The following is a 56,181-nucleotide window of genomic DNA, read 5'->3' on the forward strand; positions in this document are numbered from 1 at the left end:
GGTCACCGAGAGCCGGGACACCGACGATCTCCTCGAGGAGACCGAGAGCCTGCTCTCGGGGTCGGACGTCGAAGCCGATTCCGGTGCCGGAACGGCGTCGACGCCGGAGGACCGGCCGGGGACGGGCGGAGGCGTCGGGACGATCGACGACCCGCTCGAGTCCGGCACGCTGCGGTCGTCCGACGAGCCCGCGCCGTCGACGGCCCAGCCCGCGGAGTCGTCTCGCTCGCGGCTCGGCCGGTTGCGCGCCCGGCTCACGCCGGGGCGCTCGCCCGGCGACTATTTCTCGCCGCGGGCGTTTCTCACGCTGGTGCTCCTCGTCGGCGCCGGACTGGTCGGCGGCGGAATGGCGATCCCGATCGCCGGTCGCATGCTCGGCATGTTCGGCGTCGCCTTCGCTATCGGTCTGCTCACCTCGAAACGGCGCTACCTCGAGATGGGCGCCGCCGGGACCGCCGTCGGCGGCGTGTCGGCCGTCCTCAGCAACGCCGTCCTCGCGATCGCCGGCTCCACGCAGGCCGTCCTCGCCGTCGGCGTCACGGTCGGACTGGTCGGCTGTCTGCTCGGTTACTACTTCGGACGCGATCTGCGAAACGGGCTCACACAGGATATCAAATAGCTGCGTTCCGGTCGTGGCTACCACGTCAATTTCTCGGCCGGCGTCTAACTCGTCGTCAGCTCCCAGCCGCGTTCGGTGCGGCGGACGACCCCCTCGTCGGCCATCGACTCGAGGAGGTCGGCGACGACCTCGCGGGGCGCGTCGACGTCCTCGCTGAGTTCGCCGACCGATTTCGGCTCCGTTCGGATGCTCGCCAGCAGATCGGCGTAGATCCGGCTCTCGGGACCGGTGCCGACGGTCTCGGAGATTCCATCGAGGACGTCACAGAGCCGCCCCTGCACCCACCGTTGGGCGAGCGAGAGCTCGTTCTCGAGCTGTTCTAGGTCCTCGAGGGCCCGCAGGAGGTCGTCGAGTTCGTCGGCGTCCTCCCAGGCGACGTCCAGCGAGAGGTGCCGACAGGTCGTGATGTCGAAGCTACTGCTGGCGGGATAGGCGCTCTTGCTCGCGAAGCCGTACGGCGAGACGTTCACCTCGAGACGGACGTTACGAGCGATATGAAAGTACTTCCGGCGCTGGTCGTCGACTCGGCTCTCGATCAGTCCCGCCTCCTCGAGTTTCCGCAGGTGTTCGATGACCGCCTTCGGACTCACGCCGAGGTAATCCGAGATTTCCGTGACGTAACAGGGTTTGCGGGCGAGCAACCGGAGAATACGTCTCCGGTTTTCGTTCCCCAGCAAATCCAGCAATGCGGCGGAGTCCATCGAGCGTTGATTGGGGGTCGGCGCTGAAAAGCGTGTCTGCTCGGTACGGCGCCGCCGGTCGGATTCCTCCCCGCGCGGAACTGTGTCCCGCGTTCCCGGTCGCTACGCTGACTCCGGCCCCGTGTCGGCGTCGCTTCCCGTTCCGTCTCCCGGCTGATCGGCGTCCGTCCCCGAGCCGTCCCCGGCGTTGCCGGACCGGTCGTCGTTCGGCGCGCCGCTCTCGCCCGGCGGTCCGGAATCGGAATCCGCATCGTTAGACGGGCCGCGCTCGGCCCGATCCGGCGCCTGCTCGTCACCCTGGCCCTGTCCGTTACCCGGCTTCTCGGCGTCGCCCTCGGCGGGTTGCCCGCTGTTGGGTCGGTCATCCGGTTGTCCGTTCCCCGGGCGGTCGTCGGACTGGCCCCGTCCCGGAACGGTGTCGGGGCCGCCGAGTTGGCGGACGGTTTCCGCTACTTCGGGACCGTTGAGAGTCTCGGCGTTGGTACGGAGTTCGTCGAGGCGGTCGGCGTCGACGCCGGTCTCGTTCGCCCGCCGTTCGGTCCGGTCGATCTCGTTCTCGAGCGAGCGGATTTCGACGGCGAACTTCGCCATCCGCGCCTGATACGCCCCGCGATCGAGTTCGTCCTGGCGCTCGCGCAGGTCCTCGCGTTCGGCCTTGAGCGTCTCGAGGCGTTCGACGAGCTCGTCGGTCCGATCGCGAACGAGCGCTTCGCGGCTCTCGTTGTCGGCCGTCTCGTACCGCTTGGTGAACAGTTCGGCGTCGACCGTGTTCTCGGTGTCGGCCGCACTGGATTGCATGTGCGTCGAGACTGAGGCGGTGCTGTTCGACTCGGCCCCGTTCTCGTCGGCGGCGAACGGCGTGACGACGGCGCCGCTTGCGATCGGGCCGATCGTGAGTCCGAGAAGGGCGACCAGTGCGAGGAGCGCAACCGACCGGGAAGTCATCACTCCTCCGTTCTAACGAATGTACTAAAAAGACGGACCTTCGTTCGAACCGTTCACTTCGTCCGTTACCGGCGGAGCAACGGTTCAAACGTTTACGGAGGCCGGAGACGCTGTCAGCGCGGTTCAATTGGCTCTTGAACCGCGTGAACTGTTGATACCGTGGGGCGGAACCGAATCGCCGCCCGTCGCCGGGGAGGGAGACGACCGCCGTGCTATCTCGTCGCGTGGGGATCGTTTTGCGTTCCGCAACGGAGACCGTTCCCGACACTCACAACGATTGATTGCTGTGCATTCAATGGAAAACGACTCTTACCACGCGCCGTCTGTCCACCTGAATGCGGAATATCGTTTGTCTTCTTCACTGAAAGTCCGACGACTTAAATCTATCCGAAAATAGTTATATCCCGCCAGCCCTTGTGTACTAGTACCATGTTCGAGGTGTTTTCGCGGAGCTACTATCTCGGACGACTCTACGTGACCCCGACCGACGGGGACCGCGCACTCATGCACAGCGAGCAACACGAGCGGATCAACGAGGAGGTGTACGCGACCGGCGACGGTCTCGAGCGCCTCGACGCGCCGCTCGTGATGAAACTCGAGTCCAGTCACTTCCCGGTCCACGGCGACGACGCCGTGCCGACGAACACGCTCGCCGTGCCCGAACCGATGCTCGAGGACACCGACGTGCGCAACCCGCCCTCCCTGCGGGAGGTCCTGCTCGCCCGCCGCGAGCGCGCCGAGCAGTTGCTCTCGTGGACCGGCGGCTGGCCCGGCTCCGACGCCGGTTCAGGCGACGACTACCCCGCTGCCGGAACCTAAAAGTAGCCGCGCTGCCCCCTTCCGTTCGGACCAGATGCTGGACGCGTTACTCGGCCGCGCCTCGCTCAAGGAGCGCATCGACGAACTCGAGGAGGAAAACGAGCGGCTGCGAAACCGGTACGAGGCCGAATCCGAGCGCCGATCGGAGGCGGCCACCGCCAGACAGGACGCCGAGGAGCGGGTCAACCGCCTCGAGGACCGCATCGCCCAGCTCGAGGGCGAACTCGAGCAACTAGAGGGCGACGAGGCCGGCCTCTCCGTCCGCCGTCGCGACCGACTCCGCGGGAGCCGACTCGAGGCGGTCGTCGACCGACTGACCTCGTTTCGCACCGATCCGGAGGGCGCGCTGACGGCGATCCTCCGCGAGGACGAGGGCAGCGAGACGCTCGCCGAGGCGTTCGACGTCGACCTCGAGACGCCGCTCGGCGACCGCGCCGCGCTCGTCGACGAGGCCGCCCCGTGCGTGCTCTGTCTCGACGACGCCGGGCTGATCGCCGCCGCGCTCGAGCCGCCCGCGATGCCCGACCGCGCCTTAGCGGACGACTCGCGGATCGCCTGGGACGACCGCTTTCGCCTCGAGCGCGAGTGGTTCCTGCCGACCGGCCGGTACGCGCTCGCGCTCGTCCGGACCGACCTCTTCGCCCTCGGCACCTATGCGGACGGCGACCGCGTCGACTATCGGGGCTTCGAGAGCGACGTCAAGGGGAACCACTCGAAAGGGGGCTTCTCGCAGGCCCGCTTCGAGCGCATCCGCGACGACCAGATCGACGACCACCTCGAGCGCTGCCGGGAGGCACTCGCTGAGCGCGTCGGCGACGACATCGACCGGCTGTATCTGGTCGGCCAGCGCGGCGTCGTCGAGACGCTCGCCGAGGACGCGAGCCTCGAGCCGGCCGGGACCGCTGCCGTCGACGCGACCGGCGATCCGAAATCGGCCCTCGAGGACGCCCACCGGTCGTTCTGGACGGCCGAGTTCCGGGCGTTTTGAGGCGCCGATCATCGTCGCGTCGGTCGTCGTTCGAGCCGAATCGAGGATATTTTTGGTCGATGCGGACGACTCTTCGAGTGAGCTATGTCCGCCTTCGAAACCGTCAGCTGCAGCGGCTGTGGTGACGATTTCAAGGCATACCCGGACTCGAACGCGGCCCAGCGCGGGTTCTGTTCGCCCGCGTGCGCGCTCGAGGAGCACTGAAAACGGATCGCTACCGAAACTGCTGCGCTCGAGTGCAGTTTTTTCGCTCGAGCGGACGAGTTAGTGACTAACGGGACTCCCGCGGTAGCTCCGTCTCGCCGCGTTCCGTGGAAGCAGGTCGAATCGTCCTGCTCGTGCTGGCAACAGGGGATCGCCACTCCCTCCCCAGCCGATTCGCTCCCTCGCAGGCTCGTTCGCTCATCCCTCGCACAATGTCGTCGATCGATCCTCGCGTTCACTCGGATCGATCGACAGCGCGCGCCACCGCACGTTATCCGATTGACTCTTAGCGACCGCGATATCGACCGTTTAAGTGCCCCCTCGGCGATGATCCGGTATGCGCGTCGCGATTCTCGCTCACGAGAAGTTTCCTGCTGGTGCCAAGACAGCCCTCGGCGTCCTTCGGTACGCTGACTACGAAGCCGCAGCCGTCCTCGACCGCGAGTCGGCCGGCCGCCGCGTGAACGACTTCGTCCCGGACGTCCAGGACGCACCGATCGTCAAGGGGATGGCCGACCTCGAGGCCGACGCCGTCGACACCCTGCTGATCGGCATCTCTCCGATCGGCGGCGAGTTCGACGAGAGCTGGCGCGACGACGTCCGGACGGCCCTCGAGTCCGGCTGCGACGTCGTCTCGGGGCTGCACTACTTCCTCGCGGAGGACGAGGAGTTCGCCCGGCTCGCGGCCGAGAACGACTGCGAACTGCGGGACGTCCGTAAGCCGCCTGAGGACCTCTCGGTCGCCGAGGGCGTCGCCGGCGAGGTCGACGCCGAGGTCGTCCTCACCGTCGGCACCGACTGTTCAGTCGGCAAGATGACGACGACGATGGAACTCGCGCGGGCGGCCGAAGAAGCCGGCCACGACGCCGCCGTGATCCCCACCGGCCAGACGGGGATCATGATCGAGGGCTGGGGGAATCCGATCGACCGCGTCGTCAGCGACTTCACCGCGGGCGCGGTCGAGGAGATGATCGTCGAGAAGGGCGACGACCACGACTACCTCTTCGTCGAAGGCCAGGGCTGCATCGTCCACCCGGCGTACTCGGCGGTCACCTGCGGGATCCTCCACGGGTCGATGCCCGACAAACTCGTCCTCTGCCACAACGCCGGCCAGGAGGCGATCCACGGCTACGAATCGTTCGCGCTCCCCGACCGGCGGACGTACGTGGATCTCTACGAGTCGCTGTCGGCCCCAGTTTCGGGCGGCGAAATCGTCGCGGGCGCGCTGAACACCAGCGACCTCGAGACCGACGCCGACGCGCGCGCAGCCGTCGAGGAGTATGCGACCGAAATCGATGCGCCCGCGACGGACGTGATCCGGTTCGGGGCCGAGGACGTCCTCGAGGCCATTGTCGAGTGATCGTCGATGGCACTCGAGACTGACTTCGAACGCCACGCGATGCCCCTCGAGTACCCGTTCGGGATCGCCCGCGGGACGACGACCGAGCGGGACGTCGTGACGGTCCGAATCGAAGACGACGACGCCGTCGGCGTCGGTGGCGCCGCGCCCGCATCCCACTACGGAGAGACCGTCGAGACGGTGACGGCCGTCCTGCCGGACCTGCTCGCGGTCGTCGAGGAAACGGGCGATCCCCACCGACTCGAGCGCATCGAACGCGAGATGCGTGAGACCGTCCGGCGGAATCCGGCCGCCCGCTGTGCGGTTAGCATCGCACTCCACGACCTCGCCGCCAAGCGGCTCGACGTTCCGCTCTACCGCTACTGGGGGCTCGATCCCGGCGAGACGCTCGAGACCTCCTACACTATCGGGCTCGACGATACGGAGACCATGCGCGAGAAGACCGAGACCGCCCTCGAGCGCGACTACGGTACGCTGAAGGTCAAACTCGGGACGGATCGGGACCTCGAGATCGTCGAGGCGATTCGGTCGGTCGCGCCCGACGTGCGGCTGTTCGTCGACGCCAACGAGGCCTGGGCGCCGAAGGAGGCCGTCCGCAAGATCGAGCGGCTGGCGGAGTACGACCTCGCGTTCGTCGAACAGCCGGTTCCCGCCGAGAATCCCGAGGGACTGCGATACGTCTCCGAGCGCTCGCCGCTGCCAATCGCCGCCGACGAGTCCTGCGTAACGCTCGAGGACATCCCACGGATCGCGGACCGCTGTGACATCGCGAACCTGAAACTGATGAAGTGTGGCGGCCTGCTCGAGGCGAAACGCATGATTCACGCCGCCCGCGCCCACGGTCTCGAGGTCATGCTGGGCTGTATGACCGAGTCCAACGCCTCGATCGCGGCGGCCTGTCACCTCGCGCCGCTGCTTGATTACGCCGATCTGGACGGCTCGCTGCTGCTCGCCGACGATCCCTACGACGGCGTTCCGATGCCCGGCGGCCGAATCGATTTGGCGGGCCTCGAGCGGCCGGGGACAGGCGCGGTTCGCGAGTAGTCGCCGCTTCGAAACGGATCACGCGCGCGGACTGTCACTTCGACCGCCAACGGGGGTTTACAACGGTCGTCGGTGGAGAACTGCTGGTATGTACGACGGTGACGATGACGTGACCGTCTCTCGGCGAACGCTCTTGCGAGCGTCGGCGGGGACGGCCGCGTTTTCCACGATCGGTGCCGGGTCGGCGGAAGCGAGCGGGAGCGATGCGGGGACGCCGTGGTTAGACGACCGCTGTCCCGACGCGACCCTCGAGCCGAACATGGGCCACTGCGTCGAGGACGGGATGGAGGGCTGTGCGGACGACCACCCGGCGACGGTCGAACTCCGATCGGGGGTGCAAGCGGCCCTCGAGGAGCGCTACCCCGACGTGGGCGCGCTGATCGACGCGGGCTACCAGCCGTACTTCGACACGCTCGAGCGGGAGGACGACAGTTACTCCCACTGGATCAACCCGGAGTACGTCGGCGACGACGCGGTGCTCGACCCCGAGCGGCCGGCGTCGGTACTGGTCGACGACGAGTCCTGGCGGTCGATCGGTGTGATGTTCGTCGCGACGCGAAACGGCGAGGAGATCGATCCGCCGGCGGTCTACGGCGGCGAAGCGAGCGACACCGAGCCGGCGGACGACGCCCCCATCGGCGCCACCGCGGATCCGGAGACGCCCTGTTCCCCCTGGCACTACCACTCCGGTCTCCCCGGACGGTTCGCGTGGTGGTACTACAAGCAGGCCTACGAACACGACTTCGCCGACGGAGATATCGATCTCCCCTGCCGGACGCCCTGTATGCTCCACGTCTGGGCGATCGACCATCCTGAGAGCGTCTACGCCCACCACGCGCCGCCGGCGGAGTCCCGGGAGCAGGAGCCAGCCGCGGAGGCCGGTTTCGAGACCGACGCCGAACCCGGGACCGACGAACTCGGCTGGGACGTGCTGCCCGACGACCTGCAACCGGAACAGCGGCCCGAGGATCTCGCGGCGCTGGTCCCGGGGTTATAGTATCGCGTTGGCGCGTCTACGTCGTCACTGACGGGACGGATCTCACGACGCGCTCGCGGCCAGCCGCCGAAACGGGCGCCCGACTCGCCGCGGGAGCCACCCCAGAAACCGGACGACGGGGGTCAGTCGGCCCCATCGGTGCGGAATCGCGCGATATCGGTCCCCGACCCGTTCGACGTGGCCCTTGTGGGCCAAGTACTCGAGCGTGCTCTCGACGCGCGATTCGGTGAGATCGACCTCAGTAGCGAGCGCCGCGACCGTTCGAGGACCGGAAGCGTCTCGGAGCGCCTGAGACACCACGTTCGCCGTCTGAATGCGGAGCATCGTCTCGCCGGCGTCGTCCTCGAGGTCGGACACGTACTCGTGGCGCGTTCGAGCCGGCCCGTATCGAACGGTCACCGCGCCGTCGAGGACGAACCAGAGGCCGGCGAGCACCACGACCGCTCCGAGCGACGCGCTCGAGAGAAAGGCCAGACAGCCGCCTGCGGCGGCGAGTCCGGTTCCGTAGATGAGCCGGTTCGTCCCGGCTGGGAGGTCGTAGATGTCGTCCGCGACTTCGTGGACCGTCGAGGACGCGAAGATGACGAATACCGGGGCGATCTCTCCGAGCGTCATTCCGCTGAGTCCGAGTACGGCGATCAAGGCGGCGGTACCGACGATCGATCGGAGGGGCTTGCTCTCGCGGAGCGACGCGAGCCGGCGGAACATGGACGCTCGAACTGACGGTTTGTTTCCATATATCTGTTACGAGTACGAAATTTCAACAGTCGCGTCGCTCCTCGGAAAGGCGAGTGCCCGGATTGGACTCATTCGGCGCGGTCGGTCAGCCAGCCCCACGTCTCGAGCGCGCCGACGATTCGATCGACCGCGTCACCGACGCTCGTCTCGTCGGTATCGATCTCGAGTGCGTCCTCTGGCGCGTCGAACTCCCGGAAGATCACGTGGACGCCCTGCTCTGCGATCGGGTCCGCGCGCGTTCGATTCCGCTCGAGGCAGGTCTCGAGGCTCGCGGTCACGCGGACGAAGCGGATCGCCTCGCGAAAGCCGAGGGTCCGAAACTGCGTCTGCCACTCGCGCTCGTAGAAGGTACCGTCGACGATCGTAATCGCCTCGCGGGGATCGTCACGGACTCGCTCGAAGAGTTGTTCGTAGGTTCGACTCGAGAAGTCGTCGGAGTGGTGGAGTCGAACGGCGATGGGTTCGTCGCGGACCTCGAGGCGCTGTCGAAGGGCCTCGGCGATAGTGGTCTTGCCCGCTCCCGGTGGCCCGCAGACGACGAGGATCACCTCTCGATCACGGTCGGCGGTACGGGCCGCTCACCTAACAGTCGTCGGATTCGCATCCGCAACCGTCGGTAACGGACCGGGGATGTCCGGTGTTAGAGCGTTTCGGCGGTCCGAGCCTGCTCGGTCCGTCGCTCGGCCTGCTCGAGTCTGTTTCGCGCCGCCTTCGAGAGCGGTTCCGGCAGCTCGCCGCTCGCTTCTGAGAGCCGCGTCTCGACCCGCTGGAGGCGCTCGGTGACGGTTTCGAGCCGCCTGTCGGCAGTCTCTCGCTCGCCGGCCCGGGCCTCGTCGGCGGCTCTTCGCGCGGCGTCGACGACGGCCTCGAGGGCGCGCTCGAGGCCGGCAACGGCGTTCTCCGAACCGCGATCGTCGTCATCGGTAGTGGTGTCGTCATCGTCGTTCGCGTCCGAATCGCCGTCGCGATGCGTCGAGACCGCCTCTCGCGTTTCCTCGGCGAGATCCGCCACGAACGTCGAGAGGGACGCCGTGCCGGTCTCGGGGCGTTCGATGCGGATCGCTGACGCCGTGTCGGGGGACGGGTTGATTCGGTAGGCGCCGATAGCGTCGTCGCTGTCCCGAACCTCGGTCGTGTAGGCGCCGCCGGTGTGAACGTAGACCGCATCGCCTCCGTCCACCGCCGACTCGTACAGCCGTCCGGCGAAGTCGTCCTCGACGGCCACTGCGGAGAGGTCCGCCTCTCCCGTCCCGTCCCCGATCTCGAGTTTCGTCGCCCGATTGCGGGCGACGAGCGGAATCTCACCGTCGACGCCGGCCGCCGTCGTTCCGTCGTCCGAAACGGTGACGCGTTCGCTGTGCGGTGCGCGGCCGGCGCCGTTGACTGTCAGTCGATGGTCGCCGGCCGGGACGTCCCGGAGAACGGCGACGCCGCCGAACGTCGGAACCGCTTCCGGATCGCTCTCGAGGAGCGCGACCGACTCGACGGCCGTCTCCGTCGTCATCAGTCCCTCGTCCTCCGGTGCGTCGTCGGCCGTGACCGCCTCCGTGATGCGGCTCACGACGGTGTTGATCGGCGCCGGTTCGCCGATGGCCTCGTAGCGGTCGGCCAGCGCAGCCCGATGATTCGGAGCGGTGATGTCCGCCGCCGGGTTCTCGTAACGGGACTGGTCCCACGGCGTCTCTGTCGCCGTGATGTGGCCGGCGACGGCGTCCTCGACCGCGTCGGGAACGTCGAACTCGAAGCTCAACTGGGGCCCGGTGAACGCCGCGATGTGTTCGATCTCGCCGGTCGGAACGAGCTCGTACTCGATGTCGGCGTCGCCCTCCCGCTCGCGGTGTCGGAAGACGAGTCCCGTCTCGCGGGTCGGCAGATCCGTCGGCGGCGACGTCAGCGCGTCGTACGACCGGATCGTCAGCTCGTCGTCGATCAGCGACTCGCGAGTGACCGACGGCAAGCGCTCGTGATCGTAGAGCGGGCCGCCCTCGTACTCCGGAACGACGTAGGGGAGCCGCGAGCCCTCGTCCCGCGGCAGTCCGTACGCGATCGGGAGTTCGACGTCCGCGAGGTCCGCGACGCCGTCGATCGTCGCGTTCGTGACGTCCGCCAGCAGGTCCTCGAGGGCGACCCGCTGGAACCGATCGGGGACGTCGTTGACCGAGAGCGCGCTCGAGTGCGAGCCGAGTTCCGAGAGGATGCGCGGAACCGCCTCCGGCTCGGGGTCGAGGAACTCGTTGTTCGGCGCCTTCCGGGAGTGCGAACTGGCGACGTACAGTTGCGGCTCGTCGGTTTCGGTATCGACGAAGACGTGCAGCACTTCCCAGTCGTGCCAATGGAAGTTCGTCGTGAACTGGTCGAACGCCGAGTAGAACCAGAACTGGACCGCGGCCAGCGGCGACTCCTCGTACTCGACCGCGCGATAGAACACCGTCGGATCCGGCGGATCGCCCGCGCCGTACCGCTCGTGATAGCCGTCGAGGGCGTCGAACCCGTCGACGACGGGTTCCCCGTCGCGCTCGCTGGTGTACGGTCGCGGATCCGTCGGAAACCACGGCTCGTGGACGTCGAAGTACAGCGTCGGGGCGAATTCCCTCGCCAACTCCTCGGCCGCTTCGTCGTCCAACCGGCTGGTCTGCCCGTCGCGCTCTCTCGTGAGCGCCGAACAGCCGGCCACAGCGACCCCGCTCGCACCGGCGAGCGCGCCGAGGACGGTCCGGCGATCGACGCCCGTAGCATCGTCGGTCACGGCCCATCACGTCTCGTTCGAGAGAACGACGCGGGTACAGATGCGACTGCTGTCGAGGTCATCATAGCGCTGGATGTCTGCAGTCGATGCATAAGCCTTCTGCACTCTACGCCGACCGGGACGATCGATACCGGGATTCCGATGACCGAGTCGAGCGTGAACCCGCCGAACGAGTCGTCCGTGTGGTTTCCGCTGCCCGTTATCGATCACGCATACTCGATCTGGTCTGGGCGACGATACCGCCACCGAAACCGGTCCGGTGTCGATCATCGACGACGAGGGGACTTCCTCGACGGGTCGTCGCGGACCTCGAGACGCCAGCCGGGCACTTCGGCGATGGTGGTCGTACCGGCGCCCGGCGGCCCGTAGGCGACGAGGATCACACCCGCCAGTAGAGTTTCGGTCCCTAACAGCCGTCGGATTCGGTCTCGAGAAATCTCGCTATCGGACCCGGGACGTATCGACCGGATTCGGACGGCCGGTCTGGGAGGTGGCGTTTTCGACCGCATTTCGTTCACCTCCGAACCGATCACGCGTTCCGGGCGGTCGCACTCGAGACTAACACTTCGCGGACGACGTGAAGGGCTCGGCGACTGCCTGCGCTGTGACCCGCCGCGAAAATCGGCGCAACCGGCGATTCCCGAGAGCAGTCCAGCGCTGCAGAGCGCGAACCGATGTCGTGAAATAGACATATAACCAACATATATAAATAAAATAAAATCTTCTGATCATCTCAGGACGGATGTACTCCTCGAACGGCCGTCTCCGAGACGGCTCGTCGGCGTCGCGTCCGTTCCCTTCTCGAACGGGCAGGCCGGCCTCGAGCGACGGTGGCGGGCGGCGGTTTCCGCTTCCCCCATCGATTTACCGCTCACGGGCGATCGATCACGCATGGGCTACGACACTGCCAGTAAGACCGACCCGGAGTCGATTATCGACGACGAGTCGGGCGACATGTGGTTCCTCAAGGGCGAACTCGACAGCGACCACGTCGGCATCTCGGTCCTCGAACTCGAGCCCGACGGCGAGGGGATGGAACACGACGAGGCCGACCGCGGTCAGGAGGAGATCTACTACGTGGTCAGCGGCACCGCGGAGGTCGAACTGACCGATCGCGACGAGACGGTCACGCTCGAGGAAGATGACGCGATCCGTCTCGATCCCGAGGAGACCCGCCAGATCTTCAACCGCAGCGACGAGCGCGTGAAGCTGGTGCTGGTCGGCGCGCCGCTGTAGGCCGGTTCGCCGCCTCGCGGGCAGCTGCCGTCAATCTGCGTCGACCCGTCGTTAGATGACGTCGTCTGGGTCGTGAACCTCGGCCATCCGCTCGGCTTCGGCGGCGTACTGTTCTCGCATGTCGGGGTCGTCGACGGTGCCGAGATTGCCGTCATCGACGTCGACGGCCGCCGTCGTGTCTCGAACGTCCGTGAACGAGGTGAGCGCACGCTCCTTGCGGAAGTAGCGCTCGCCGTCGGGCGTCGCGTAGGTGAGGATGATCAGGTTCTGTTCGTCGTCGGAGTAGGTCCGTTCGACCAACCAGACGCGGACGGCGTCGTCGCCACCGGCGCCGGCGTCGGTGTCCGTCTGTGCCATATCGACGGCTAGGGCCTCGAGCGAAAAGTAGTTCGGGGCGGTTGGTCGCTCCCGGCTGGTCCCTCGTCGCGGCTCACTCCCAGTCGATATCTTCGCCGCGACTCGAGTCTCGGAGGATGAATGGGCCGATCGCCAGCGTTCGCTTGGCCATCGTCGCGATCCGCAGGATGAACGCGATCAGCAGGAGGAACGGGGTGACGGCGACGGTCGAGGCCGCTGCGACGATCCAGACGAGGGCGTCGACCCCGAGATAGGTCCCGACCACGGCGTCGGCGTCGAAGAAGAGCAGCATCGCCATCGTGACCACCAGCGCGGGGACGGCGACGTACATCATCGCCCGCGAGAGGTTGATCAGTTCCCACTGGAAGTACAGCGTCTTGAAGTGCTCACGGGCGAGGCCGAACAGCTTCAGCGACTCGAGGAGGTCGTCGTAGGCCTCGTTGGCCTCGTCGGTGAAGGAGTCGGCGTGGGAGTTCTTGATCCGACGGGCCCGGAATATCTTCCAGGAGTAGTTGTAGTCCAGCGCGGCCTTGACGACCTCGTAGGTGCCGAAATCGGCGTCCTCGAGGTCGTCGCGGATCGAGTCGGCGTGGGTCGTGACGTTGTCGACGAAGTTGTCGACGCGCTCTTTGAGCTCCTCGTCTTGGCTCTCCGAGACGGCCTCGCGGAAGTCGGTCGCCCGGTCCTCGGAGGCCGCGATTATCGCCTGGGCGAACGACGCCGGCTCCGGCGGGCTGATCGGCGCGTCGATCGAGCTCTCGACGTCCGTCCGAAACTCGAGGGCGCCGTCGAGGCGCTCGCGCTGGTCTTCGACGGCGCCGAGCTCCTGTGAGAGCACCAGCGAGTTGATCGTGACCACGAGCGTGACGCCGGTGATCAGTGCGGTCGTCAGCGCCTGAAAGAGCGTTTCGACCGGATCGGCGCTCCCCATGAGCGCCCGCAGCGAGACGGGGCTGGCCCGGGCGACGACGAGCAGGCCGACGAAGACGAACAGCATGAGTCCCGCGGTGATCAGCCATCGGTTCGCGTTCAACAGGAGGGTATGCTTCAGCGTCGGTGACTCGCTGCGCTCGGCCATCGTGTCGCTGGGTTGAGAGCCGTCGCCACTCATCGCTCGAGTCGGCCGATACCAGCCCCGCCGGGAAATAGCTACGGCAGGCGTCGGGGAACCGAACGCGGCGGGTCGACCGAGTCAGCCCAGATCCTCGTCCCGCTCGGACTCCCGCAGGATGAACGGTCCCATCGCGAGCGTCCGCTTCGCGACGGTGGCGATCCGCAGGATGTAGACGATGAAGACGACGAACGGAGCGATCCCGATCACGAACCCCGCGCTGGTCAGCCAGACGAGGTTGTCGATGCCGAGGAACGTCCCCAGGAGCGCGGTCCCGTCGATGTACATCATCAACAGCGCCATCGCCGTAAGCGCGGGCACCGAGACGTACAGCAGCGCCCGCGAGAGGTTGATCAGCTCCCACTGGAAGTACAGCGTCTTGAAGTGCTCGCGGGCCGGACCGAAGAACTTCAGGAGTTGGATCATCTCGTCGAGTTCGTCGTCTGCCTCCTCGGATAAGTCGTCACCGTGATCGGCGCGGAGCTTGCGCGCGTCGTAGATCTTCCGCGAGTAGTTGAAGTTGAGCGCGTTCCAGATCACGTCGAACGTGCCGAACTGGGCGTCCTCGAGGTCTTCCTTGACGACCTGTGCGTTCTCGACCGCGTCGTCGACGTAGTCGGCGACCTTCTCCTGAATCTCGTCGCCGTGGTCCTCGGACACCGTTCGCTCGAGGTCGTTCGCCTCTTCTTCGACGCCGTCGACGAGTTCGTAGAGGAACGCCGCGGGTTCCGGCGGGCTCACGTCCTCGTGCTCGAGCGAGTCCTCGATGTCGTGCCGGAAGTCCATCGCCTCCTGCATGCGCTCTCGCTGGTCGCCGACCGCGCCGAGTTCCTGGGAGAGCACTAGCTGGTTGATCGTGACGACGATCGACGTCCCCGTGATGATCGCCCCGATGAACCCCGAGAAGATCCAGAAGGTCGCGTTGTGTTGTTCGACGAGTACACGGTGGGGCGCGAGCCCGAACAGACTGGCCCCGACCAGTATGGCGAACACGGTCACTAGCACGGCCGCCGTGAAGAGCCAGCGGTTCAGCCGGAGCAACACCCACAGCCGTGGGCCGCCGACGCCGGCCCGTTGACCCAACACGCCGCTCGAGTCCGAATCACTCATTGCCTGCCCGAAGGGACCACGGCGGCGGGTAAAAGAATCATCCGGGCGAAAGCAACCCCGACGTCGACGACGGCACTTCGCTCACCCGGAAGAGACGACCGCTGACGGCCAAAGGCTTGTAGGCGGGGCCATGGTACGACCGCTCCCATGAGCGAGTCCGGCGAGAGCGCGAGCGAGGAGACGTCGAACACGATGGTCGACCGCGTTCACGGCGGCCGACCGATGCTGTGGTTCCTGGTCGAAGGAAACCGCGTTCTCGTCGCCGCCCTGATGCTCGCCGTTTCCTACACAATCCTCGTCGTTCTCGGCACGTTCGGCCCCGGCTCCATTTCGAAGCTGTTCGATCCCGCGCCGATCGCCTCGACGTTCACCCCGACGATCATCGGGATCATCATGGGCGTCACGCTCGTGTTGACGTTCAACCAGTTCGTCCTCGCCGAGGAACTCGGCCCCGTCGGCGATCAGCGCGAGCGCATGGTCGGTGCGATGGAGTTCCGTCGGGACACCGAAGACGCCGTCGATCGGACGACTAGCCCCCCCGAACCCTCCGCATTCCTCCGCGGCCTCGTCGAAGCGACCGGGAACCGGGCCGCGGAACTCATCGACGCGCTCGAGTCCGATCCCGACCTCGACGAGGCGGTTCGCGAGGACGTCCGCGAGTACGCCGAGGGGATCGCCGCCGACGCCGAGCGGGTCGCCGCCGACCTCGAGGGCAAACAGTTCGGTCGGTTCGAGGTCGTCAAGGCCGCGCTGGAGTACAACTACTCCTGGAAGATCTACATCGGCAACCGGGTTCGGAACCGCCACGAGGAGGCGCTTCCCGACACCATCGACGAGCGACTCGAGGAGTTACTCGAGGTGCTCGGCTTCTTCGGACCCGCCCGCGAACACTTCAAGACGCTGTACTTTCGGTGGGAGATCATCACCCTCTCGCGGTCGCTGGCTTACCTCGCCCTACCAGCGCTGGCGGTTTCGGCGTACATGATCCTCGTATTCGAGGTGGGTGACGTGGCCGGGGTGATTGCGGGGTTCGATCAGGGACTGTTGTTCGTCGGCCTCGCCTTCGCCGTCGGCGTGATGCCCTTCGCGATCTTTCTGTCGTACATCCTCCGGGTCGTCACCGTCGCGAAGTGGACGCTCGCGATCGGCCCGTTCATCCTCCGGGAGACCGATCGGGGAGAGGACATCGGCTGGGAGTAGTCAGGAGTCTTCGCCGTATTCTACGTGGAAGGGGCCCTCGTCGGGATCCTTCTGGGGGACCATCGGACCGACCGAGGCAGTTCGGCGCGTGACGGTCGCGGTCCGGAGGATGTAGGAGACGAGGAGGGACAGCGGTGAGAGGCCGACAATGATCAGTCCGGTGGTGATGAACGGGAGCACGGCGACGCTGACGCTCGGTCCCGCGAAGTCGCCGTACAGGAGGCCGATCAGGATCGCGGACAGGATCGACGGCACGCCCCAGTAGATCGTGAGCTGGGAGAATCGGGTGAGTTCCCGCTGCAGGTAGGTCGTCTTGAGCTGTTCGCGGGCCACGCCGAACAGCTTCAGGGAGTCGATCAGCTCGTCGAGACGCTCCGACGCCGTCGGCGACAGTTCGTCGCCGTACTCGCCGCGCAGGTGTGTGCCCACGTGTAGGTGCCACGCCTCGTCGTAGTTGATCGCCGCGGAGATGGCCGTGAACGAGCCGAACTCGCCCTCTTCGAGAACCTCGTCGACGCGTCCGGTCCGCTTCTGGACCGCGTTTGTGTACCGCGTAATCGGCTCGCGGACCTCGTCGTCGCTATTTTCGACCGCGTCGGCGAGGTCGGCGGCGTCGTGACGGATCGATTCGACGAGCAACTCGAGGATCCGCGTCGGCGTGGCCGGGCTCGCCGGAACCATCGCGGTCGTCGCGACCTTCCGCCGGAAGTCGATGACGCCCTCGAGGCGGTCTCGCGCTCTACCGGCCGCGCTGAACTCTTGAGAGAGGATGAGCTGGTTGACCGAAACGACTAGCGTTACCAGCGAGAACGTGCCCGCGATCATGCCGCTTGCGACGCGCGTGACGGAGTTGGGATTCGTAAACGAGATGATGCCGAGCCAGCGGAGAACGACCAGTAGCGCGAGGATGACGCCCGACAGGAGCACCGCGACCGCCACGCGGTCCCCCTCGACGACGAACCACTCTCTGAATCCAGCCAGTACGCTCGACTGCTCCCCGACGTTTGCCCCGAAGGACTCGAGCGTCTCGTCGGTCTCAGAGGGACTCATGGCGACACGTTCCACGGACCCGACAATAAGGGCCTGCATTGCACACTGCTCGCAGCCCCACCGGACCACAGCGGAGTCGACGGGAGCGCCGGTCGTCCCGACGAACAGTCAGGACGCTCGATACTCGGCCGTTCGCGAGCGCTCGGAAACTGCCGCTTCAGGGCCTACACTGAAATGCGTCGACAGTGTCGGTCCGATACATGCTCGGTGACGGAACTTACGCCCTGCTGGCGAGGGTGGTGCGACGGCGATGACCCGACCGGAGTCGACGAGCCGACGCCGACTTCTCGCGGCGGTCGGCGCGGGCGTCTCGGCCGCGGTCGCCGGTTGTACCGGCAGCGGGGGCCTCGGCGGCGAACCCTCCTACGAGGACGGCAACGGCGTCGAGATAAACGCCAGCAACGTCTCCAACCGGACGACGTCGGAGATGTCCACGGCGGCCGCGCTCGCCAACCAGCAGCCGTCCCAGTCCGTGACGCCGCTGGATCCCCTCTCCGTAACCGACCACCAGTTCGTCGTCGAGGGAGGCTATCTCGGCTCGACCGTGCAGGGAACCGTCGAGAACACGGGCAGCGATCGGATCCAGATCGTCGAAGTGCGAACCCGGATCTACGACGACGCCGGCAACCTGCTCGGCCGCTATCTCGCGACCACCGGCGATCTCGACGGGGGCGAGACCTGGGAGTTCCAGGTGATCGTCCTCGAGGCGCCGTCGGACGTCGCCGCCTACGACATCGCCGTGCTGGGAACACCGTCCTAACGGCCCCACCTCGTCGATCGGACGGACTGACCGCCGTCAGCCGGACTCCTCGAGGAGTTCGTCGGCGACGCCCTCGGTGACGAGTTCGAAGGCGATATCGAGCGCGTACGCGGGACGTCCTTTTCCGGTCGGCGACGTCTCTTCGGTTTCGACTTCCTCGACGAACCCCTCGTCCTCGAGTCGGTAGAGCGACCGCATCACGTCCGCCTCGGTGAGCGTCCCGATGACGCCCACGTCGACGCCCTCGAGTTGAGTCCTACAGACGCGTCGCAGTTCGTGGGTCTGGACGGGCGTCTCGCCGCGCCGGTGCAGTTCGGCGACGCCGAGTAAGACGACCTGATTGGTCAGCGAAATTTCGTCGAACGCGTCCATATTCGTCTCCGTATCCGTGCCCATACTCAGGGTTCAACGTCGACTGTGGTAGTCGTTGCCCCACTATCCACTGCGAGAAAACGATCGCGCGGTCTCCGACACGAACCGGTCGCCGCCTGCTTCGCTATCTTCGCCGGCGAACTCAGGCGTTCTCCTCGTCTTGGAGCTCCGCGAGTTCGGCCTCGACTTCGCTGTCGTCGACCTCCGCTTCCATGTCCTCGATGTCCTCCTCGACGGCCTCGCTCTCGACGTCGCCGGCCGGTTCGGCGTCGGTCTCGCCGCCGCCCTCTCCCATCTCGGATTTCAGCGTCTCGAGTTCGGCTTCGACGCCGCTGTCGGTCTCCAGCTGCTCGAGTTCGCGGTCGATGTCGTCCTTGTCCGAGAGGACGTCCTCGAACGCGCCGGACTCCTGGAGCTCGTCCATGGCGGCGGCGCGAGCTTCCATGTCCTCGGTCTTCTCCTCGGCGCGCTCGATGGCGCGACCGACGTCCTCGAACTCCTCGCCCGTGGCCGTCACCGCCTCCGAGACCTGCGAACTCGCCTTCGCGGCCTCGTGGCGGGCCTTCATCGTCTCCTTCTTGGTCCGGAACTCCTCGATGCGGCTCTGAAGCGTGTTCTTCTGCTCGATCAGCTTGTCCTGTTGCTGCTGGAGATCGGAGATCTGGCGCTCCAGATCCTCGATCTGGTTCATCTTCGTCTTCTTCTTCTCGAGTGCGCGCCGCGCCAGATCCTCCCGGCCCTGCTGGACCGCGGTCCGGGCCTGATCGTTGTGTTTGTCGACGTTCTCCTCGAGGCGCCGTTTCTGCATCTCGAGGCGCTTTTTCTGCGTGGTCAGATCCGCGATGCCCCGTTTGACCTGCTGGAGCTGGTCGCGCATCTGCTCGTAGGAGTAGTCGAGCGTCTCCGTCGGATCCTCGGCGCGGTTGAGCACCGAGTTGAGCTTCGACCGGATGATGTAGGAGGTCCGAGAGAGGATGCCCATAGTCGTACGTATCGCTCGCCGCCCTTAAAAACATCACATCGTCAACAGTCTGCGATGAACGCGGTTGGCCCGACGGCGCTCGCGGAGAGCAGTTGCCGCGCGTCGCGATCGTGCTCGCCGATCGATCCACGAGACCGCAGCCGTCGGTCTCGATATCGCTACCGGTCGATCTCGACCGACCGAACCGCGAACGCCCCGTCGATGACGACCGTCGCCGTTCCCTCGTCCCCGTCGACCTCGAGCGCGATTCGATCGGGATTCCAGGATTCGACGCGCGGCGTCGGCGTCGGCAACTCCCAGCCGTAGCGCTCGATTCCGTTCCTCGGAAACGGATCGGTGAAGCCGATCCACTCGTCGCAGACCGCGCAGTCGACGTTCGCGAACCCCCGTTCGTACCGCAGGACTGGTGCCGCTCCGCAGCGGGGACACGCCGACTCGATCTCGGCGGGCTCGTACTCGAGCCGATCGGTCGGCCGGTGTGCGAGCGCGGCCCGGGAGTTTCTGGCGGCGCGTTGACGGCGACTCCGAACGGGGTGGGAGCGCTCGCCGTGGCCGTCGACCGCGGACGCGGACCTTGATTACCGAACGCGGCGAATGGCCGCCCATGAGCGACGTGCTGATTCCCGGGGGCCGCGACGTCCGCGGGACGCTCGCGGAGCCGATCGACGACCCGGACGCGATCGTCGTCGCCGCGCCGCCCCACCCCCAACACAGCGGTTCGCGCAGCGATCCACGGCTTACGGCGGTCGCGGAGTCGCTTCGCGAATCGGACATCGCCTGTCTGCGGTTCGACTACGGCGCGTGGGACGAGGGTTACGGCGAGCGCGAGGACGTGCGAAACGCCGTCCGCTGGGCGCGCGAGGAGTACGGCCGCGGCGACGGAACCGCGGACGGAGACGACCGCCCCGTCGGCGTCTTCGGCTACAGTTTCGGCGCGTCGCTGGCGCTGCTCGCGGCGGCGGACGTCGACCCCGACGCCGTCGCCGCTCTCGCACCGACGGCGCGGCTGGCCGACGATCTCGACGCGGTCGACGCGCTCGAGTCTCTCGAGCTACCGGTCTGCGTCCTGTACGGCGAGCGGGACGAGACCGTCGACTGGGAGCCGGTGGTCGACCGCGCTCGCGAGCGCGGCGACGCGGTCACCGCGCTGGCGGGCGACCACTTCTTCCTCGGGACACACGGCGATATCGGCGACGAGGTGGCGGGGTTCTTCGAGAAGGCGTTGCTCGAGTCGGCCTGATAGTAGCGATAGCGTCGGTAGAACGGAGCGTCCTGCTCTCGTGGATACTGGGGATCGCCACGCCCTCCCCAGCCGATTCACTCGTTCCCGCCGTCTGCTCACGGGCGCGAAGCGCCCTCTGCTCACGGCCGCCGGCCGTTCGCATGGTATGCGAGACCGGAGGTCTCGCACTATTCGCACGGTACGCGGGACCAGAGGTCCCGCGTCAGTCACTCGTTCATCCACTGTCAGTGCAAGCTCTGACAAGCCTTCGTTCACTTTGTTCACGAAGACCTCGCACGAGTTCGGCGGCCGCCCTCACCGTCGTTCGGACGGCCTCGCTCACGGCTCGCTTCGCTCTCCGTTCGCTCTCGAGGCGCTCCCCGCGGTCGCGCCTCGCCGACAGCGCGCGCCATCGGCCGCCGGACGTTCGATATTCTTGCAGCGCCGTTATTGGCCTGCTGGCAGTAGGAGGAACGATGAGGAATCGGCACCGAGACGAACTCGATCAGCGCGTTCGCTGTGACCGATGACCGACGAGACGGTCTCCCAGTCCACCGTCCGGGCCGAATCGTGGGCGGAGCTGCAGGAACTGGTCACCGCGGAGATGTGGATGCCCGACATCGCTCGACACCGCTCTCCGTTCGTGTTCCGGGGGGTCCCCTTCCGGGACCACACCCTCGAGACCTCGATCAAGCGGTTCGTCGGCGACTCGGGCGAGTGGAAACTCGAGTCGCTGCTGTTGCGGAACTTCCACCAGTACGCGGTCAACGAGATCGAGGAGTTCGAGTCGGTCTGGCACCTGCTCTCGATCGCCGAACACTACGGCCTGCCGACCCGGCTGCTGGACTGGTCGTTCTCGCCACTGGTCGCGACCTACTTCGCGGTCCGGGACGGCGACACCGCCCACGACGGCGCGGTCTGGTCGGTCGACTACCGACAGCTCCACGATACGCTGCCCGAGCACTACAACCGCGTCTTAGAGCGGACCGAGACGGACATGCTCGACGTGCATCTGCTCTCGAACGCGACCCTCGAGTCCGACGCGGAGACGGCCGACGCCGCTGACGGGGCGATGCGCGACCTGAACGACGTCTCCCGGCTGGACGACCTCTGGAGCGAGCGCTGGGGCGTCGACGCCGACGAGGCGGTCGACGACCAGTACGTCGTCTTCTTCCGGCCGCCGGCGATCGACGACCGCATCGCCAACCAGTCGGCCGTCTTCTCGTTCCAGTCGGACCCCCGACTCGCCCTCGATCGCTGGCTCGAGGAGCGCCCGGACTGCTACCGGAAGATCGTGATCCCGGGCGAGCGCAAACTCGAGTTCCGAGACAAACTCGACCAGATGAACGTCAACCACCGGACGCTGTTTCCCGACCTCGAGGGACTGACGACCTGGCTCAAGCAGTACTATCAGCCACAGGAGTGAGTGGTGCGGCGGATCGGTTCGGCGACGCGGTCTCGAGCCGCCGTCGATCGCCGTATCTGACACTTTCGAGCCGTACGCGTACCGAAATCTGGAGAAACTGTCGCGTACAGTGTTCTTCGACACGATATCTGTCGACACTAACTCTCGAGACGGACTCTTGCGATATCTGGAACCATCTTCTGAGTCGTATCTGCAATATTACTATTTTATATCCTGTAGCGAAATATATCGCGGATGAAACTGCAATCGATAACGGCCGTAGTAGTCGTAGCGCTGCTCTCTCTGAGCATGGTCGGTGCGGGGGCCGCCGCACCCGCCGCGAGTCCGGTCGAGGACACGTCGACCGAGACCGATACGGACACCATCTCGCAGTCGGACGTCGTCACCCAGTCCGACGTGACCACCATCTCGTCGGTGACCTCGGGGAGCGACGGCACCGTCGAGGTGAACACCGATGGCGTCGACGGCGTCGAGTCGCTGGTCGGCGACCTCGACAGCGGACAGGCCGGCGACGCTACTTCGGTGCTCGAGTCGCTGTTCAGTGGCGGCATCACTGACAATATCGACGACGAGGACACCCCCGGCGATGCGGACGATGGAACGGACGAGACGAACGACGATACCGGCGACGGAGCGGATGAGACGGATGGTGACGAGAGTAGCAGTGACAACGAAACGGACGAGACTGACGACAACGAGACCGACGAAACCGATAGCGACGACGAAACGGACGAGACGGATAGCGACGAAACTGACGGAAACGAGACCAACGAAACTGCCGGTGACGAAACCGACGACACCGCGGACGACGAAACCGACGACGGCTCGAGCGACGAGATCGATCGGGCGGCGCTCGAGCGATACGTCCACGAGGCGGTCAACGAGGAACGCACCGCTCGAGGCCTCGAGCCGCTCGAATTCGACACCGAGCTGCGGGACATCGCTCGGGCCCACAGCGAGGACATGGCCGAACGCGGCTACTTCGCGCACGTCGATCCGGAGGGCAACGACGTCACCGACCGGTACGAGCAGGCGGGATACGAGTGCAACGCGAACGGCTACACCGGCGGCGAGAACCTCGCACAGACGTGGTACGACACGCCGGTCGTCAACGACGACGGCGAGACCGTCCGCTACGAGACCGAGCAGGAACTCGCTGACGGAATCGTCACGCAGTGGATGAACTCACCGGACCACCGCGAGAACCTCCTCGCGACCCAGTGGGAAAACGAGGGCATCGGCGTCTACGTCACCGACGATAACCGCGTGTTCGTCACGCAGAACTTCTGCTGAGCCCGACGGACGCCGATCCGCGACGATCTTTTTTCAATCTCGACCGTGTCGGGTGAGACACTTCGGAAGCCCGATCAGTTCGACGGGCTCGGAGTTGTCCGGCGAGTAGACGACCATCTGCCCTTTCTCCATGTAGGGCACCTTCGACTCGAGGTTGCTCGGAATATTCACGCTCTTGATGGCGTCCTCATCGCCGAGATTCAGGACGACGGTGGTGTTGATCTGCTTGAAGACGGCGTCGTGGATGTCCTGGGGGTCCTGGGTGATCAGGAAGAGGCCGAGCCGCTCCTTGCGACCCTGTTTGGCGGCCTCGGTGAACTTTGTGATGACCTTCCCGGCCTGCACGCTGTCGGCGTCGGTCAGGAAGTTGTGGGCCTCGTCCATCCCGAGGACGAGCGGCGTCTCCTTGATCCGATCGTAGTAGGGATCGTTCGAGAGCTTCTGGTCGATGAGCAGCGAGGAGACCGCGAGCACGATGGTCTCGGTCGCCCGGCTGTCGTTGATGTGGTAGGTCGGGACGACGGTCAACCCGCCCGGGCGGACGAACTCGTGGACGAGGTCGGTGATCGGTCGGGCGTCCTGATCGAAGACGTGGCCGAAGCCGAGCACACGCCGGCGGACGGCGTCGAAGGTGGCCTCGTGGACCCGGCCGGACTCGTCGAGTTCCTCGCGCAAGGCGGGGTCGTCGAGGAACGTCGTGAACTCCTCGTAGGTGCCGTCGTCGCCGTACTGCTTGCGAAAGCGCGGGAGGAGGACGCTGACCAGCGCGCCGTACTGGTTGTCGTTCAGCCCGCTGCCCGCGACCAGCCACGGGTTGTCGTAGACCATCGAGAACGGGATGGTGAACTCCACCTGTCGGGCGCGGTGGTGGCCCGCCGCGTACGACGCCGACCCCACCTTGGGGACGAACGCCGTCGTGTCCTCGTGGCCGCCGTAGGCGATCCCCTCGCGCTCGAGGCGACGACCGAACTCGTCGTCTAAGTCGGGGTTGTCGTCGTGCATCTGGGCGTACTCGTCCTGCGGGTCGAACTGGACCACGGCGGGATGGACCTCGCGGCCGTCGTCCATGGGGTACGCGCGATCCTCGGCGAGATACTGGCGGAGGATGTTCTTCGCGCCGTGGGTCTTCCCCGAGCCCGTCCCGCCGGCGATCAGCGTGTGCCGGAAGACGAGCGGATCGCCGGCGTCGTAGTCGTCCTTGAGCCGGTAGTCGATCGTCGGCGGGGTGGCCGCGGTCCGCACCTTCTCGCCGCCGACCGAGAGGTGGCCGAGGAAGACGCCGTCCTCGGGCATCTTCAGCCCGGTCTTGATCTCCTCGGTGTCGTCCGCCTGCCGGATCACCGTCTGCGGTTTGGGGACGCGGTCGGTCATCCGTCGTTTCAGTTCCCCATCGTCGTCGTAAAGGACGGCTACCGGCTCGAGTTCCGCGACGAACTTGTAGTCGGCCTCGTCGACCCCGTCGGTCCGCATCGCGCGGCGGGCGTGGATCTCCGTCGCGTCGTCGGCGTGGTACTGCTGGGCGTACTCCAGTCCCGTAATGCGACAGAACAGGGTCTCGCCGTCGGGGTAGGGCGCCAGCAGGTAGCTCCCGATGCGGATCGAGGAACGGTTGCCGCGGGTGACGTACGCGCGCAGCGTCGTTTCGTCGCCGTCCTCGGCGACGCGCAGTCCCTGGGAGACGCAGATCGCGCCGATACCGACGTCTTCGCCCCGGGGCTCGACGGGCGTCGGTTCGAAATCGTCGGTCGTTCCGCCGTCCGTACCTGTCGACCCACCGGCACTCGACGGCTCGGTCCTCGTCCCGTCGGAACCGGCCGCAGCGTCGTCTCTCCCGCCGGAATCGGCGTCGGACTCGGCGTTGAAATCGCCGAAGTCACCCAGATCGGTCATATCAGGTCCATCAGGCCGGCCCCACAACTACTTTTCGAGGCGACACACTCGAGCGTCGGCGCGGGGGCGCGAGACTGCGGGCAGAATAGAACGGCCGCGAACTGCGAAACCGATTCGGTTCGGATGGAGGGCCGAGCGCGCCAGCGGTAGACGGCGGCGAGTTCGGCGGTGACGGTGAGCGATCAGTGGAGGACCGACGTCGTCCGTTCGCCTTGCGTGACCAGATTGGCGTCGGTGTCGAACTTCAGGGCATCTACGTCGGCCAGCACGGGAAGGTGAGCGTGATAGAGGGAAATCTTCGCTCGCTCGCGGTCGTCCGCGCCGACGTCGCTGGCGGCGAGCTCCGACGCGAGTCGCTCGACGGAGACAGTGCGTTCGGCGCCCGAGAGCATCGCGAGGACTCGCATCCGGACGGGGTGGACGATCGCCTCGAGCAGCTGCTCTCCCTCCGGACCCTCACAGAGTTCGAGCAGTCTCGCGAGATCGGCGGGGTGGACCGGCGGTTCGTCGACCAGTTCGGCGCCGGTCTCGGCGTCGAATTCGACGAGCCCGTACTCGGCCAGTCGGGGGAGGTGGTTGTGGACGAGACTGATGCGGACGTCGTGACGAGCCTTGCCGGTCGGGACGTCCAGGTCTTCGTTCTCGACGATCGCCGTCGTCAGCTCCATCAGCGACAGCCGCGTACGGTGGGCGCCGAGCGTCGCCAGGATGCGGATCCGGCGCGGATGTCGGAGGACGTCGTAACACTCCTCCGGGACGTCTGTCAATGGGCCCCGTTCGCTGTCACCGCCGATGGACGCTTTCGAACTCATTACTAACAGGCACTGGTGGAACGGGGTTAAGCCCATTTCCAAAACGATTTGGCTCGGGAACGAATGCTTACTCGCGTAATACTTGACTTACCGGTGAATCCTCCGTAGACTCCCTCGAGAAGCGATAACACTCGATATCGGACCGTCGGATAATCGTGATATCCGGCGGTACTAACCGGTGTGTTCCGCGCCGACCGCGGAGTAGATCCGTTCGGGTGCCCGTGCGGCGAATATACGCCGATCTCGAGGGCGACTCTCGAGGAGATTCCGTGATTCGCGCCACTGTCTTTTTGCGCGTACGCGCCGAAGGAACGGTATGATACTGATACGCGGTCGTGCCGGCGGCACCGAACTCACTGGCACGCTGTACGAGCGGGGCGAACGAGCGCCCTCGTTTCGCGGCGCGCCGGACGAAGACGCCGCCTACGTCTGGGTCTGCGACGAGTTCTACGAGGTCGACAGCGGCGGCTCGACCCAGCTGGTCGACGGCCGCGAAGTGAACCTCGCCTTCGAATCGCCCATGCCACGCGGCTTCGACACCCGCGAACAGGCCCTCGAGGGCGCCAAAGAACACGTCCGGACGCAGTTCGCCCGAATCGGAGTCGATCCGAGCGACGTCGATCTCGAGGTCGAGAAAAACGGCGAAACTGACGAGTAACTGACGACTACTACCGGTCCGCGCCGGCTCGAACGCCGGTAGCATCGTGCAATCGGTGACCGACGAGGACCGTTCCGACGATGATCCCCGCTGCGACGGGCGTCGGGAGTCCCGGAACGGCGTCCTCGCGGTCCGCTTCGGTTTCGTTCCCACCGTTCTCGTCGTCGGTCTCCGCTACAGCGTCGTCATCTCTCGTCGATTCGGGTTCCGCTCCCGGTTCGGCGTCGGTGGCTTCGGCGTCGACGGGCGTCGTCTCGAGCCCGTCTGGGTCCGGGTGGTCGAACGCCGGTGCCTCGTCGCCGCCGCCGTCGATCGCGACGGTGGCGTCCGTATCGAAGACCGGGATCGGCGTCTCGCGGAGGAGTTCGGCGCGGCTCTCCTCGAAGGTGATCGTCGCCTCCGACGGCGGAGCGTCTTCGGCGACCGCGACCGTGAGCGTCGCGATTCTCGCGTTCCCCGTCGCGCCGTCGGCGGGCGGATCGCGCCGCTGCTCGAGAACGGCGGTGCCGCTGTCGTGTGCGAGCCCCCGTTCGGCGTAGACGTCCGTTTCCGCGCCCTGCTCGAGCCAGGGCCCGCGTTCGACGTCGGTAATCTCGAGATACTCGGGATTGTACTGGGCGACGAGGGAGACCGATTCGATGCCTTCGCCGCCGTAGCCGCCGTCGCTCTGCATGACGACGTCGACGGTGACCTCCTCGCCGGGGTCGGCGGCGACCGTCTGCGTCGACGGAAGGATGGCCGCGGTCCGGTCGCTGGCGGCAGCCGTCTCGGCGGCGAACCCGAGCAGGGGGACCAGTAGCAGCGCGAGGAGGACCGCTCCCAGCAACAGGCCGCGTCCGGCGGCGACCGTCCGTCGTTCTGTCGTGGCTCTCATCGCGTGGTAGCACTCGTAGCGCTCACCGATCCTCGAGGCCGTACTCGATCGACGCGCGCGTGGGAAGCGAGAGTCACGGGTCGCGTCGTCCGATCAGTCGTCACCGTCGTCCCCGGTCGCTGACGCGGTAGTCTCGGCCGATTCGTCGTCGGCGACTCGACGGCGCGAGTAGAGATAGCCGCCGGCGCTCCCGCCGGCGAGCGCGCCGAGCGGACCGAAGCCGGGCATCCCGTCGTCCGCGCCGTCGTTCGCCCCATCATCGTCCGACTCGTTGCCGTCGGAATCGCCGTCGTCCGGGTCCTCGAGGGCGGCCGCGCTCACGTCCGCGCGGAGCTTGAAGTGCTCGTAGCCGCTCGAGGTCGGCACCTCGAAGCCGTAGTCCCAGTACGCCTGATCGGGATCGTAGCCGCCGAACAGCCGCAGCGCCGGCTCGTCGACGTCCGCGACGAGAGCGCGCAACTCGTCGGTGTCGAACGTCACGTCGACGCTGTCGCCGTCGACGGTCGCCGCGTTCGCCTCGAGGTCAGCGCCGGTCCGGATCACGGCCCGGAAGGTGTCGGACCGAATTGCCGCGGCGCCGTCCGGGACGTCGACGGTGAGCGTGGTCTCGCCGTCGCCGACCGCGACCGACGCCTCGCCGACCGTCTCGTCGACTCGGAGCATCCGGTTCTCGCGCTCGGGCGCGACGGTGTCTCGCTCCTCGAGGCGGTCGAGGACGTAGGGGCCCTGGAACTGGCCGGAAGCGAGGACGACCGCTACCTCGGAGAGGACGTCGGAGTTCTCGATCGAGTAGTCGTTGTGCGCGAGGTAGTACGTCTCATCGGGGTCGATGGGCTCGCCGCCGACGAAGACGTTCTCGACCTGACTCTCGCCGCCGTGGCCCCACCACTCGTAGGAGAGCCTCGAGACCTGGATCGCCGGCTGCGCGCCGTAGTTCTCGGACGGATGGGGGCGGATCGCCTCCTCGAGGTACGCGACGACGTCCTCGCCAGTCAGTTCGACGACCTCGATCTCGTTGGGGAACGGCAGGATGTTCATCACGTCGGCGCCCGTGACCGGACCGGGGCCGTACGTCGACCCGCTGCGGATGCCGCCGGCGTTCTGGGCCGCGATATCGACCTCGATGTCGCCGATCTCGCCGACGGTTCGCATCGCGTCGGTCATGAGGTTCCCCCAGTTGGTCTCGATGGCGTAGTTGTCGAACGTCGCGTTCAGTTCGACCTCGGTCTCGAAGGCTGTCTGCTCGAGTTCCGCCTCGAGTTCGTCGGTCCACTCCTCGGCGAGGGTGGCGAGGGTCTCGTCTTCCGGGATCTCGTCGGCGTAGCGGACCTCGATCTCCTCGTACTCGTCGACGGCCGACGCGGGATCGGCGTCAGGGGCCAGGAGGTCGGTCCGTCGCCAGTCGACGAGGGTTCCGTCGGCGTCGAGCGTGAGCGAGCCGACATGGTCGAACTCGTCGCCGAACTCGCTGATAATCGTCCCGTCGACGACCTCGGGTTCCTCGAAGACGATGTTGGAGTGGGAGCCGACGATCGCGTCGAGGCCGTCGACGTCCTCGGCGAGCGTGTAATGAACGCCGGTCGAGACGTGGGAAGCGCAGACGACGACGTCGGCCCCCTCCTCGCGGAGCGCGTCGACCGCTTCCTGCGCGCCCTCGACGTAGCCGAGCACCTGCCACTCCGCGGGGTAGTCGGTCAGCGAGTGGAAGTTCGTCGAGACGAGGCCGAAGACGCCGACCGTCAACTCCCCCTTCTCGAACGCTGTCCACCGTTCGGTTCCGGGAACTGGGTCGCCCGCGTCGTCGAGCAGGTTCGCGACGACCCACGGGAACTCGCTCTCTTCGAAGCGCGCCGTCGCCACGTCGGCGCCGAAATCGTACTCGTGGTTGCCGACGCCGTCCACGTCGATGGCCGTCTCGTTTAACGCCTCGATCACGTGTTCGCCCTCGTACTCGAGGCCGAGCATCGACGGGGCGAGGTCGTCGCCGTTCCCGACGAACAGCGAGTTCGCGGCCGACTCGAGGTGCTCCTCGACGACCGCGTAGTAGCTGGCGAGGCTCAGTTCGGCCGCTTCGGCATCCGCGAACCGACCGTGGAAGTGCGTGTCGTGGACGATTGTGACCGTCTCGTCGCGGGAGTTCGCTCCGACGCTCCCGGTCGTCGGGAGCACGGCAGCGGCCGACGCTCCCGCGGCCATACCGAGCAACCAACGGCGGCGCGAGTCGATCCCCGGGTCGGTCCCGTCACTGTCGTCTCGTTCGGACGTTCGTGTCACAGTGACAGTCAGCGAAAGGAACGGTCACTATCGTTGCTATTTGCTGCCCGGTCCAGTACGTTTGTCACAGTAGCTGAGCGAATCGCCGGCGCTAATGCTCCTCTTCCCACCGATGGTCGTCATACGTCCGGTCCTGACTCGTATCGAACTGGGTCTCGAGTGTCTCGCGGAGCGACGCCTTCTCCGAGCGACTGATCCGGGCGAGTTCGTCGGCCTTCTCGACGATCGTCGGTGGGCCGTGGGCGACGGCGATATCCTGCAGGACCTGCATCGTCACCGCCCGCCGCCGCTCGGGCGCTCGAGTGAACGCGTAGGGGGCCTCGATCCGGTAGATCAGATCGTCGCGCGGGTCGTAGACGACGAAGAACGTCACCTCGTAGGCCTCGAGCGACAGGTCACGCTCGACGCCGAGGGCGTCGCCCTCGACCGAGAGCGGGCGATCGACGCCGCCGCGGGAGCGAAACCAGTTCGTGTAGGTCAGCGCCTCGGTGTCGCGCTCCCAGCGCTGGCCGTCGATATCGTCGACGTATTCGCCGCGCTCTAAGAGCCGCGTGAACAGCGCCGAATCGTCGTTCCACGGGGTGGCCACGTCGACGTTTCGCTTCTGCTTCAGCGTCCGCGTGATGACCCGCGTCGCCGGATTCTTGACGAAGCCCACGAGCGGGACGTCCCGCTCGACGAACCGCTCGACCAGTCGCACGTAGTTCTCGAGCACCGTCGTCGGCCGGGGGTCCTCGAGCAGGAAGTCCGCGAGATCGGGGTGCTGATCGGCCCAGCGGAGCAGCCCGCGGGGGTAGATCGGCCCGTCGAGGACGAGCAAGTCGTCGACCGCGTCGGCGTTCTCGAGGGCGTGTTTGCTCTCGGCGAGGTAGAGCGCCAACGCGTGGACGACCCCTTCGGCGAAGCGGGGCAGCGGCGGGATCTTGACGGCGCGGCTCCGGCTGTAGCCCTCGTCGAACTTCCCCCACGTCTCGTCGACGGTCATCGTCTCGTCGTTGGAGTGGACCGTCATCACGGTGGTCCGCGACCGGTGGAGGTCGAGGTCGCTCGGCGTGGCGGCCATCGCCGCCTGCGCGATGTCGATGACGAGCCCGTTTTTGAACGTCGTCGGGTTGATGGTTCCCGCGTCGAGCCCGTGCTCGCTCGCGAACGGTCGATCACAGAGCGCGACGTCCTCGCAGTCGACGTGGCGGCGGTGCCGCTCGTCGATCGGCTCGAGGATCGTCCGACCGTCGTCAACGAGCGGATCGAGGAACTCCGCCCAGACCGTCTCGGCGAAGGCGCGGCGATCGCGCTCGTCGGCCCCGTGATCGATCCGCCTCGCGAGTTGCGCGATACCGTCGAAGTGGACCGGATCGAGAGTCACACTCGGTGGCTCCCGTCCCACTCGCAAAAAGACGACGGTCGGATCGATCGCACCGCTAGCAATGCATTAACTCGAGGCCGGGTAAAATATTATCAGAAAAATTATATGTGGCTGGGGATTGAATCCGGATACCCCGATGTCCAAGCGAGGTCTGGAAGCGGTCGACACCGACGAGGACCCGATCAACTGGCGCCAGGACGGCGCTGACGTGACGCTGTACGACGAGACGAACCGTGACGCCTGGATCCAGGTCACGTTCGAGGCCGGCGTCCCGCCGGAACGCCGTCTCTTTATGATCTGTGACGACTGCGGCGCCGTTTTCGCACAGCGAACCAAGCCCGGCCGTAGCACGGTCTGTGGCGACTGCGGTGCGACCTTCGACCACCGCCGCGACTAGTCTCGTTCCGGCGGCTCGAGGAGTCCGACTCGAGTTTAGCTCGGCGACGCGGGCCGCCGATCCGATATCGAATACCGGCCGCCGTTCGATTGTCAAAATTTAATCATAACGGCGACGCGGTTATAGTTACCGCTGCCCTCGGGACCCTGTGGAGGGAGCAGCGTCGTGTCGGCGCCCACCACTCGCCGCACGTGTCAGCCCTCCCGCCGAAATACCATGGCAACTGATAGCGGACCCTCCGACCCCGACGTGACTGCGGCCTTCGAACGCGATCTCGAGGCGCTCGTGACGACCGCTTTCGGCCGCGGAGCCGTCATCGACGGCGTCTGGGACGTTTCGTCGCCCGTTTCCGCCGCCCCCGCGTGGACGGTCACGATCGAGCGGCGGGAGCCCGACCCCGACTCCGATCCCGCCTTCGAACCGGAGTTCCTCGAAGACTGACCAGTAAATGATCCGAACCATTTCATTTCTAATATAATTGCTGTACAACAATGGTTATGTGGATCCCCTTCGCACTGGCACGTGTACTCTGCTGAAGTCGGAACGCGAGACCCGGTCGGGGAGAGAGCGTAGGTACAGTACGCCCCCATTATGACGCCGAAAACACGAAATTCCCAGGGAGCCGAGATCGACGACGCGGACGTTTCCTCGACGCGACTGTTCAGGGCCTTCGCGGAGACCCGACGACAGTACGCGCTCGGCTATCTCGCCCAGAAGCCGGCGGCGATTCACCTCGGCGATCTCGCCGAGTACATCGCGCTCAAAGAAGCGACGCCGACGTACGACCGGTACCAGCGGATCCTCGTCGATCTGCACCACCAGCATCTCCCGCACCTCTGTGACGCGGGTCTCGTCCAATACGACGAGGCGACCGAACGTCTCGAGCTGGCGGTCGATCGCGACATGATCGCGCCGTATCTGGACCTCGCCGAAGCCGGGCAGTAAGGTCGACGACCCGATCGACACCTCGACGGGGAGCCGCGTCCTCTACTCGAGAAACCGGTCCCGGACGTTTCCGGTCGGCAGCATACACTGTTCTTTCTGCCCGAACAGCCGGTAGCGATGGCGCGCGACGAGATCGTACGCCCAGTCCCGCAGTCGGCGGGGAAGGAACCGACACGGCCCGAGCAGTCGGTAGCCACCGCCCAGGAGCCGGCCGATCCGGATCACCGCATCGGACTTGACGTACGCCTCGTCGCCCTCGAGCAACACGACCGAGTCGAGGTCGTGGTCGGCGAGGCCGTACTCGGCCAGCAACTGCTGGCCGATGTCGGACTGCAGCGACGCGAAGTGAAACCGGCCCTCGGTGTCCCGCGGGACGAGAAACTGCACGAACCCGTGACAGAGGTTGCAGACGCCGTCGAAGAGCACGATTGGATCCTCTCGCGGTACGTCCGTGGCCATCGTGATAGCGTGAATTCGAACCAGCGAGTGGTCAACGTTCCGGTTCCCGTCCCGGCTCAGGTCGCCGCACACGTCGTTTCGACTCGAGTGGCGGTCCCCGTCGTCGGATCGTCTCCGTCAGGTTCGATCGACCGATAGTGGTAGGTGACTTCGATCCGCTCGACGGGCGAATCGAACTGGTCGGCGGCGCGGTCGCACATGTACGTCCCGAACCGGTCGGCGCGGGCCTCGTCGTCGTCCAGCGAGTTCATGAACTTCCGCCAGCGGAAACTCGGGAGCGTCTCGGACGCGTCCGGCGGCGGCCCCTCCCGGAGCGCCTCGTTTCGCAGGACGTCCATCTCCTCGCCGGACTCGAGCTCCGCTTCGACCACGTACCAGCCGTAGCTCGTCGACGGGTTCGGGGCGTACATCGTCCACTGGTTGTCGTCGGGATCGACGGCGTCGACCGACTCGAACGCGTCCGCGTAGCCCAGCAACCCGACGGTCCAGAGGACGACGACGAGCAGCACGCCGCCGAGGAGGACCGACCGGAGCCGGTGCCGACGGTTCCTGATCTGCGACGGGAGCACCGAACCGAGGCTGCGCGGCGGACCGATTCGCGACGTGAGCGCACCGGTTCGCGACCGCAGGCGCTCGAGCGGCCCGACTCGCTCACAGCACGCCGCGACGGTCGCCTCGAGGCGGTCCCAGACGAACGAGGGAAGGAAGAGCACCAGCACCGCCGTCAGCACGGCGGGGAACAGCCCCACGGCCATGCTCAGTCCCAGTCCGGCGGTAGCGCCGAGGAACGCCCCGACGTAGGCGGTCCGGAGCCACCCGGTCAGCACCAGTAACAGCGGGGCGCCGACGACCAGAGCCAGCCAGCCGTAGGTCCCGACCTCGAGGAGCAGCGGATAGTCGACGACGTGATCGCCGACGAGAATCGTCATGTGGTCCTGTCGGAGGGCGTACCCCAGCGCCTCGCCGGTGGTCCAGGTGTCGCCGAGTCGCTTGTGCTGGCCGTTGTTCGCGAAGAAGCCGACGACGTAGACGAGCACGGCCGCCGTCGCGGGCGTCACGACCCAGTTCTCGGATCCTGTTCCCGTTCTCGTTTCGCTCCCGGGTTCACGGCTCTGATCATCGCCATCTTCCCGGTCGTCGCCGAGCGCGTCCACGGCCCACCGCCGCCCGAGCGGCAGGAACAGCGCCAGCAGCAGCACCTCGCGCAACAGCCTGTCGGCACCGTTGAGGACCAGCGGGTTGCGGAAGTGGACGGAGACCAGCAGGACCAGCGAGAGGAACGTAACGAGTCGCGTTCGGTAGCCGACGATCAGCGCGAGCGCGAGCAGCGCCGCGAGGCCGAACAGCAGCGCCTGCGCCCACGGCTCGCCCGACAGCATGTGCAGCGAGTACTCGCCTCGCGAGTTGCCGACCGCGAGTCGCAACGCCCGCGGGTACGCGCCGGCGTCGGCGTAGAACGCGACCAGCTCCCGCGACCGGTGGAGGATGTCGAACAAGAGCGTACAGCCGAGAATAATTCGAAACGCCGCCAGCGCGCGAGCATCGATGCCGAAACGGCGATCGAGCGCGTCACGGAGCCGAGCGCGGTCGGGCAGCGTCGCGAGGGAGAGACGGCCGGTCATGATCGAGCGGTGGGACGCCGTCGTCGCAGCGACCCGATAGCTGCGCCACATTCTCTAGTTGCGTTGTATATACTTTCCGTCTGCCATCGGCGTCGGGCCGCCGGTCCTCAAGCGGCGGCGAGCGAAGGCGGGAGGGAACGATCCGCGTTCGAGACGCCCGCCGGCGTGTCCGCGAGACAACGACAGCTAGTTACGAGCGGCTGGCGACCCGTCGCACATGGACGCTGCGCTGATCATCCTCGACGGGTGGGGACTCGGCGACGGAACGAGCAGAGACGCCGTAGCAGCCGCCGAAACGCCGAATTTCGATCGGCTCGCCGACGCCGGCGCGTACGGGACGCTCGAGGTCGCGGGCCGGCGCGTCGGCCTCCCCGACGGCCAGATGGGTAACAGCGAGGTCGGCCACCTCAATATCGGCGCCGGACGCGTGGTCCACCAGGAGTACACCCGGATCTCGGACTCGATCGCTGACGGCTCCTTCCGGGAGAACGACGCGATCAACACCGCGTTCGACAACGCCCGCGCAAACGACGGGAAGGTACACTTCGTCGGCCTCGTCAGCGATGGTGGGGTCCACTCCGACCACGAGCACCTCCACGCGCTGATCGAACTGGCGGGCGACCGCGACGTCGAGGCCGTCACCCACGCGATCACGGACGGCCGGGACACCTCGCCCACCGGTGGGCGGGACTACCTCTCGACGCTCGAGGACGTCGTCGCCGAGCACGGTACGGGCGACGTGGCGACGGTCACGGGTCGGTACTACGCGATGGACCGCGACCAGAACTGGGAGCGGACGAAGCGGGCCTACGACGCGATGGTCCACCGCGAGGCCGACCACGAGGCCGACTCCGCGGTCGAGGCGGTCGAGCAATCCTACGATCGCGACGTCACCGACGAGTTCGTCGAGCCGACCGTCATTGCGGACGGACCGGCCCTCGAGGACGGGGATTCGGTGGTCTGGTTCAACTTCCGCTCGGACCGCGCGCGTCAACTGACGCGAATGCTGGCCGATATCCGACCCGAGGACTGGGCCGACCAGTTCGAGACCAGTCCGCCGGACGCGGAGGTCGTCATGCTGACCCAGTACGACAAGACCTTCGACCTCCCGATCGCCTACCCGCCGAACCAGCCCGAGCAGGTGCTCGGCGAGGTACTGGCCGACGCGGGCCGGACGCAACTGCGGATCGCCGAATCCGAGAAGTACGCCCACGTCACCTACTTCCTCAATGGCGGCCGCGAGATCGAGTTCGACGGCGAGATCCGGAAGATCGTCGAGAGCCCCGACGTGCCGACCTACGACCTGCAGCCGGAGATGAGCGCCCCCGAAGTGACCGACACCGCCGTCGACGTGATCGAGTCCGACGACCCCGACGTGCTCGTGTTGAACTACGCCAATCCCGACATGGTCGGTCACACGGGCGACTACGAGGCCGCCATCGAGGCCGTCGAGGCCGTCGACGCGCAACTCGGCCGACTCACGGACGCCCTCGAGGACGCCGGCGCGCACGTCCTCGTCACCGCCGACCACGGCAACGCCGACGACATGGGTACCGAGGAGGATCCCCACACCGCGCACACGTACAATCTCGTTCCGCTCGTCTACGTGGCTGACGACGGAACCGCCGGCGGCAGGACCGTTCGAGCGGGCGGCACCCTCGCCGATATCGCGCCGACGATCCTCGAGTTGATCGACCTCGCACAGCCCCCGGAGATGACCGGCGAGTCGCTGCTCGAGTAAGCGGAGTTCCCCTCTCTCGGTTCACAGCAGGTTCAGCAGCGGGACGACGCCGAACCAGCCCAGAAAGGAGAGCGCGGCAGCCATCAGGCCGTCGATGCGGCCGGGCGTCGTTCGATCCCACAGCCGATCCCGAAGGAGCCAGCAGAGCCCGAGCGCGTGTGGAACGCTGAGGAGCACGAGCGGGTCGTAGGCGCCTCCGGCGACGTCGAACGCCACCCAGACGAGCGCCGTCAGACAGGCCAGACCCGCGGTCGCCACGGCCACCCTCGCGGCGCCGTCGACGCCGAAGCGAACCGCGATCGTCTCCTTGTCGGCGGCCCGGTCGGCCTCGCGGTCCGGCACGCCGGCCAGCGTGATCGACGGAAGCACCGACAGCAGGAACGGCACCGACAGCAGCCACGGGAACGGGTCGGTCGCCCGCCCGCCGAGCAGGACGTAGCCGACCAGCAGGACCCCAGTGCTGTGGGTGACGGCCACGTCGAGTTCGCCCAGCGTCCGGTAGGATAACTCGAGTGGCGGCACCGTGTAGCCGAGCGCCAGCACGCCCAGAGCGGCCATGACGGCCGTACCGGCCACGAGCGAGCCGGGACCGACCGCGAGCGCGGCCCCACCGAAGGCGACGGTCAGCGCGAGCGCGACGCCGATCCCCCGTCTGAGGTCGTCGAACTCGAGCGTGCCGTCGACCAACACCTGTGAACCTCCCGTAAAGGGACCGGCGAACGCGTTCTCGCGGTCCGTCGGGTAATCGACGTACTCGTTCGACAGCACCGTCGCCGCCTCGAGGAAGAAGAGGAAGGCGAAGCCCAGCCAGTAGGTGGTCGACGAGAGGACACCGCTCGAGCCGACGGCCGCCAGCGCGCCGATGGTGTAGGCCACCCACGCCATCGGGTAGAACTGTAGCCGCAGGGCCTTCAGCCACGCCGTCGCCCGGCGCCGGACGCGCGTGGATCGCGAATCTGGCCCGCTGGCGAGACGCTCGCCGAGTCGAGTCGCCTTCTCGAGCCACTCCTCTCGCTCCTCGGGGGTCGACTCCTCGACGGGACCGAGGTTCGTGACCCGCGTGGTACGGATCCCAGCATAGCCCAACGTCGCGCGCTTGACGGCATTGTTGCCCGGCTGACGGTAGATCCAGCGGTAGACCCACGGCGGCATGTCCATCGTGACGATCAACTCGGCGGTCTTGTCGTCCAGTAGTCCCTCGTGACCCGCGCCCTCCCCCTCGTCGTACTCGACGAACGCGAAACCGGGCGTGAAGACGCGGTCGAAAAAGCCCTTGAGCCGCGCCGGCATCGTCCCCCACCAATTCGGGTAAACGAAGACGAGGTGGTCGGCCCACTCGATCGAATCCTGGGCCGCCCGCAGGTCAGGCTCCAGCGGCTGGTCGGTCGGCGAGACCTCGCGGACGTCGGGATCGAACTCGCAATCGGCGACGACGAGCTTCCGCACCTCGAGACCGGCCTCGAGCGCGCCGTCACGGTAGGCGTCGGCCAGCGCGCCACAGAGGCTGTCGGTCCGAGGGTGCCCGAGGACGATCAGGACGTTCATCCGTCGTGCCCGGACGTGACGACGACGCTCTCCGAAAAGTTAGGGCCTGCTGGACGCCGCCGATTCGCCCGCGACTCGAACGCGGTCTCGAGTTCGTTCGATCCGGTAGCGGTACGAACCGCTCACGAGAGCCCTATAGCCGTCATATCAACATTCAATACTGTCTCGGACCCGAGTGGATCCACGGAAATGTCCACGTCCGATCCCGCCCCCGAACCCGCCGGTCGAGTCGTCGAGGACTACGTCTTCGGCGTCCGCATCGTCGACGACGACGCCGACGAGCGCTACCGGTTCGAAGCGCCCGAACACACCGATATCGCCTTCGACAGCCTCGAGGACGCCCGTCTGTACGCCGACGTCTACTTCGACGTCAACGGCTTCGTCGAGGAGGGAACCGGCGAGCGCGGCGTCCCGCCGGAGGTCGTCCAGGCGGGTAAAGACACGCTCGCGGCGTATCTGATGACGATGCCGTGGGCCGACCGAGACTGGGTCGCTTCCTTCTACGGCTCGACGCCGACCGAGATCGATCGCTACCTCACGTGGGTCCGCGATCGCGCCGAAGAGGTCCGGACCGAAGTGAAGACGCAGGGACTCGACTGACGACCGCTCGAATTCCTGCCGCCGTTTGGCACCCTCGTTCCCTTTTCGCGCCAGTCTCGCCGTTCACTGCTGGAGCCGCGCCGACGCCGCGACCGGCACGTCGAGTCTCGGCCTGATCGATCCGCTGCCTGCTGGGTCTTCGATCTGACCCGCAGCGCCGCGTCGACTACGTATTCTTGATCCTATCTGCATATCGATTAATAGACGTCAGAGTGCTATGTTTAATATATTTCTTCCCCCTCTACTTTGTTATATACAATAGATCACTTCCGAATATTATAAATTCTCATTACTTACTCGAAGATTGATCCGACTGCATGGTCGAATTTACGAGGCGGAAGTTGATGGCATCGTCGGCGGCTGCGGCGGTCGGCGCGGGGACGGTCGGTCTCGCGGGAGCGGACGAGGATCCCGAGGAACACGACACGCTCGAGGCGCCGTACGTCAAGGGGAACATCGACCGGTTCTCGACGACGGCGTTCGGCGCCGAAGTGACGGGGCCGTTCGTCTTCGACACGGGGGAGCTGCTCTACAGTCTGCAGGGACCCCACGACGACAATCTCGAGCCCTTCAACGCGGGTGGGGTCGGCGTCTTCGACGACTTCCGGTTTACCTTCAACGGGAAGAACGACGAGTTCGACGAGCTCGAGCCGCCGCGAACCGACCGCGAGGAACAGCAGGTCCTCTCGGCGGCCGGCGAGTACCGGCTGCTCGTGCAGACGGGTGACCCGATCAACGGCGGGACCGAGCGATTCGGCCATCCGCAGACGCCCGACGGGACGGAACTCGTCGAGGTTTCCGAAGACGGGTACGGCATCGGCGACCAGGCCGACATGAACTTCTTCGTCTCGACGGACGAGGAGGGGTTGGAGGGCTACCTCTTCACCAACAACGAGATCCGGCCGGGCGGGATCACGCGAACCCCTCTCTACCGGGACGAGGACGGCTATCTGCAGGCAGATCTCGAGAACGCGATGGAGCTCGAGAACACCGAGGTCTTCCGCGAGATCGGCGGGACGAAGGTCAACTGTTACGGCGATCTGAGTCCGTGGGAGACGCCGCTGTCGGCCGAAGAGGAGTACGGCCATCCGCGCGTCAACGGGCTCGCGACGGTCAGCGACATCGTCGAGGCCGGAAGCGGCGTCGGCCTCCGCGGCGGCAGCGAGTTCTGGAACCGACCCGACATCCTCGAGGTCGACGGCTCGCTCCGGGAGCTCTTCGGTGACGAGCACGAATATCCGATGGGGCTGCACAACAACCGGAACACCGAGAAACACGCTTATCACCTCGGTGTAGAGCCACGCGATCAGAACGAGGTCGAGGGCGAGGACGGTCCCGAGACCGTGAACACGCCTCGCCCCATCGGCGACGAGGAATTCCCGAACCGCTACCGCTACGGCAAGATCGTCGAGGTCACCGAGCCGACCGCCGACGTGCCGACGCCGGTCAAGCACCACGTCTTCGGTCGCGCCGCGTGGGAGTGTCCCGAGGTCCTCCCCGACGAGCGGACGGTCTATCTCGCCTCCGACGGCGGCGCGAAGGGCATCTACAAGTTCGTCGCCGAAGAGCCGATTCCGGAGTACGACGACCGGATGGACGTCCGCGGTACCCTCTATGCGATGAAGGCCGCCGAGATCGGCGAGGGACCGGTCGCCGAGACCGATCTCGACGTCGAGTGGCTCTCGCTGGGCACGGCGAGCAACGCCGAAATCGAGTCCTGGATCAGCGACTACGACGACGTCACCCAGGTCGACTACCTCGAGACCCACGCCGAGACCGACTGGGCCGACGACCTCGAGCAGGCGCTGATGGAAGCGGACGAGGAGGTCGCGATCAACGGCAATCAGGACTACATTACCGACGAGGAGGTCGTCGAGTGGGCCGCCCAGTACGAGGAACGCGGCCCCGACGGCGTTGACGAAGAACTGCGTCGTGTCCCCTTCCTCGAGACCCGCGCGGCTGCCAAGGAAATCGGCGCCAGCGTCGAGTTCAACAAGGCCGAGGGGATCGACGCCCACGACGAGGCCGAACCCGGCGATTTCATCTACTTCGGCATCTCCTCGCTCGGCGGCACCATGACCGATAAGTACGGTGACCTTCGGTTCGACGAGGTTCAGACCGGCGTCCTCTACCGAGCCGAACTCGAGGAGGATTACAACGTTTCCCGGCTCGAACCAGTCGTCGTCGGACCGAACGAGAGCGATCCCACGTCGATCCTCGACGAGTCGCTCATCAACGTCGACAACGTGATGGTCATGGACGACGGCCGAGTCCTCCTCTGTGAGGACAAGGGCACCTTCGGCCGCACGTACGAGAACGACGCGCTGTGGGTCTACGAGCCGCCGGCGGTCCTCGAGGCCAGTTCCGTGGCGGTCAGCCACGGCGCCACCGGCGAGGTCAATCTGACGCTATCGTCGATCCCGGACGGCCTCGCGGGTGGTCGCGTCACTGTCTCGGTCGAGCACGCCGACGTCGCCGCGATCGCCGACGCCAGCTATCACGACGCGCTCGAACTGACCTCGGGGCCGTCGATCGACGGTGACGGCTCGAGCGTCGAGTTCCGTTTCGCCGACCTCGAGGACGAGATCGGCGCCACGCTCGACGACGTCACGCTCGCGACGCTCGACCTCGAGGGTGTCGGGACCGGTACGACCGACGTTACGATCGAGGTCCACTCGCTGGACGACGACGACGGGCTGGCGATCGACACGCAGGCTCGCCCGGGCGTCGTGGTCGTCGGTCCGCCGCCGGTCGGCGAGGGGTCGGGCTCGGGACGCGCCCCGACGGATCTCGATGGTGACGGCCTCTTCGAGGACGTTAACGGCAACGGTCGACTCGACTACCAGGACGTCACCCTGCTGTTCGAGCACCTCGAGGACGACGCCGTCCAGCTCAACGAGGCGGCGTTCGACTTCAACGACAACGGTCGCATCGACTACGACGACGTCGTCGCCCTCTACGACGAACTGTAATCGAGGCGTCGTCCGCGTTCGGATTCGCGTCCGGCTCGAGATCTGACGCCGATCCGTGCGGTCGATTCGTCCGCTTCGTCGCTGGCGTCCGATTCGACCGCTCGTTGCCGGGACGACCGTCGGGCCGGTCTCATTCCCGGTTTCTTCGTTCGGACTGTTTTCCGGTTCCCCGCTCGACTATATAGATTCTCGCTCGTTCAGTCCGACTATCGAGATATAGTAACTTCACCGTTCGATAACAGTACGGATGATAATAATATTATAAAACCTAACCATATCTAACTGAGTCGACCCGCTTGCATGGTCGAATTTACCAGACGGAAGCTGATGGCATCGTCAGCGGCTGCGGCAGTCGGTGCGGGGACGGTCGGTCTAGTGGGGGCGGACGAGGATCCCGAGGAGCACGACTCGCTCGAGGCACCGTACGTCAAGGGGAACATCGATCGGTTCTCGACGACGGCACTCGGCGCCGAGGTAACGGGGCCGTTTGTCTTCGAGACGGGCGAACTACTCTACAGCCTGCAGGCGCCCAGCGACGACAATATGGAGCCGTTCAACCGGGGCGGCGTCGGCGTCTTCGACGACTTCCGATTTACCTTCAACGGCAAGAACGACGAGTTCGACGAGCTCGAGCCGCCGCGAACGAAGACCGAGGAGCAGCAGGTCCTCGGGGCGGCCGGCGACTACCGGCTGCTCGTTCAGGCGGGCGACGAGATCAACGGCGGGACCGAGCGGTTCGGTCACCCGCAGACGCCCGACGGCGAGAACGTCGCGGAGCTCGCCGGCGAGGACCTCGCGAGCGCCGGCGGCGTCACCGACATGAACTTCTTCGTCTCGACGAACGAGGAAGGCACCGAGGGCTACCTCTTCACCAACAACGAGACTCGTCCGGGTGCAATCATCCGGACGCCGCTCAGCCGCGAGTCGGGCCGCTGGGAGGCTGACCTCGAGAACGCGATGGAACTCGAGAACACCGAGGCATTCCGCGAGGTCGGCGGCACGCGGATCAACTGTTACGGCGACCTGAGTCCGTGGGAGACGCCGCTCTCGGCCGAGGAGGACTACGGCCATCCGCGCGTCAACGGGCTCGCGACGGTCAGCGATGTCGTCGAGGCGGGCAGTGGTGTCGGTATTCGCGGCGCCAGCACGTTCTGGAACCGACCGAACGTCGCCGGAATCGAGGACGCTCTCGCGGACATCTTCGGCGAGGACGCCTGGTATCCGATGGGACTGTGGGCGCTGACCGGTCTCGAGAAACACGCCTACCACCTCGGCGCCGAACCCGTCGACCTGCGCGAGTTCGAGAACGAGGACGGCGAGATTGAGATCGAGGATCGCCGCCGTCCCATCGGTGACGAGGCGTTCCCGAACCGCTACCGCTACGGGAAGATCGTCGAGATCACCGATCCCGCGAGCGACGACCCCACCCCGGTCAAACACCACGTCTTCGGCCGCGCCGCGTGGGAGTGTCCCGAAGTCCTCCCCGACGAGCGGACCGTCTACCTGGCCTCCGACGGCGGCGCGAAGGGCATCTATAAGTTCGTCGCCGAAGAGCCGATTTCGGAGTACGACGACCGGATGGACGTCTGCGGCACGCTGTACGCCATGAAAGCCACCGAGATCGGCGAGGGACCGGTCGCCGAGACCGACCTAGATATCGAGTGGCTTCCGCTGGGCACCGCGAGCAACGCCGAAATCGAGTCCTGGATCAGCGATTACGACGACGTCACGCAGGTCGACTACCTCGAGACCCACGCCGAGACCGACTGGGCCGACGACCTCGAGCAGGCGCTGATGGAAGCGGACGAGGAGGTCGCGATCAACGGCAACCAGGACTACATCGCCGACGAGGAGATCGTCGAGTGGGCCGCCCAGTACGAGGAACGCGGCCCTGACGGTGTCGACGAAGAACTCCGTCGCGTTCCCTTCCTCGAGACCCGCGCGGCCGCCAAGGAAATCGGCGCCAGCATCGAGTTCAACAAGGCCGAAGGAATCGATTCCCACGACGAGGCCGAACCCAGCGATTTCATCTACTTCGGCATCTCCTCGCTCGGCGGCACCATGACCGACGATCAGGGCGAACTCCGCTTCGATGAGGTCGAGACCGGCGTCCTCTACCGGGCCGAACTCGAGGAGGGCTACGACGTCTCCCGGCTCGAGCCGGTCGTCGTCGGCCCGAACGGGAGCGATTCCGTCTCCCTGCTCGACGAGTCGCTGATCAACGTCGACAACGTGATGGTCATGGACGACGGCCGAGTCCTCCTCTGTGAGGACAAGGGTACCTTCGGCCGCACATACGAGAACGACGCGATGTGGGTCTACGAGCCGCCGGCGGTTCTCCGGACCGACTCGATCGCGGTCAGTCACGGTGCGACCGGCGAGGTCGACCTAACACTGTCATCGATCCCGGACGGCCTCGCGGGCGGTCGCGTCACCGTCTCGGTCGAGCACGCCGACGTCGCCGCGATCACCGACGCCAGCTACCACGATGCGCTGGAACTGACCTCGGGGCCGTCGATCGACGGTGACGGCTCGAGCGTCGAGTTCCGCTTTGCCGACCTCGAGGACGAGATCGGCGCGACGCTCGACGACGTCACGCTCGCGACGCTCGACCTCGAGGGCGTCGGGACGGGCACGACTGATATTACGATCGAGGTCCACTCGCTGGACGACGACGACGGGCTGGCGATCGACACCCAGCCTCGTCCGGGCATCGTCGTCGTCGGTCCGCCGCCGGTCGGTGAGGGGTCGGGCCGCGCCCCGACCGACCTCGACGGCGACGGCCTGTTCGAGGACGTCAACGGTAACGGCCGACTCGACTACCAGGACGTCACTTTGCTGTTCGAGCACCTCGAGGACGATACCGTCCAGCTCAACGAGGCGGCGTTCGACTTCAACGACAACGGCCGCATCGACTACGACGACATCGTCGCCCTCTACGACGAACTGTAACCGATGGATCGAGATGACGCCGACACGTCGACTGGGTCCGAATCGCGCCGCCGACGTTGGGATCACTCGGCTCTCCGCGGGCGCGCGTTCCGAACGCTCGCCATCGCACTCGTGATCGCGACGGTCGTCGGAACGGTCGCACTCGGTTCGGCCGGCGCCGCGACGACGGCCGGTGAGGATCGGACGACGACCGAACCGAGTCCGGCGATGACCGATGGAGCTGTATCGACCGCCAGTGCCTCGAGCGGCGCCGAACCCGAGCTTGTCGTCTCCGATGCGACGATCGAGCCCGAGTCGACCGAGAGTCTCCGCGTCTCGCTGACCGACGTCCCCGACGGACTCGCGGGATTCAAGCTCACGCTCGCCGTCGACGACGGCGACGTCGCGACCGTCACGAACGCCAGCTACCCGGACCACTTCGGGCTGACGACCGACCCCGCTGTGGGCGCCGACGGGGAGACCATCACCGTCGAGGCCGCCGACCTCGGCGACGCAGTCACGGCCGGCGACGCGGACGTCACGCTGGCGACGATCGACGTAGCCGGCGTCGACGACGGTCAGACGGACCTGCGCGTGACGTCGATGCAGGTCGACGACGACGACGGCGGCGCCATCGAGCCGTCGCTCGAGTCGGGAACGCTGACCGTCGGCGACGACTCGGGCGATTCGGAGTCCGGTGATGACGGTTCCGAATCGACCGGTGACGATTCGGGATCGGACGACGAGTCGGACTCGGAAGACGACTCTGACTCAGTTCCCGGCTTCGCGATCGGCTCGGCAGTCGCCGCCATCGCCGTGCTCGTGACTGTCGTCCTCGCGAAGTTGCACTGATCGCCACCGCTTTCGCCCTCTTCACCGTTTTTTATTCCTCGACCGTTCGATCGTCCCCAGTCCGTGGCAATTCCCGACAACGCTTTTGCCCCTCTGCTGTCTGTAGACGCTCGTATGAGCGAGGAATCCGACGACACGGACCGTCAGTTCGCCACGAACAGCGTCCACGCCGGCCAGGAACCCGATCCGACGACGGGTGCTCGAGCGCCGCCGCTGTACCAGACGACCTCCTACGAGTTCGAGGACACCGAGCACGCCGCCGCCCTGTTCGGCTTAGAGGAGACCGGGAACATCTACTCGCGAATCATGAACCCGACGAACGCGATGTTAGAGGAGCGCATCGCGACCCTCGAGGGCGGCGTCGGCGCGCTCGCCACGTCGTCGGGGATGGCTGCCTTCGACCTCGCGACGTTCATCCTCGCGGACGTCGGCGACAACATCGTCTCCTCGTCGTCGCTGTACGGCGGCACCTACACCTACCTCACTCACACCGTCGCGAAGCGCGGCATCCAGACGAAGTTCGTCGATACGCTGGACTACGAGGCCTACGCCGAGGCTATCGACGACGACACGGCGTTCATCCACCTCGAGACGATCGGTAATCCGGCGCTCGTGACGCCGGATATCGAGCGCATCGCGGACATCGCCCACGACCACGGCGTGCCGCTGTTCGTCGACAACACGTTCGCCACGCCGTACCTGTGCCGCCCGCTCGAGCACGGCGCCGACCTCGTCTGGAACTCGACGACCAAGTGGCTCCACGGCGCCGGTTCGACCGTCGGCGGCGTACTGGTCGACGGCGGCTCCTTCCCGTGGCCGGAGGGCGACTATCCCGAGATTACGGAGCCCAATCCCGCGTACCACGGCGTCAACTTCTACGAGACGTTCGGCGAGGCGGCCTTCTCGGTTGTCGCGCGGACTCGCGGGCTGCGCGATCTGGGCAATCAACAGTCTCCGTTCGACGCCTGGGTCACCCTCCAGAAACTCGAGTCGCTGCCGCTGCGGATGGAGAAACACTGTGAGAACGCGATGGTCGTCGCGGAGTACCTCGAGGACCACCCGAAGGTCTCGTGGGTCAACTATCCCGGCCTCGAGAGCCACGAGACCCACGAGAACGCCCGGGAGTACTTAGAGGGCGGCTACGGCGGGATGATCACCTTCGGCCTCGAGGGCGTCGACGGGTCCGACACGGACCCGTCTGCTCGCGAGACGTCGTCTCGCGCTGGCTACGACGCCGCCGAGACGGTCTGTAACGAGGTCGATCTGGCGAGCCTGCTGGCCAACGTCGGCGACGCGAAGACGCTGATCATCCACCCCGCGAGCACGACCCACCAGCAGCTCACCGAGGAGGAGAAACTGGCCAGCGGCGTCACCGACGATCTCGTCCGCCTCTCGATCGGTATCGAGGACGTCGACGACGTGATCGCGGATCTGGATCGGGCGATCGACGCGGCCTGATCGCTCGCCGGCGTCGCGTCGGTGACGGCGCTCGAGTCGGTGACGGCGCTCGAGTCGGTGACGGCGCTCGAGGACAGAACGACGTTCGGTGCTGGAACAGTGCTCGTCGGCTGACCGGCGTTCGACGTCGAGCGCCGTTCCACCGTCGAACGCCGTTTTCAGCGAGTCGAATTAGCCCCTTGTCGTTAAGGTCACGCGGTTCGATGTATTCGGTATGCCCACCGGGTTACTCACGGACGAGGCTGCAGAACAGATCGTCGCGACCTGTCGGACGGCGATCGGTGACAGTCTCCGTTCGATCACCTACTTCACGCGCGACGACTTCGAGCAGGTGTACCTGCGCGAGGACTTAGAGCGCGACGCCGATCTATCGACCTTTATCGGCCACGAGTGGCGCGGCTTCAAGACGGCGCAGACGGCCTACGAGAACTCCGAACTCGGCGATTACAACTACACCATTCGCGTCTTCGACAACGGCTTTCTCGTCAGGGTAACCAGCGACAGCGAGGGGATCTTCGTCACGACCGACGGACTCACAGTCAAGGATTTCGAAGAGGTCGCGACGGCGATCAACGTGTTCCTCAACGATCGCGAGATCGAGTAGCGGACTCCTCGGCGGTCGATCGGTCGGCGTCCTGTTCGCGATGATCGCGGTCGTTCTCCTCCTCGGTCCGACTCGAGCGAGTTCCGATCGGCAGCCCGGAGCCGAGTTCCCCGTCGATACCGAGGAGGCGTGCGAACCGGCGGCGTTCGGCGGCGTGTCTATCGAGACTCATGCCGACGAAAAACGGCAATATCCGTTGTAGTAATGCATGCCATTTGTTGCGGAAATGGTCGATTACGCCCGTGAAACGATCCCGTCGCCGTCCGGCGATTACCCGCCTGTAACGGTCCCATTCAGTAGTCAACGATCGTGACAGACTACGCGACAGCGTAACACCCTTTTCGCTCACCGCCGTTCGAAGGGACGATGACTGATCTTCCCGATCCCGTCGCCCGCGAGTTCGAGTCCCACGACGCGTTCGTCCCGCTCGAGGACGGCGCCGGGTACGACCTCGAGACGACCGTCTTCGACGCGACCGTCACCGCCGACGACGCCGAGGGAAAGCGGGACGGCGAGTTCCGCGTCACCGTCACCCTCCCGACGCTCAACGCCGCCGTCGCCGGCGAGACCGTCGCCTCCGTTGTCGAGGACGGCTGGTTCGAAACCTTAGAGCGCCGTCTCGAGGATACCTTCACGGTCGCACACACGAGCACCCACGAGGACCCCGTCGTCGACCGTGGCGCCGACGCGGTCACCGTCAGACTCGAGTACGTCGCCTGGGACGCAGCGGAGGGCGTCGACGACGCCAAGGCCCTCATCGAGTTCGTCGAGGGGACGTTCGCCCAGGGGATTATCCCCGGCTACGAGTATCAGGGCGCCGCCGCGACGCTGCTCGAGAACGCCCAGAACCGCGGCCAGCAGGCTGCAGATAGTGATCGCGATGGGAGTAGCGGCGGAATGCCGATGTAAAACGAAGTTTTGCCGAGTGCGGTCGCGAAGCGACCGCACGCAGCGCAAAAGTTCGGTTCTCTAGTCCATCGCGATGTACGTCTGGGTGTTCTCGACGCCGTCGATGCCCTGGATCTGGGTGGCCGCGATCTCCTTTACCGCGGCGGGGGTTTCGACCTGCGCTTTGGCGATGATGTCGACGTCGCCGGCGACGATGTAGGCCGACTGAACGCCCTCGATCGTCTCGATGCTGTCTCGGAGTCGATCCGCCTCGCCCGTGTTCGCCTTGATCATGATGAATGCCGTGACCATCAGTTGACACCTCCGGTATCCGTCTCCGACGACAGGTCCGTCGTCGCGGAACTCGAGCCCGATCCCGCGTTCGCGGCAGCCTTGGCCGCCGATTCGCCGACCAGCAGTTGGCGGACTTCGCTCAGGACGTCGAAGTCCGCGAGGACGATGAGCCGGTCGCCGTTCTCGAGCGAGAGGTCCGCGTCGGGGAGCCCGAGTTCGTGCTCGCGCTTGCCGAACGCGAGGACGGTCGCGTTGGCGGGGAGTTGCAGTTCGCTGATCGTGTAGCCGTTGACGGGGGCCGCGTCGGTGATCGTGAGCTCGACGACCTGCAGGTGGGGGGCGATGTCCGCGATCGCGCGGATCGTGCCGCCCAGCAGGGCGTTTTTCGCGCCGATCGCGCCGAGGCGTTCGGGGTAGATCACCTCGTCGACCTGATCGGCGTACTTGCGGTAGATCCCCTCGCGGTAGGCCTCGTCGATGCGCATGATCGTCCGACAGTCGTAGTGGTTGGCGATCATGCAGGCGGTGAAGTTGACGTTCAGATCGCCCGTCAGCGCGCCCAGCGCGTCGGCGTCGCGGATGCCGGCGTCCTCGAGGATGTCCTCGCGGGAGCCGTCGCCCTCGACGACGGGGAACTCCTGGTCGCGAGCGCGGCGAACCCTCGCCTCGTCGCGTTCAATCATCGTTACCTCGTGGCCCTCGTCGCGCAAGACGCGCGCCGTGCGCAGGCCGACCCGTCCAGCCCCGATAATCACGAACCGCATGGACAGGGGTACGCTCGCCCTCCTGAATAAGTTTGCCCCCGAGTACCATGGTAGTTGTTCGATCGAGACGTTTTCTCAGGCACCGATCGCCGCAACCGAGGGACTACGCGTTCGTCGCTCCGACCGGCGGACCACGGGCCGCGGTGGGCGATCGTCGATGAACAGTGCGCGCCCGTATGGTGACGACTGTCGTCCCGACAGTTTGCGCCAGTTCGAGTCGCCGTCCGCGGCGCGGCCGCTCGTCTCACCCCATCGCGATGTACGTTTTCGTGTCGCTGACGCCGCCGAGTCCCTGGACGCTCGAGGAAACGGTCTCAAGCACGTCGTAGACTTCCTGGCCGTCGACCTCCGCGATGATGTCGTAGTTGCCGGCGACGATGTGGGCGTCGACCACCGACTCGAGGCCCCTGATCTCCGCGAGCGACCCCTCGGACTCTCCGGCGCCGGTCTTCACCATGATGAACGCGTGGACCATCGATAGTGTGGTACTCTGTGGCACGACTAAAGCTTTTGCCCGACGACGAACCCGCTCCGCCCTCGTACTCGGCGGACGGCGAACCCGTTGTCGTCGCCGACAGAATAACGGGAGACGGACGCCGTCGTTCTGATTCTCCTCTCCGAATCGGGACCTTCAAGCGGGACCGGTCGAGAATCGAGACTGTCAATCGTGTTCGGTCAGGTGCTTCGCAGCGACGGCGTCGTTCGACTGTTCGCCCAGACCGGCGGGCTCGAGGTGACGCCCGACATGCTGGTCGTGTTCGGAATCATTCTGCTCGCGCTCGTGCTCTTCGTCACCGAGTGGCTGCCGATCGACGTGACCGCGATCCTCGTCATGGTCCTGCTGATGGTGCTGGGCGCGGACGGCGTCGTGAACTTCACCGAGATCTCGACGGCCGAGGGGACCTCCGGGTTCTCGAACTCGGCGACGATCACCGTGCTTGCGATGCTCATCCTCAGTTCGGGGATCAGCCAGACCGGGGTCGTCCAGATCATCGGCCGGAAGATGTCGGCGTTCGCGGGCGACGATCTCGACAAACAACTGCTCGCGACGATCGGCGTCAGCGGCCCTATCTCCGGATTCATCAACAACACGCCGGTCGTCGCCATCCTCGTCCCCGTCGTCTCGGACATCGCTCACAAGGGAAAGACGTCGCCCTCGAAGCTCCTGATTCCGCTCTCCTACGCGTCGATGTTCGGCGGGATGCTCACCCTCATCGGCACCTCGACGAACATCCTCGCGAGCGACGTCTCCGCGCGGCTGCTCGACCACCCGTTCTCGATGTTCGAGTTCACCCAGCTCGGAATTATCGTGCTGCTCGTCGGTAGCCTCTATCTCATGACCGTCGGCCACCGGCTACTGCCCGAACGCGTCCCCGTCGAGGAGGACTACGTCCAAGAGTACGCGATCGAGGAGTACCTGACCGAGGTCGTCGTCGACGACGATTCGCCGATCATCGGGACGACCGTCGCCGAGGCCATCGACCACGTCGAGTTTGACGCCGACATCATTCAGGTCGTCCGCGACGACGAGGAGTTCATCGAACCGATCGGCCAGAAGACGATCCGGGCCGGCGACCTGTTGCGACTCCGCGCCGACCGCGGGACGGTCCAGCAACTCGTCGATCGAGAGACGCTCACGCTCTCGGGCAGCCCCGAGACCGACGACGACTTAGAGCCCGACGAAGCGCCGGACCGAACCCTCGTCGAAGTCGTCGTCCCTCGCGGCTCGTTTCTCGTCGGCGAGTCCCTCGAGAGTTCGACGTTCCGCCAGCGCTATGACGCGACCGTTCTGGCGTTCCGCAGTCGGGGCGAGACGGTTCGCGAGGACATGGACGAGCGCCGGATCCGCGTCGGCGACACGCTGCTGGTCCAGGCGGCGCCGGACAGCATCGATCGCCTCTCGCAGAACGACGACTTCATCGTCGCCCACGAACCCGAGGAACCGGACTACCGGAGCGAGAAGATCCCGCACGCGGTCGCGATCATGGCCGGCGTCGTCGGCTTCGTCGCCGTGCCCTGGGGGGCGGTCGGCGCCGCCCTCGCCGGCGCGACCGGCGTCGCGGCGTTCGAGGCGATGTCGGCCCTTTCGCTCCCGATCCTCGTGACCGCGCTCGCGGGCGTCGTGGCGATGGTCGCGACGGGCGTCCTCAAGCCGACCGAGATCTACGACGCCGTCGAGTGGGACGTGATCTTCCTGCTGGCCGGCATCATTCCGCTGGGAATGGCCTTAGAGCAGACCGGTGGTGCGGACCTGCTCGGAAGTCTCGTCGCCGCGACGGGGGCCTATCTGCCGATTATCGGCGTCCTCTGGGTGTTCTACCTCGCGACCGGGCTCATCACGGGCGTCATCTCCAACAACGCGAGCGTCGTGTTGATGCTCCCGGTCGCCGTCGAGACCGCCGACCAGATCGGGGCGAACCCCTTCGCGTTCGTGCTGGCGGTGACCTTCGCGGCCTCGACGGCGTTCCTCACGCCCGTCGGCTACCAGACGAATCTCTTCGTCTACGGCCCCGGCGGCTACAAGTTCATGGACTTCGTCCGCGTCGGCGCGCCGCTGCAGTTGCTGCTCTCGGTGGTGACGGTGCTCGGCATCGCGTTCTTCTGGGGGCTCTGACGAGGGTACCAGATCGCCGGGACGGGCGTCCGTTAGGAAACCCATCGGAATGATTGAAAATCCTACGTTCGAACTGGAATCGTTTCTACGTCCCAGTCGCGACATCCTCGGCCGCCGCGACTCGGTCATCGAGTTCGTTCCGAACCCATTCGGCAAGGTTCTCTGTTCCTTCTGGGGCGTCGAGTGCCCATAGATCGAACGTCCTCGCTTTCGGGAGGAACGTCACGACTTGATAAATCGGTCGCCGTCTGTCAAATCCTCTCGGGAGTTCTCCGGCGTGTTCCCGATATCCCTCCCGTACCGCCGTCCGAAGACGTTTCTTATCGCTCCCAGTTACGTCTGCGCGATCTGCAATCCATTCCTCACCCCAGCAGAGACAGAGACCCGGATCGCCGATGAGTGTCCACTCCCAATCGATAACCCCCGGCCGGTGATTTCGGAAGACGTTGTCAGGATGGACATCGTGGTGGACGAGAGTAGATGACGCATCATTGAGGATGTCCGCGCTATCTCTTATCAGATCCGTTACGCGGCTGGGTACGTCCTTGAATCGCTCTGGGTACTCCACCTCTGTCGCGTCGCGTTCGATTGCGTCGGCGAGAACCGCGTTCCACTCCCCGGGTTCGTAGTCGAGCTGGCTCCCACTGCCGCCAGTGATCCACCCGTGGGTATCGAACCGTGCAGTGGTGATTCCCGCCACTGTACGGCCGATATCGAGGGCTACCGCCTCGCGTTGGCTCTCTTCCTCCCAGTCCTCAATTATGGGGGTTCCGTCAAGCGGCTCCGTGGCGAGGTAGGGGGGACTAAACATCGAATCCGCTGCTATCACCGATGGCACGCGAACCTCGCAGTGAGAGCGGGCGTATTGGATGGCGGCGACTTCCCGTTCGTTCCGCTGAGTGTCGCCATCAACGCGAACTTTCAGGAAGATTTGGCCGTCGTCCGTAAATCGGACTCGGACGGTTTGGTTACCCGGGTGACCCGATCCGATCATCTCGGAGACGGCATCTACTTCCCGTCCCGGGAACGCCTCTTCGAGTACTGCTCTGATCGCCGTATCCATTACTGAGGAAGTAATCGAATCGTCTCGAGTAATTTCTTGTGCAGAAGTTTACTGCAGACATCCGCCATATTCAGCATACCATTTTGATATCCTCCTGAGAAATGAATGAATGCTCCGGTAACCGCTTACCTGTACTTACCGCGAGCTCACAGATAGTTCTGAAGAACGAAACTGCGCTCCAATCTACTGTGACAGTTCGGTCGACTCAGGCCGACTCGAGGCCGGACCCCTCAAGCGCCGACTCGAGAGTCCCTAACACCGCTTCGAGCACCGCGTCCGGCTCCTGGGTCGCGTCGATGCGGACGAACCGGTCGGGCTCGCGCTCGAGGAGTCGCTCGTAGTTGTCCCGGACCGACTCGAGGTAGTCGACGCGTTCGAACTTGTTCGTCGCGCCCGCGCGCTCGGCGGCCGTCTCGGGATCGACGTCGAGATAGATCGTCAGGTCCGGCGGGATCGAGAACGGTTCGTGGACGTCGACCACGTACTCGAGGTGGTCGTCGACGGCGAGGCGGTCGGACGCCTCGAGGGTCGCCCCCTGGTAGGCGAATCGGGAGTCGGAGTACCGATCGGAGAGCACGAGGTCGCCGGCCTCGAGGGCGGGTTCGATCACCCGCGAGAGGTGGTCGGCGTGGTCGGCCGTGTAGAGGAACAGTTCCGCCAGGGAGTCGGCGTCGTCGTCGCGGATCGAGCGATAGACCGCGTCGCCGTACCAGGAGTCGTTCGTGGGTTCCCGCGTGAAGACTGCGTCCGGATACCGCTCCTGCAGGGCCTCCCAGACCGTCGTCTTGCCGCTTCCGTCCAGTCCCTCGAGCGTGACCAGCATACTCCCACGTCGTCGGGTGGGCTATTACAATCCATCGAGACCGACCGCCAAACCACGGAGGCGACCAACTATTTATCGCTGCGTCGTCATCTCTCGGGTATGAAGATCCTCGTCGCCGGCGGTACCGGTTTCATCGGCACGAATCTCTGTACGGAACTCAACGACCGTGGTCACGAGGTGACGGCGCTGTCACGCAATCCCAGCGACGCCGACCTTCCTGCCGGCGTCGAGCGAGCCACGGGCGACGTCAGCGCCTACGACTCGATTGCCGAGACGGTTGCGGACCACGACGCCGTCGTCAACCTCGTCTCTCTCTCGCCGCTGTACCAGCCCCCGGACGAGGACGCCCACGAGCGGGTCCACCTCGGAGGCACGGCAAACCTTGTCCGGGCGGCCGAAGACGGCGACGTCGATCGGTTCGTCCAGATAAGCGGGCTTGGGGCGGATCCGGACGCCGACACCGAGTTTCTCCGTACCAAAGGTGAGGCCGAGGCCGTCGTCAGGGACTCACACCTCGCGTGGACGATCGTCCGCCCCTCCGTGGTCTTCGGCGACGGCGCCGAGTTCCTCGAGTTCACGAAACGGCTGACGACGCCGTACGTGACGGGGCTTCCCGGCGGCGGGAAGACGCGGTTCCAGCCGATCTGGGTCGGCGATCTGGTTCCGATGCTCGCCGACGCCCTTGCGGACGGTACCCACGTCGGCGAGACCTACGAGATCGCCGGCCCGCAGATCGTCACGCTCGCGGATGCGACCGAACTGTCCTACGCGGCTGAGGGGAAATCCGTCTCCATCGTCTCGATCCCCATGTCGCTGGCGAAACTCGGCCTCTCCGCGATCGATCCCGTCCCGTTCCTCCCGTTTGGCGCGGATCAGGCGCGGTCGCTCGAGATGAGCAACACCGTCGTCTCCAACGACGTCTCCGCGTTTGGCGTCTCCGAAGACGAACTGACGACGCTCGGATCGTATCTCGGCGTTGACGCGGCCGGTCGACGGAAGCCGTCCCGACCGTCGCCGTGATCCGCGCCCGAGTCGGGATCGCCGACCGGCGATTGTCCCCCTGATTTACGGCTGGACCAGTCGGCCCAAACATTTAATATAAAACACAGTCGCTTCATCGTTCACGATGCGTTTCTCTCGTGAAAGTGCGCAGACGAGACCGACGCCTGCTTGCGATTTTCGCGAACTCCAAAGGAGACGAGAAATTCAGTTCAACAAAAGACTTATGTCCTTGATCACTCTGTACCAATTCAACGGAGCCCCCTGACAAACTATGAAGCTGGCGATGATCGGATTCGGACAGGCCGGTGGCAAGATCGTCGATCGATTCCTCGATTACGACGATCGGACGGGTAGCGGAATCGTCCGTGCGGCGATTGCCGTTAACTCCGCGAAAGCGGACCTCATGGGCCTGAAGAATATACCACAGGAGAATCGAGTACTCATCGGCCAGGCCCGGGTAAAGGGCCACGGCGTGGGTGCAGACAACGAGCTCGGCGCGGAAGTCGCCGAGGAAGACATCGACGAGGTGCAAAACGCCATCGACGCGATTCCGACCCACGAGGTCGACGCGTTTCTGGTCGTCGCCGGGATGGGCGGCGGGACCGGATCCGGCGGTGCGCCGGTGCTCGCGAAGCATCTCAAGCGGATCTATACGATCCCCGTCTACGGGCTCGGCGTCCTGCCGGGCACGGACGAAGGCGGAATCTACACGCTCAACGCGGCCCGGTCGTTCCAGACGTTCGTCCGCGAGGTGGACAACCTCATGGTCTTCGACAACGACTCGTGGCGACAGACCGGCGAGTCGGTCGAAGGCGGCTACGAGCAGATCAACGAGGAGATCGTTCGACGGTTCGGCATCCTCTTCGGCGCCGGCGAGGTCGGCGACGGTCAGGAGGTGGCCGAATCCGTGGTCGACTCCTCCGAGATCATCAACACGCTCTCGGGCGGCGGCGTCTCCACGGTCGGCTTCGCCAGCGAGGAGGTCGATCTCAACACCGGCGGGGGTCTGCTCTCCCGGTTTACCGGCGACGCCGGCGGCGACGACAATCTCGACGCCGCGAACACGACCAACCGCATCACGAGCCTCGTCCGCAAGGCCGCGCTCGGACGACTGACCCTGCCGTGTGAGATCGAAGGCACCGAGCGCGCGCTGCTCGTGCTCGCCGGCCCCTCGGAGTATCTCAACCGGAAAGGCATCGAACGCGGGCGGAAGTGGCTCGAGGAGGAAACCGGCAGCATGGAAGTCCGCGGCGGCGACTACCCCCGCGAGGAGCCGGAGGTCGCCGCAGCAATCCTGCTTTCGGGCGTGACGAACGTCCCGCGGATCAAGCGCCTCCAGCAGGTCGCCATCGAGGCCCAGGATAACATCGACGACATCCAGCAGGAAAGCGAAGAGAACCTAGAGGAACTCGTCGAGGACGACGAGGACGAACTCGAGCCGCTGTTCTAGGCT

53 protein-coding genes (1 of these 53 cut by a window edge) are annotated in these 56,181 nt (G+C 65.9%); 27 read left to right on the plus strand and 26 right to left on the minus strand.

The window, feature by feature from the left end; all coding sequences use genetic code 11:
- Positions 1-619, plus strand: the 3' portion of a protein-coding gene (locus HTUR_RS02945) for a hypothetical protein (RefSeq protein WP_012941806.1). The gene continues 20 nt to the left of window position 1, outside the view; only the last 619 of its 639 coding nucleotides appear in the window; its start codon lies beyond the left edge, outside the window; it ends in the stop codon at positions 617-619.
- Positions 620-663: 44 nt separating this feature from the next.
- On the opposite strand, the gene HTUR_RS02950 is transcribed toward HTUR_RS02945, so the two are convergent.
- Positions 664-1,320, minus strand: a complete 657-nt coding sequence (locus tag HTUR_RS02950) for a metalloregulator ArsR/SmtB family transcription factor (RefSeq protein ID WP_012941807.1) — start codon at positions 1,318-1,320, stop codon at positions 664-666.
- A 102-nt stretch (positions 1,321-1,422) separates the two neighbouring features.
- Positions 1,423-2,265 (minus strand): hypothetical protein, encoded by an 843-nt coding sequence (locus HTUR_RS02955; RefSeq protein ID WP_012941808.1) that lies wholly within the window; start codon positions 2,263-2,265, stop codon positions 1,423-1,425.
- Positions 2,266-2,694: 429 nt separating this feature from the next.
- On the opposite strand from HTUR_RS02955, the gene HTUR_RS02960 reads away from it, so the two are divergent.
- The 5 genes from HTUR_RS02960 to HTUR_RS02980 all read left to right on the plus strand — a co-directional run bounded on the left by HTUR_RS02960 (position 2,695) and on the right by HTUR_RS02980 (position 7,677).
- Positions 2,695-3,084: a DUF5802 family protein gene (locus HTUR_RS02960; RefSeq protein ID WP_012941809.1), complete on the plus strand. Its 390-nt coding sequence runs from the start codon at positions 2,695-2,697 to the stop codon at positions 3,082-3,084.
- A gap of 34 nt (positions 3,085-3,118) precedes the next feature.
- A complete protein-coding gene (locus tag HTUR_RS02965; protein WP_012941810.1) occupies positions 3,119-4,072 on the plus strand; it encodes a Vms1/Ankzf1 family peptidyl-tRNA hydrolase in 954 nt (317 codons plus the stop codon).
- Positions 4,073-4,613: 541 nt separating this feature from the next.
- Positions 4,614-5,636, plus strand: coding sequence for a DUF1611 domain-containing protein (locus HTUR_RS02970; RefSeq protein WP_012941812.1), 1,023 nt, complete (start codon positions 4,614-4,616; stop codon positions 5,634-5,636).
- A 6-nt stretch (positions 5,637-5,642) separates the two neighbouring features.
- On the plus strand, positions 5,643-6,680 hold the full coding sequence (locus HTUR_RS02975) for a dipeptide epimerase (RefSeq protein ID WP_012941813.1): 1,038 nt from the start codon (positions 5,643-5,645) through the stop codon (positions 6,678-6,680).
- An 88-nt stretch (positions 6,681-6,768) separates the two neighbouring features.
- On the plus strand, positions 6,769-7,677 hold the full coding sequence (locus HTUR_RS02980) for a hypothetical protein (protein ID WP_012941814.1): 909 nt from the start codon (positions 6,769-6,771) through the stop codon (positions 7,675-7,677).
- Between the two features lie 42 nt (positions 7,678-7,719).
- On the opposite strand, the gene HTUR_RS02985 is transcribed toward HTUR_RS02980, so the two are convergent.
- The 3 genes from HTUR_RS02985 to HTUR_RS02995 form a co-directional block, all read right to left on the minus strand.
- Positions 7,720-8,385, minus strand: a complete 666-nt coding sequence (locus tag HTUR_RS02985) for a hypothetical protein (RefSeq protein WP_012941815.1) — start codon at positions 8,383-8,385, stop codon at positions 7,720-7,722.
- Between the two features lie 98 nt (positions 8,386-8,483).
- Positions 8,484-8,963 (minus strand): ATP-binding protein, encoded by a 480-nt coding sequence (locus HTUR_RS02990; protein WP_012941816.1) that lies wholly within the window; start codon positions 8,961-8,963, stop codon positions 8,484-8,486.
- Positions 8,964-9,055: 92 nt separating this feature from the next.
- Complete coding sequence (locus tag HTUR_RS02995) at positions 9,056-11,161, minus strand: hypothetical protein (protein ID WP_012941817.1); 2,106 nt, start codon at positions 11,159-11,161, stop codon at positions 9,056-9,058.
- Positions 11,162-12,052: 891 nt separating this feature from the next.
- Here HTUR_RS02995 and HTUR_RS03005 point away from each other — a divergent pair.
- Positions 12,053-12,397 (plus strand): cupin domain-containing protein, encoded by a 345-nt coding sequence (locus HTUR_RS03005; protein WP_012941818.1) that lies wholly within the window; start codon positions 12,053-12,055, stop codon positions 12,395-12,397.
- 51 nt (positions 12,398-12,448) lie between these two features.
- On the opposite strand, the gene HTUR_RS03010 is transcribed toward HTUR_RS03005, so the two are convergent.
- The 3 genes from HTUR_RS03010 to HTUR_RS03020 all read right to left on the minus strand — a co-directional run bounded on the left by HTUR_RS03010 (position 12,449) and on the right by HTUR_RS03020 (position 14,975).
- The gene (locus tag HTUR_RS03010) at positions 12,449-12,754 is read right to left on the minus strand and encodes a hypothetical protein (protein WP_012941819.1); all 306 of its coding nucleotides are present in this window, start codon (positions 12,752-12,754) and stop codon (positions 12,449-12,451) included.
- A 73-nt stretch (positions 12,755-12,827) separates the two neighbouring features.
- Positions 12,828-13,865 (minus strand): hypothetical protein, encoded by a 1,038-nt coding sequence (locus HTUR_RS03015; RefSeq protein WP_012941820.1) that lies wholly within the window; start codon positions 13,863-13,865, stop codon positions 12,828-12,830.
- An 81-nt stretch (positions 13,866-13,946) separates the two neighbouring features.
- Positions 13,947-14,975 (minus strand): hypothetical protein, encoded by a 1,029-nt coding sequence (locus HTUR_RS03020; RefSeq protein ID WP_012941821.1) that lies wholly within the window; start codon positions 14,973-14,975, stop codon positions 13,947-13,949.
- A 147-nt stretch (positions 14,976-15,122) separates the two neighbouring features.
- Between HTUR_RS03020 and HTUR_RS03025 the strand changes: the two genes are divergently transcribed.
- Positions 15,123-16,175 (plus strand): hypothetical protein, encoded by a 1,053-nt coding sequence (locus HTUR_RS03025; protein WP_012941822.1) that lies wholly within the window; start codon positions 15,123-15,125, stop codon positions 16,173-16,175.
- Here the strand turns inward: HTUR_RS03025 and HTUR_RS03030 are convergent, their stop codons facing one another.
- Entirely contained in the window at positions 16,176-17,225 is a 1,050-nt protein-coding gene (locus tag HTUR_RS03030) for a hypothetical protein (protein WP_049941575.1), read from the minus strand.
- 250 nt (positions 17,226-17,475) lie between these two features.
- Between HTUR_RS03030 and HTUR_RS03035 the strand changes: the two genes are divergently transcribed.
- Complete coding sequence (locus tag HTUR_RS03035; RefSeq protein ID WP_012941824.1) at positions 17,476-17,985, plus strand: FxLYD domain-containing protein; 510 nt, start codon at positions 17,476-17,478, stop codon at positions 17,983-17,985.
- A 36-nt stretch (positions 17,986-18,021) separates the two neighbouring features.
- Here the strand turns inward: HTUR_RS03035 and HTUR_RS03040 are convergent, their stop codons facing one another.
- From HTUR_RS03040 to HTUR_RS28405, 3 genes are all read right to left on the minus strand, one after another.
- Entirely contained in the window at positions 18,022-18,381 is a 360-nt protein-coding gene (locus tag HTUR_RS03040; protein ID WP_012941825.1) for a hypothetical protein, read from the minus strand.
- Positions 18,382-18,499: 118 nt separating this feature from the next.
- On the minus strand, positions 18,500-19,339 hold the full coding sequence (locus HTUR_RS03045; RefSeq protein ID WP_012941826.1) for a PspA/IM30 family protein: 840 nt from the start codon (positions 19,337-19,339) through the stop codon (positions 18,500-18,502).
- 158 nt (positions 19,340-19,497) lie between these two features.
- Positions 19,498-19,632 carry a hypothetical protein gene (locus HTUR_RS28405; protein WP_264183090.1) on the minus strand — a complete coding sequence of 45 codons (135 nt, stop codon included), beginning with the start codon at positions 19,630-19,632 and terminating at the stop codon, positions 19,498-19,500.
- A gap of 311 nt (positions 19,633-19,943) precedes the next feature.
- Between HTUR_RS28405 and HTUR_RS03055 the strand changes: the two genes are divergently transcribed.
- The 3 genes from HTUR_RS03055 (at position 19,944) to HTUR_RS03065 (ending at position 23,280) form a co-directional block, all read left to right on the plus strand.
- On the plus strand, positions 19,944-20,579 hold the full coding sequence (locus tag HTUR_RS03055) for an alpha/beta hydrolase (RefSeq protein WP_012941827.1): 636 nt from the start codon (positions 19,944-19,946) through the stop codon (positions 20,577-20,579).
- 508 nt (positions 20,580-21,087) lie between these two features.
- Positions 21,088-21,987, plus strand: a complete 900-nt coding sequence (locus HTUR_RS03060; protein ID WP_012941828.1) for an FRG domain-containing protein — start codon at positions 21,088-21,090, stop codon at positions 21,985-21,987.
- Between the two features lie 234 nt (positions 21,988-22,221).
- Positions 22,222-23,280, plus strand: a complete 1,059-nt coding sequence (locus HTUR_RS03065; RefSeq protein WP_012941829.1) for a CAP domain-containing protein — start codon at positions 22,222-22,224, stop codon at positions 23,278-23,280.
- Positions 23,281-23,313: 33 nt separating this feature from the next.
- Here the strand turns inward: HTUR_RS03065 and HTUR_RS03070 are convergent, their stop codons facing one another.
- The gene (locus HTUR_RS03070; RefSeq protein ID WP_012941830.1) at positions 23,314-25,170 is read right to left on the minus strand and encodes an ATP-binding protein; all 1,857 of its coding nucleotides are present in this window, start codon (positions 25,168-25,170) and stop codon (positions 23,314-23,316) included.
- Between the two features lie 182 nt (positions 25,171-25,352).
- Positions 25,353-25,982: a DUF7344 domain-containing protein gene (locus tag HTUR_RS03075; RefSeq protein WP_049941578.1), complete on the minus strand. Its 630-nt coding sequence runs from the start codon at positions 25,980-25,982 to the stop codon at positions 25,353-25,355.
- Between the two features lie 316 nt (positions 25,983-26,298).
- Between HTUR_RS03075 and HTUR_RS03080 the strand changes: the two genes are divergently transcribed.
- Complete coding sequence (locus HTUR_RS03080; protein WP_012941832.1) at positions 26,299-26,640, plus strand: DUF7113 family protein; 342 nt, start codon at positions 26,299-26,301, stop codon at positions 26,638-26,640.
- 10 nt (positions 26,641-26,650) lie between these two features.
- Here the strand turns inward: HTUR_RS03080 and HTUR_RS03085 are convergent, their stop codons facing one another.
- From HTUR_RS03085 to HTUR_RS03095, 3 genes are all read right to left on the minus strand, one after another.
- Positions 26,651-27,514 (minus strand): cohesin domain-containing protein, encoded by an 864-nt coding sequence (locus tag HTUR_RS03085; RefSeq protein ID WP_012941833.1) that lies wholly within the window; start codon positions 27,512-27,514, stop codon positions 26,651-26,653.
- A gap of 93 nt (positions 27,515-27,607) precedes the next feature.
- Entirely contained in the window at positions 27,608-29,788 is a 2,181-nt protein-coding gene (locus HTUR_RS03090; RefSeq protein ID WP_049941579.1) for a bifunctional metallophosphatase/5'-nucleotidase, read from the minus strand.
- Positions 29,789-29,879: 91 nt separating this feature from the next.
- Positions 29,880-31,154 carry a DNA double-strand break repair nuclease NurA gene (locus tag HTUR_RS03095; RefSeq protein WP_012941835.1) on the minus strand — a complete coding sequence of 425 codons (1,275 nt, stop codon included), beginning with the start codon at positions 31,152-31,154 and terminating at the stop codon, positions 29,880-29,882.
- A gap of 136 nt (positions 31,155-31,290) precedes the next feature.
- On the opposite strand from HTUR_RS03095, the gene HTUR_RS03100 reads away from it, so the two are divergent.
- From HTUR_RS03100 to HTUR_RS03110, 3 genes are all read left to right on the plus strand, one after another.
- Positions 31,291-31,551, plus strand: coding sequence for a hypothetical protein (locus tag HTUR_RS03100; protein WP_012941836.1), 261 nt, complete (start codon positions 31,291-31,293; stop codon positions 31,549-31,551).
- Positions 31,552-31,767: 216 nt separating this feature from the next.
- Positions 31,768-31,992, plus strand: a complete 225-nt coding sequence (locus tag HTUR_RS03105) for a hypothetical protein (RefSeq protein ID WP_012941837.1) — start codon at positions 31,768-31,770, stop codon at positions 31,990-31,992.
- 150 nt (positions 31,993-32,142) lie between these two features.
- Positions 32,143-32,496, plus strand: a complete 354-nt coding sequence (locus HTUR_RS03110; RefSeq protein ID WP_012941838.1) for a DUF7344 domain-containing protein — start codon at positions 32,143-32,145, stop codon at positions 32,494-32,496.
- Positions 32,497-32,538: 42 nt separating this feature from the next.
- Here HTUR_RS03110 and HTUR_RS03115 read toward each other — a convergent pair whose 3' ends face one another.
- Positions 32,539-32,955, minus strand: a complete 417-nt coding sequence (locus HTUR_RS03115; protein ID WP_012941839.1) for a thiol-disulfide oxidoreductase DCC family protein — start codon at positions 32,953-32,955, stop codon at positions 32,539-32,541.
- A 56-nt stretch (positions 32,956-33,011) separates the two neighbouring features.
- On the minus strand, positions 33,012-34,628 hold the full coding sequence (locus tag HTUR_RS03120; RefSeq protein ID WP_012941840.1) for an HTTM domain-containing protein: 1,617 nt from the start codon (positions 34,626-34,628) through the stop codon (positions 33,012-33,014).
- Between the two features lie 166 nt (positions 34,629-34,794).
- Between HTUR_RS03120 and gpmI the strand changes: the two genes are divergently transcribed.
- Complete coding sequence (gene gpmI, locus HTUR_RS03125; protein WP_012941841.1) at positions 34,795-36,318, plus strand: 2,3-bisphosphoglycerate-independent phosphoglycerate mutase; 1,524 nt, start codon at positions 34,795-34,797, stop codon at positions 36,316-36,318.
- 21 nt (positions 36,319-36,339) lie between these two features.
- Here the strand turns inward: gpmI and HTUR_RS03130 are convergent, their stop codons facing one another.
- Positions 36,340-37,863 (minus strand): NAD(P)H-dependent oxidoreductase, encoded by a 1,524-nt coding sequence (locus HTUR_RS03130; protein ID WP_012941842.1) that lies wholly within the window; start codon positions 37,861-37,863, stop codon positions 36,340-36,342.
- A 189-nt stretch (positions 37,864-38,052) separates the two neighbouring features.
- Between HTUR_RS03130 and HTUR_RS03135 the strand changes: the two genes are divergently transcribed.
- From HTUR_RS03135 to HTUR_RS03160, 6 genes are all read left to right on the plus strand, one after another.
- Entirely contained in the window at positions 38,053-38,463 is a 411-nt protein-coding gene (locus tag HTUR_RS03135) for a hypothetical protein (RefSeq protein ID WP_012941843.1), read from the plus strand.
- Between the two features lie 317 nt (positions 38,464-38,780).
- Positions 38,781-41,435, plus strand: a complete 2,655-nt coding sequence (locus HTUR_RS03140) for an alkaline phosphatase PhoX (RefSeq protein ID WP_012941844.1) — start codon at positions 38,781-38,783, stop codon at positions 41,433-41,435.
- A gap of 300 nt (positions 41,436-41,735) precedes the next feature.
- Positions 41,736-44,387 (plus strand): alkaline phosphatase PhoX, encoded by a 2,652-nt coding sequence (locus HTUR_RS03145; RefSeq protein ID WP_012941845.1) that lies wholly within the window; start codon positions 41,736-41,738, stop codon positions 44,385-44,387.
- Positions 44,388-44,390: 3 nt separating this feature from the next.
- Positions 44,391-45,218 carry a hypothetical protein gene (locus tag HTUR_RS03150; protein ID WP_012941846.1) on the plus strand — a complete coding sequence of 276 codons (828 nt, stop codon included), beginning with the start codon at positions 44,391-44,393 and terminating at the stop codon, positions 45,216-45,218.
- A gap of 114 nt (positions 45,219-45,332) precedes the next feature.
- Positions 45,333-46,676, plus strand: a complete 1,344-nt coding sequence (locus HTUR_RS03155; RefSeq protein ID WP_012941847.1) for an O-acetylhomoserine aminocarboxypropyltransferase/cysteine synthase family protein — start codon at positions 45,333-45,335, stop codon at positions 46,674-46,676.
- A 214-nt stretch (positions 46,677-46,890) separates the two neighbouring features.
- The gene (locus HTUR_RS03160; protein ID WP_012941848.1) at positions 46,891-47,280 is read left to right on the plus strand and encodes a DUF7522 family protein; all 390 of its coding nucleotides are present in this window, start codon (positions 46,891-46,893) and stop codon (positions 47,278-47,280) included.
- Here the strand turns inward: HTUR_RS03160 and HTUR_RS03165 are convergent.
- Complete coding sequence (locus HTUR_RS03165; protein WP_049941580.1) at positions 47,258-47,452, minus strand: hypothetical protein; 195 nt, start codon at positions 47,450-47,452, stop codon at positions 47,258-47,260. The genes HTUR_RS03160 and HTUR_RS03165 overlap by 23 nt on opposite strands.
- A gap of 194 nt (positions 47,453-47,646) precedes the next feature.
- On the opposite strand from HTUR_RS03165, the gene HTUR_RS03170 reads away from it, so the two are divergent.
- On the plus strand, positions 47,647-48,189 hold the full coding sequence (locus tag HTUR_RS03170; RefSeq protein ID WP_012941850.1) for a DUF5813 family protein: 543 nt from the start codon (positions 47,647-47,649) through the stop codon (positions 48,187-48,189).
- Between the two features lie 60 nt (positions 48,190-48,249).
- On the opposite strand, the gene HTUR_RS03175 is transcribed toward HTUR_RS03170, so the two are convergent.
- From HTUR_RS03175 to HTUR_RS03185, 3 genes are all read right to left on the minus strand, one after another.
- Complete coding sequence (locus tag HTUR_RS03175; RefSeq protein ID WP_012941851.1) at positions 48,250-48,480, minus strand: Lrp/AsnC family transcriptional regulator; 231 nt, start codon at positions 48,478-48,480, stop codon at positions 48,250-48,252.
- A complete protein-coding gene (locus HTUR_RS03180; protein WP_012941852.1) occupies positions 48,480-49,226 on the minus strand; it encodes a potassium channel family protein in 747 nt (248 codons plus the stop codon). Before HTUR_RS03180 ends, HTUR_RS03175 begins: the two co-directional genes overlap by 1 nt.
- A gap of 244 nt (positions 49,227-49,470) precedes the next feature.
- A complete protein-coding gene (locus HTUR_RS03185; protein WP_012941853.1) occupies positions 49,471-49,701 on the minus strand; it encodes an Lrp/AsnC family transcriptional regulator in 231 nt (76 codons plus the stop codon).
- Positions 49,702-49,971: 270 nt separating this feature from the next.
- Between HTUR_RS03185 and HTUR_RS03190 the strand changes: the two genes are divergently transcribed.
- Positions 49,972-51,840, plus strand: a complete 1,869-nt coding sequence (locus tag HTUR_RS03190; RefSeq protein ID WP_012941854.1) for an SLC13 family permease — start codon at positions 49,972-49,974, stop codon at positions 51,838-51,840.
- An 85-nt stretch (positions 51,841-51,925) separates the two neighbouring features.
- Here HTUR_RS03190 and HTUR_RS03195 read toward each other — a convergent pair whose 3' ends face one another.
- On the minus strand, positions 51,926-52,903 hold the full coding sequence (locus HTUR_RS03195) for a phosphotransferase family protein (protein ID WP_012941855.1): 978 nt from the start codon (positions 52,901-52,903) through the stop codon (positions 51,926-51,928).
- Between the two features lie 205 nt (positions 52,904-53,108).
- Positions 53,109-53,726, minus strand: coding sequence for a dTMP kinase (tmk, locus tag HTUR_RS03200; RefSeq protein WP_012941856.1), 618 nt, complete (start codon positions 53,724-53,726; stop codon positions 53,109-53,111).
- A 99-nt stretch (positions 53,727-53,825) separates the two neighbouring features.
- Here tmk and HTUR_RS03205 point away from each other — a divergent pair, with 99 nt between their 5' ends.
- Together HTUR_RS03205 and HTUR_RS03210 are read left to right on the plus strand one after the other, a co-directional pair.
- Positions 53,826-54,746 (plus strand): complex I NDUFA9 subunit family protein, encoded by a 921-nt coding sequence (locus HTUR_RS03205; RefSeq protein WP_012941857.1) that lies wholly within the window; start codon positions 53,826-53,828, stop codon positions 54,744-54,746.
- Positions 54,747-54,999: 253 nt separating this feature from the next.
- Complete coding sequence (locus tag HTUR_RS03210; RefSeq protein ID WP_012941858.1) at positions 55,000-56,178, plus strand: tubulin/FtsZ family protein; 1,179 nt, start codon at positions 55,000-55,002, stop codon at positions 56,176-56,178.
- Positions 56,179-56,181 lie beyond the last annotated feature (3 nt).

Source organism: Haloterrigena turkmenica DSM 5511 (assembly GCF_000025325.1).
Classification (GTDB): Archaea; Halobacteriota; Halobacteria; order Halobacteriales; family Natrialbaceae; genus Haloterrigena; species Haloterrigena turkmenica.

Bases quoted from the DNA above. Each gene is read 5' to 3' on its own strand.
- HTUR_RS02950 (WP_012941807.1), bottom strand. From the start codon at position 1,320: ATGGACTCCGCCGCATTGCTGGATTTGCTGGGGAACGAAAACCGGAGA.
- HTUR_RS02955 (WP_012941808.1), bottom strand. From the start codon at position 2,265: ATGACTTCCCGGTCGGTTGCGCTCCTCGCACTGGTCGCCCTTCTCGGA.
- HTUR_RS02960 (WP_012941809.1), top strand. From the start codon at position 2,695: ATGTTCGAGGTGTTTTCGCGGAGCTACTATCTCGGACGACTCTACGTG.
- HTUR_RS02965 (WP_012941810.1), top strand. From the start codon at position 3,119: ATGCTGGACGCGTTACTCGGCCGCGCCTCGCTCAAGGAGCGCATCGAC.
- HTUR_RS02970 (WP_012941812.1), top strand. From the start codon at position 4,614: ATGCGCGTCGCGATTCTCGCTCACGAGAAGTTTCCTGCTGGTGCCAAG.
- HTUR_RS02975 (WP_012941813.1), top strand. From the start codon at position 5,643: ATGGCACTCGAGACTGACTTCGAACGCCACGCGATGCCCCTCGAGTAC.
- HTUR_RS02980 (WP_012941814.1), top strand. From the start codon at position 6,769: ATGTACGACGGTGACGATGACGTGACCGTCTCTCGGCGAACGCTCTTG.
- HTUR_RS02985 (WP_012941815.1), bottom strand. From the start codon at position 8,385: ATGTTCCGCCGGCTCGCGTCGCTCCGCGAGAGCAAGCCCCTCCGATCG.
- HTUR_RS03005 (WP_012941818.1), top strand. From the start codon at position 12,053: ATGGGCTACGACACTGCCAGTAAGACCGACCCGGAGTCGATTATCGAC.
- HTUR_RS03010 (WP_012941819.1), bottom strand. From the start codon at position 12,754: ATGGCACAGACGGACACCGACGCCGGCGCCGGTGGCGACGACGCCGTC.
- HTUR_RS03015 (WP_012941820.1), bottom strand. From the start codon at position 13,865: ATGAGTGGCGACGGCTCTCAACCCAGCGACACGATGGCCGAGCGCAGC.
- HTUR_RS03020 (WP_012941821.1), bottom strand. From the start codon at position 14,975: ATGAGTGATTCGGACTCGAGCGGCGTGTTGGGTCAACGGGCCGGCGTC.
- HTUR_RS03025 (WP_012941822.1), top strand. From the start codon at position 15,123: ATGAGCGAGTCCGGCGAGAGCGCGAGCGAGGAGACGTCGAACACGATG.
- HTUR_RS03030 (WP_049941575.1), bottom strand. From the start codon at position 17,225: ATGAGTCCCTCTGAGACCGACGAGACGCTCGAGTCCTTCGGGGCAAAC.
- HTUR_RS03035 (WP_012941824.1), top strand. From the start codon at position 17,476: ATGACCCGACCGGAGTCGACGAGCCGACGCCGACTTCTCGCGGCGGTC.
- HTUR_RS03040 (WP_012941825.1), bottom strand. From the start codon at position 18,381: ATGGGCACGGATACGGAGACGAATATGGACGCGTTCGACGAAATTTCG.
- HTUR_RS03045 (WP_012941826.1), bottom strand. From the start codon at position 19,339: ATGGGCATCCTCTCTCGGACCTCCTACATCATCCGGTCGAAGCTCAAC.
- HTUR_RS03055 (WP_012941827.1), top strand. From the start codon at position 19,944: ATGAGCGACGTGCTGATTCCCGGGGGCCGCGACGTCCGCGGGACGCTC.
- HTUR_RS03060 (WP_012941828.1), top strand. From the start codon at position 21,088: ATGACCGACGAGACGGTCTCCCAGTCCACCGTCCGGGCCGAATCGTGG.
- HTUR_RS03065 (WP_012941829.1), top strand. From the start codon at position 22,222: ATGAAACTGCAATCGATAACGGCCGTAGTAGTCGTAGCGCTGCTCTCT.
- HTUR_RS03070 (WP_012941830.1), bottom strand. From the start codon at position 25,170: ATGACCGATCTGGGTGACTTCGGCGATTTCAACGCCGAGTCCGACGCC.
- HTUR_RS03075 (WP_049941578.1), bottom strand. From the start codon at position 25,982: ATGAGTTCGAAAGCGTCCATCGGCGGTGACAGCGAACGGGGCCCATTG.
- HTUR_RS03080 (WP_012941832.1), top strand. From the start codon at position 26,299: ATGATACTGATACGCGGTCGTGCCGGCGGCACCGAACTCACTGGCACG.
- HTUR_RS03085 (WP_012941833.1), bottom strand. From the start codon at position 27,514: ATGAGAGCCACGACAGAACGACGGACGGTCGCCGCCGGACGCGGCCTG.
- HTUR_RS03100 (WP_012941836.1), top strand. From the start codon at position 31,291: ATGTCCAAGCGAGGTCTGGAAGCGGTCGACACCGACGAGGACCCGATC.
- HTUR_RS03105 (WP_012941837.1), top strand. From the start codon at position 31,768: ATGGCAACTGATAGCGGACCCTCCGACCCCGACGTGACTGCGGCCTTC.
- HTUR_RS03110 (WP_012941838.1), top strand. From the start codon at position 32,143: ATGACGCCGAAAACACGAAATTCCCAGGGAGCCGAGATCGACGACGCG.
- HTUR_RS03115 (WP_012941839.1), bottom strand. From the start codon at position 32,955: ATGGCCACGGACGTACCGCGAGAGGATCCAATCGTGCTCTTCGACGGC.
- HTUR_RS03120 (WP_012941840.1), bottom strand. From the start codon at position 34,628: ATGTGGCGCAGCTATCGGGTCGCTGCGACGACGGCGTCCCACCGCTCG.
- gpmI (WP_012941841.1), top strand. From the start codon at position 34,795: ATGGACGCTGCGCTGATCATCCTCGACGGGTGGGGACTCGGCGACGGA.
- HTUR_RS03130 (WP_012941842.1), bottom strand. From the start codon at position 37,863: ATGAACGTCCTGATCGTCCTCGGGCACCCTCGGACCGACAGCCTCTGT.
- HTUR_RS03135 (WP_012941843.1), top strand. From the start codon at position 38,053: ATGTCCACGTCCGATCCCGCCCCCGAACCCGCCGGTCGAGTCGTCGAG.
- HTUR_RS03140 (WP_012941844.1), top strand. From the start codon at position 38,781: ATGGTCGAATTTACGAGGCGGAAGTTGATGGCATCGTCGGCGGCTGCG.
- HTUR_RS03145 (WP_012941845.1), top strand. From the start codon at position 41,736: ATGGTCGAATTTACCAGACGGAAGCTGATGGCATCGTCAGCGGCTGCG.
- HTUR_RS03150 (WP_012941846.1), top strand. From the start codon at position 44,391: ATGGATCGAGATGACGCCGACACGTCGACTGGGTCCGAATCGCGCCGC.
- HTUR_RS03155 (WP_012941847.1), top strand. From the start codon at position 45,333: ATGAGCGAGGAATCCGACGACACGGACCGTCAGTTCGCCACGAACAGC.
- HTUR_RS03160 (WP_012941848.1), top strand. From the start codon at position 46,891: ATGCCCACCGGGTTACTCACGGACGAGGCTGCAGAACAGATCGTCGCG.
- HTUR_RS03165 (WP_049941580.1), bottom strand. From the start codon at position 47,452: ATGAGTCTCGATAGACACGCCGCCGAACGCCGCCGGTTCGCACGCCTC.
- HTUR_RS03170 (WP_012941850.1), top strand. From the start codon at position 47,647: ATGACTGATCTTCCCGATCCCGTCGCCCGCGAGTTCGAGTCCCACGAC.
- HTUR_RS03175 (WP_012941851.1), bottom strand. From the start codon at position 48,480: ATGGTCACGGCATTCATCATGATCAAGGCGAACACGGGCGAGGCGGAT.
- HTUR_RS03180 (WP_012941852.1), bottom strand. From the start codon at position 49,226: ATGCGGTTCGTGATTATCGGGGCTGGACGGGTCGGCCTGCGCACGGCG.
- HTUR_RS03185 (WP_012941853.1), bottom strand. From the start codon at position 49,701: ATGGTCCACGCGTTCATCATGGTGAAGACCGGCGCCGGAGAGTCCGAG.
- HTUR_RS03190 (WP_012941854.1), top strand. From the start codon at position 49,972: ATGCTGGTCGTGTTCGGAATCATTCTGCTCGCGCTCGTGCTCTTCGTC.
- HTUR_RS03195 (WP_012941855.1), bottom strand. From the start codon at position 52,903: ATGGATACGGCGATCAGAGCAGTACTCGAAGAGGCGTTCCCGGGACGG.
- tmk (WP_012941856.1), bottom strand. From the start codon at position 53,726: ATGCTGGTCACGCTCGAGGGACTGGACGGAAGCGGCAAGACGACGGTC.
- HTUR_RS03205 (WP_012941857.1), top strand. From the start codon at position 53,826: ATGAAGATCCTCGTCGCCGGCGGTACCGGTTTCATCGGCACGAATCTC.
- HTUR_RS03210 (WP_012941858.1), top strand. From the start codon at position 55,000: ATGAAGCTGGCGATGATCGGATTCGGACAGGCCGGTGGCAAGATCGTC.